Here is a 53,732-nt window from a genome sequence, read left to right as displayed (position 1 = left end):
CCGCCAGGCCTCCTCTGCGTCAAGATGCCCCTCCGTCACGGCAAAGCCCAGAATCAAAGAGCCCGAGAGGCTGACCAGATCGTGAAAGGCCGCAAGCTCAAACGCCGTGAAGCCATGAGTCTTGTCCCGCAGCACGGCCAAGGCTGCCTCCGCCTGAGGCGCATGCATAATCCCGGGGCGCGGCTCCAACCGTGCCCCAAGCGCGCCTTCTGCCCAATCGAGCAGCGGGTCCCAGAGATCGGCTTGGCGTGCGACAAGCTCCTGCGGATGCTCGGCGCGGTAGCACAAAAGATCGCTGTCGCCATAGTCCGCCAGCATATCGGCCACTTCGGCGTGCTGGATCGACACTTTGTCAATCGCCGCATTGGCGCCGCGCGTCGCGGGCATGGTGTTCGGGTCGATCACGCCGTCCTGCGCGTCCCATTCCGCCGCGACCAAATCGGCCAGCGCGCGGGTCGGCAGGATCAGCGGCATCTTCGCAGGCGTGCGTACCGGACGACCATCGAGATGCACCTCGAAGCCCTCCTGTGCCTCTGCCACAACCGTGTCTTTCCAGAACCGTTTCGCTGCCCACTCTGCCACGTCTTAGCCTTCCCTCATCTCATCAAGCCATATCTCATCAAGCGCGCCGTCGAGCTGGTCGAACCGATCCAACACCGTGACCGCGCCCGCGCTCATCAGCGCCTCTTTGCCGTGATAGCCCCACCGCACGCCGATGCCCCGCACCCGCGCGGCGCGCGCCATTTCCATGTCATAGGTCGTGTCGCCGATCACGACCGCCTCTTCTGCCGCGACACCGCAGTCCACCAGACAGGTCAGCACCATTGAAGGATGCGGTTTCGACGGGTGATCGTCCGCGCTTTGCGTCGACATGAAGAGATCGGCGAAGTCCCATTCCTGCATCAGCGCGTCCAAACCGCGACGGCTCTTTCCCGTGGCAATCGCCAGATAAAGATCGTCCCGCGCGCCCAACCGACGCACCGCCTCTTCGGCGCCCGGGTAAAGCGGCGAGGCGGCGGCGCCTTGCGCCAGTCGGTGCTGTTGAAAGGCGTCTTTATAGGCCTCAACCATCCGGGATAGCGTGGCCTCATCCGCCTCGGGCGCCAGTTCGCGCAGCGCAAGCGGCAGGGACAGGCCAACAATCGACAGGATCGTGTCGCGCGTCGGCATCGCCAGCCCCACCGCCTCGAATGCCGCCGCCATGGACAGGACGATATGCGCCTGACTGTCGACCAGCGTGCCGTCTACGTCAAAGATGACAAGCTTCATCCACGAAGCTCCTCAAAGGGATCGTCGGCGGCGAGGTCCTCGGTCCAGCCAAAGGTCTCCCAGCTGTGTGCCATGTGCTCCGGCAGGGGCGCGGTTACAGTGATCACCTTGCGCGTCGCCGGGTGTTCAAACGTCAGGCTGCGCGCATGCAGGTGCAATTTCTTCGAGATGATGCCGCCCAATTGCGCGCCCCAGCCATCGCCGAGGTTTTCCTGCCCGGAACCGCCATATTTGCCGTCCCCGATGATCGGGTGACCGATCTCCGCCATATGCGCACGAAGCTGATGGGTGCGGCCGGTGATCGGCTCCATCGCGACCCAACTAGCCCGCGCGCCAACCCGGTAGAGCGTCGCGTACAGCGTATGCGCGCGTTTCGCGCCTTCAGTCGCGTCGATGTCGCGCGGGTGGACGGCGATCATCTTTTCACCCTCGCCCGATTTGCCGCGCCCGCGCGCCTTCACCAGACCGTATTTGATCTCGCCCAGATAGGGCGTCGGCACACCCGCGACCAAGGCCCAGTAGATTTTGCGCGTGTTCTTGTGCCGGAAGGCCTCGGTCAGTTTCGAGGCCATCGCCGGCGTCCGCGCCAGCGCCAAGACACCCGAGGTGTCCTTGTCGAGCCGGTGCACGAGGCGCGGTTTCTCCGGGAAATCGCCCTGCAGCGCGGCAGACAGTCCGTCGACATGGCGCGTCTGTTTCGAGCCGCCTTGTGTCGGCAGGCCCGCCGGTTTGTTGATCACGATGATATGCTCATCCTGATAGATCACCGCATCGCGCATCATCCTGGCGTCCGCCGCCGAGATATTCGTCACGTCGCGTTTCGGTTTCGGCGCATTCTCATCCGGCAGCGGCGGCACGCGGATTTCCATCCCCGGACCGACCCGCGTGTTGGATTTCGCGCGCGCGCCATCGACGCGAATCTCGCCCTTTCGGCACATCTTTTCGATATTGCCCTGCGTCAGTTGCGGAAACATCTTGCGGAACCAGCGATCAAGGCGCTGTTCCGGTTGATCCTCTTCGATGGTGATTGTCTGAACCCGGCTCATGCGTAGAAACTCCGTGCGGAATAAAGGCCGAGGGCGATGCCGCCAAGGGCGAGGAAAAGCGTGCCGATGACATAGGCGGCGGCGATCCCGTAATCGCCGCGTTCGAAAATGGTCATCGTGTCGAGGGAAAAGGCCGAATAGGTGGTGAACCCGCCCAGCATTCCGGTCATCAACAAGGGCGCGAAGCGGTTGCCGTTTTCATGCGCCAGCACGACGACAATCACACCCATGAGGAAAGAACCGAGGAAATTCACGAACATCGTGTTCCAAGGAAAGCTCTTGCCAAAGAGGTGGGTCATGCCCAATCCCGACAAATAGCGCGCCGAGGCGCCGAGCGCGCCGCCCAGGGCGACTTGAATCAAAGGTGCCATATCCGTGTCTCCGTCTCAGCCCCTGCCATGCGGGGCGAGGGGTGAAATGTCAAGTTTTGCCGGAGTTTTTGCGCTCAGTCCGGAGTTTTTCAAAGTAGGCGACGCGTTTTGACAGGTCACGTTCAAAGCCGCGTTCGACCGGTTTGTAGAACTGGGTGCGCGGCAGCGTGTCGGGGAAATAGTTCTGTCCGGAGAACGCATCCTCGGCGTCATGATCATAAGCATAGCCCGCGCCATAGCCCTGTTCAGACATGAGTTTTGTCGGCGCGTTGAGGATATGTTTCGGAGGCGGCTCCGATCCGGTTTTCCGCGCCGCTTCGCGCGCGGCTTTGAAGGCCGTGTAGACCGCATTGGATTTCGGCGCGAGCGCCAGATAGACCACGGCCTGCGCCAGAGCCAATTCGCCTTCGGGCGAGCCAAGGCGTTCGTAGCTTTCCCAGGCATGAAGGGCGATGGTATGGGCCTGCGGGTCAGCGAGCTGGATGTCCTCGATCGCCATCCGCAACAGACGCCGCGCGAGATAGCGCGGATCTTCGCCGCCTTCCAGCATCCGGTTGAACCAATAAAGCGCCGCATCCGGGTCGGACCCGCGCACGGATTTGTGCAGCGCGGAGATCAGGTTGTAATGCTCGTCACCCGATTTGTCGTATTTCGCGGCGCGACGCATCAACCGTTTTCCAAGCTGTTCCGGGTCCAGCGGATCGGCCACTTTCCAAGCGGCGATCTGTTCAATGAGGTTCAAAAGCGTGCGCCCGTCGCCATCAGCCATCTCAAAGAGCGACCGACGCGCCGCCTCGGTCAGCGGAAGCACCTTGCCAAGCTCATGCTCTGCCCGCTGGGCCAGCTGATCCAAATCCTCTGGCGTGAGCCGTGTCAGCACCATGACCTGCGAGCGAGACAGCACAGCGGCGTTCAACTCGAAAGAGGGGTTTTCCGTTGTGGCGCCCACGAGGAGGATGGTGCCGTCTTCCATATGCGGCAGGAAACTGTCCTGCTGCGCCTTGTTGAAGCGATGGATCTCGTCGACGAACAAAAGCGTGCCCTGCCCGTTCGCACGGCGCATTTTTGCGGCTTCAAAGACCTTCCGCAGCTCGGGGACACCGGAGAAAATCGCGGAAATTTGCACGAAATGCAGGTCGGTTTCATCGGCCAAAAGACGTGCGATGGTGGTCTTACCCACCCCCGGCGGTCCCCAGAAAATGATTGAAGACAGCGAGCCGGAGGCCAGCATCACGCCCAAGGGCGCGTCGGGGCCGAGCACCTGTTGTTGGCCGATCACCTCGGACAGCTGTTTCGGGCGCAAACGGTCCGCCAAAGGGCGGTGCGCGGTGCTTGGGTCAGGGACAGGATCGTCTTTTGAAAACAGGTCGGCCATGGCCGGAGATTACGCCGCCAATCAGGTGGGCGAAAGAGGTTTCGGGGCCGAAATGGCAGCGTTTCGGCCCCGATTTCGAAGGCATGGTCTCAGTGCAGTTTGTTGATCAGATTGATCCGCATACAGGCGTTGCGCGCTCCGCCGATGTCCATCACCGGCCCGATGACGTCAATGTCGAGACCGACACGACGGCCCCAGCGATTGCCATTTTCAGGGATCAAACAAATGACCGAGGTCGCGCCAAGTTCGCGCGCCGAATTGGTCATTTCTCCAATCAGGCTCATCTGGACCCGCATCCGTTGTTTCGCGGGCACGCGTGGTGACACGAAAATCCGGCTGGATTCCCAGACATGCGGCGCGACGGGGGCTTCGTCAAACAAAAGATCGGTCGGGATACTGTCCAAAAGGCCGCGTTGAGCATCGCGGATCATATAGGAATAAATGCCACATTTCGTGGTTGTAGGGGTCAAGCGGATACCGGCCAACACATCGCCGAACTCATGAACCGCGATCCAACGGGATGCGGGAGTATCATACTGGTCATATTCCATGCCGTCTGCCTGGGGCAAATCCCACTTCGCGTGCTGAATGAAGGTTTCGTGTCTGGCGCGAAGCATGTTGGCGAAAAGATCGCCATGGTTGTGCAGGTTGGCAAAAGAAAGCGTGGTCGTTTGCATGGTACGTCTCCGGTGTTGGTTGAGTTCTTCAACGCAACGCAGGAGCGAGTACCGTCATAGCAGCTTGATCTCCTTGGCTTTTTGAATGGCCTCTGAGGTGGTCCGGGCCATGAGACGTTCTCGGGCGGAAACGAGTCGCGCTTTGAGCGCGCTCTCCGAAATTCCGAGCTTGGCCGCGGCTGCTGCATGACGATCACCGCCTGCGATGCACCGGAGGGCCTGAATTTGCGCCTGTGTCAAATCTGTTTGAGGTTCTGAAATTTCATGAAGGGTGCGCACGATCGTGGCGATTTTACTGATTTCCTGATCGGTAAATTCGCGGTCAGACCTTGCGCATCCGACGATTGATCTCGACTGAACCGGTCCACAGGACACGGCAACACCAAAGTTCAGGCCGAATTCGGCGGCCTGCCTCCAAATATTGAATGGATCGGGGAGTTCTATTTCGCTCCACCTTTTTGCCCCTTCGCAAGACAATCCCCATGCGATCATCGGATCTCTCAACGCGTAAGCGTTCACAGCGTAATGTTCGAGCCATTTCGGATCGTAATTTGCCTCAGAAACAATTGGGGCAGCGAAACGAATATGCAGCCCGGCGGAATAGCCTGCGGGCGACATGGCTCTTAATTGAGCGAACTGGCGATTGAGTTCCGTTGTGTCAGACATTGAAAATACATTCTCTTGCGAAAGGTGTGACAACCTATGGGCGATCACTGATTTAAGATTTAAACCACAGAGTCACTTTTGGGAAGCCCAAATAGAACAACTGGTAAAAAGCGACAGAAAACGCCGGGTTGTTTGCCGCGATTTTATGCGTTTTATCTTTCTGCCTTTCGCCCCCTCACCCAAGAAAAAAGCCCCGCTCTTCAGCGGGGCTTTCGCATTCGATCCGGTAGAAACTGAAAAGATCAGTCTTCGGCAGCCAGAGCAGCGTCTTCGGCTTCGAGGCGGGCTTTGTCGGCGGCGCCTTTGGCGGCCGGATCGCGGTCCACGAGCTCGATGATCGCCATCGGAGCCATATCGCCGTAGCGGAAGCCGGCTTTCAGAACGCGGGTGTAACCACCGGCGCGCTCGGCGTAACGCGGGCCGAGGATTTCAAAGAGTTTCGCAACGTCTTTGTCCTGCTTGAGCTGGGATGCAGCTTGGCGACGGGCGTGCAGATCGCCACGTTTGCCGAGCGTGATCAGCTTGTCCATGATGCGCTTAAGCTCTTTGGCTTTCGGCAGCGTGGTTTTGATTTGTTCGTGCTCGATGAGCGAGCCAGCCATGTTGGAGAACATCGCTTTGCGGTGTTCGTGGGTCCGGTTCAGGCGGCGGTAACCTTTAGCATGACGCATTTTCTATCTCCTTTAGCGTGTTTTGCTTTGTCTGGCAGCCGATGCGTGTCAGCCACTCTCCTTGGGGCATTTGCCCGTGTATTCCCCGCAAGATGCGGGCATTTGGGGGGAGGTCGAAACCTCCCCCGAAGGTCTTAGAACTGGTCTTCGAATTTCTTGGCCAGATCTTCGATGTTCTCAGGCGGCCACTCTTCGACATCCATGCCGAGGTGCAGGCCCATGCCGGACAGAACCTCTTTGATCTCGTTCAGAGACTTGCGGCCGAAGTTCGGGGTGCGGAGCATCTCGGCTTCGGTTTTCTGGATGAGATCGCCGATGTAGACGATGTTGTCGTTCTTGAGGCAGTTTGCCGAACGGACAGACAGTTCCAGCTCGTCCACTTTCTTCAAGAGAAGCGGGTTGAACTCGAGACCATCGTCTTCTTCCTGACGACCAGCCGATTCCGGCTCGTCGAAGTTCACGAAGATGCCCAGCTGATCCTGAAGGATGCGCGCAGCGAAGGCCACGGCGTCTTCCGGGGTCACGGAACCGTCGGTTTCGATTTTCATCGTCAGCTTGTCATAGTCGAGCACCTGACCTTCACGGGTCGGCTGCACGTCGTAGGACACTTTCTTGACCGGCGAATAGATCGCGTCGACCGGGATCAGGCCGATCGGCGCATCTTCCGGTTTGTTCTTGTCGGCGGAAACGTAGCCTTTGCCGGTGTTCACGGTCAGTTCCATGAACAGATCGGCGCCATCGTCGAGGTGGCAGATCACGTGATCCTTGTTCAGAACCTCGATGCCGGCGGATTCGGAGATGTCACCAGCGGTGACAACCATCGGACCCTTGGCGGAGATGGAAAGACGCTTCGGTCCTTCGACTTCCATGCGCAGGGACACGCCTTTGAGGTTCAGGATGATGTCGGTGACGTCTTCACGCACACCGGCAACAGACGAGAATTCATGCAGAACGTTGTCGATCTGGACGGAGGTGATGGCCGCGCCCTGAAGCGACGACATCAACACGCGACGCAGCGCGTTGCCCAACGTCAGACCAAAGCCGCGCTCAAGCGGTTCGGCAACGAGGGTGGCCTGACGTGCGGGTTCATTGCCCGGCTTCACATCAAGCTGTTGCGGTTTAATGAGCTCGGCCCAATTTTTGTGGATCATGCTGGTGCCTCCATTCTTGTTCTAACGCCCATGTCCTAAAGCGATAGAACGCCCGAGGGGTCTCTAAAACGCACAAAAGGACCGCGGGCACGAAGACCCGCGATCCGAAATCTATACAGTCGATTACACGCGGCGACGCTTCGGCGGGCGGCAGCCGTTGTGGGCAATCGGGGTCACGTCGCGGATGGACGTGATGTTGAAGCCGATAGCAGCCAGAGCGCGCAGAGCGGACTCACGGCCAGAGCCGGGGCCCTGAACTTCGACTTCGAGGGTTTTCACGCCGTGATCCTGAGCTTTTTTTCCAGCGTCCTCAGCAGCCATCTGAGCGGCGTAGGGCGTGGATTTCCGGGAGCCTTTGAAGCCCATGGTGCCAGCGGACGACCAGGAGATCGCATTGCCTTGCACGTCGGAGATCAGGATTTTGGTGTTGTTGAAGGTGGAGTTCACGTGAGCAACGCCTGCGGCGATGTTCTTGGAAGCCTTCTTCTTTGTCGTACGACGGGTATCGCGTGCCATTGGTCAGTTCTCCCCTTACTTCTTCTTGCCAGCGATGGCCTTTGCGGGGCCTTTGCGGGTGCGAGCGTTGGTGTGGGTACGTTGACCGCGAACCGGGAGGTTACGACGGTGACGCAGGCCGCGGTAGCAGCCGAGGTCCATGAGACGCTTGATGTTCATCTGCGTTTCACGGCGCAGGTCGCCTTCCACGGTGTAGTTGGCGTCGATGTGCTCGCGGATGGCGAGAACTTCGGCGTCAGACAGCTCGTTGACGCGACGGGTGAGATCGATGCCAACAGCTTCGCAGATAGCAACGGCAGAGGTGTTGCCAATGCCCGTGATGTAGGTGAGCGCGATCGGAACGCGCTTCGCGGTCGGGATGTTTACGCCGGCGATACGTGCCACGTTATTTTCCTTTCGTTGCGGTTCCGTAGTCCCGGAACCTTTTTTCACAACGGAAGCTCGCGGGACAAAACCAGCGAGCCACAGCTGAATTCAGGTGATGATTGAAACAAGCTCTTCTGGATGAACCGCCTGTATTCGAATCTTTTTCCCTAAGGGGATGGGTTGCCATAGATGCGAATCGTCCAAGGGTCAAGACCTGACGCTAAATACACTGACTTTGCGGCGACATCCCGAACAAAAGCGTTGCTCTTTTAACTGAGACAGGGAAAAAGGAAAACGCTTTAAACAGATAAACGTATGTGAATGCTTCACACGAAATCCGAAATCCGAAATCCCGATTTAGTGCGAATCTCGCGACGCTCCCTCATCGCACCGCCCGCCCCGACCAGGCCGCCGCGTGACGTCAGACCAAGGACAGAGGCATGCCACCGGCCAAGCCCCGAATACCGCCCCAAATCGCACACCACTGCGCTGAACGCCAAAGTCTTTTGAGGCTGCGGGGCCACCTGCCTCACGTGCTCGAAATCGAACACCCTGCGCGCCTACGGGATGTGGAACTCAGAGGCGATGTGGCGATTGCGGGCTACAGCTACGTGGGGGCGCAAAGCGAGATTTCCAACGCCAAAATCGGTCGCTTCTGCTCCATCGCCCGCCGCGTTGTGATCGGGACGGACGAACATCCGGTGACCCATCTGACAACCCACCCTCTCAGCTTTGGTGGCGGCGATGGCTTTGCAAAAGATCCCTATTTTGCCGCAACGCGGTCCCGCGTGCCCTCGCCGCGAGGCCCCATAACCCAGATCGGTCACGATGTCTGGATCGGTGACGGCGCCTTTATCCGGGCAGGTGTCAGCATCGGCACAGGCGCGATCATCGGCGCACGCGCTGTTGTGACCCGCGATGTCGCCCCCTACGAAGTTGTCGCGGGCCTTCCGGCAAGACCGCTGCGCAAGCGCTTTTCCCCCGAGATGATCACGCGCCTGTTGCAAAGCCGGTGGTGGCAGCTCGACCTGCGTGCGCTTGATCTCGATCTGGCCGACCCGGCAAGCTGCCTCGATCAAATAGACGCGGCCGGAGACAACCTCGTTCCGCTGTCTCTCCAGAGCGACCGGATCGAACGCCGCCCCGGGGTCGGCATCTTTCTCAACGGCGCTCCTCTTGAGACTTAGCTTGCGCGCATAAAAAAGCCCCCTCCGCACCGAGGCGCGAAGGGGGCTCAAAACGGTTTCTTGCGGATTATGCCAGAGCTTTGGCGATGTCTGCAGAGACCTGCTCCATGCTCTGAAGCCCGTCAACGGTCTTCAGATCGCCTTTGGCGTAGTAGTAGCCAATCAGCGGGGAGGTCTTTTTATAATATTCCATCAGGCGGATTTTGACGCTCTCTTCGTTGTCGTCCGCCCGCGCTTCCTTACCGGCTGCAACCGCCTCGGCCGCGCGGTTGACGATGCGCTTCACCAGCGTGTCGTCATCCACTTCCAACAGGATCACCGCCTCAAGCTGCGCCCCGTTGCGGGACAAAAGCTCGGCCAGAGCGTCGGCTTGGCCCAGCGTGCGCGGGAAACCGTCGAAGATGAAACCGGCGGCATTGCCGACCTTGATCTTCTCTTCGATCAGACCGATCACGATCTCGTCGGTGACGAGTTGACCGGCATCCATGATCGCCGCAACCTTTTTGCCCATTTCCGTGCCGGAGGTCTTTGCTTCACGCAGCATATCCCCGGTCGAAAGTTGCACCATGCCTCGCTCCTCCACGAGACGTTGCGCCTGAGTTCCCTTGCCCGCGCCCGGCGGTCCAAGCAGAATAATGTTCATCGTCTTGCTGTCCCTCTTTTGCTGCGCTTCCTCCCGCGCAGCTGAGATTTCTCGATCAGCCCCTCATACTGGTGCGCCAGCAGGTGGGACTGGACTTGTTGAATCGTGTCCATCGTCACCGATACCACAATCAACACCGAAGTGCCGCCAAAATAGAAGGGGATGGCGAACTGGCTCCGAAGAATTTCCGGCAACAGACACACTGCGGCCAAATAGGCGGAGCCGATCACGAGGAGACGGGCCACGATATAATCGAGGTGTTCCTCGGTCTTCTTCCCCGGACGGATGCCGGGGATGAATCCATTCTGGTTCTTCAGGTTCTTGGCCACGTCTTCCGATTTGAAGGCGACGTTGGCGGTGTAGAAATAGGCGAAGAAGACGATCATCGCCGTGAAGAACAGAAGGTAAAGCGGTTGACCCGGGCCAAAGTAGGCGAGGATCGTGGACATCACCGGACCGACATCAGACTGACCGGAGAAGGTCGCGATGGTGGTCGGCAAAAGCAACAGGGACGAGGCGAAGATCGCCGGGATCACGCCCGCCGGGTTCACCTTGATCGGCAGGTGCGAGGACTGCGCGTCATAGATTTTCATGCCCTGCTGGCGGCGCGGGTATTGGATATGCACCTTGCGCAGCGCGCGCTCCATGAAGACCACAAAGGCGATCACGGCCACGACCATGGCAATCACGATCAGCGTCACGAAGGGAGAGATCGCGCCGGACCGGCCGGAGGCAAAGAACTGCGCCAGAGCGCCCGGGATCTCGGCCACGATGCCGACGAAAATGATCAGAGAGATACCATTGCCGATGCCGCGGTTGGTGATTTGCTCACCGAGCCACATCAGGAACATGGTGCCACCGACCAGCGTGATCACCACACCGGCACGGAAATACCAACCCGGATCATGGGCCAGGTTCCCGGCCTCCAAAGAGGCGGCGAGACCGTAGGCCTGGAACAGCGCCAGGGCGACCGTGCCGAAACGGGTGTATTGGTTGATCTTTTTACGGCCCGCTTCGCCCTCTTTCTTGAGGTTTTCAAGCGATGGCACCATCGAGGTCAGAAGCTGCACGATGATGGAGGCGGAGATGTAGGGCATGATGCCGAGCGCAAAAATCCCCATCCGACCCAGCGCACCGCCGGTGAACATCGACAGGATGCCCCCGATGCCCGACGCGGCCTGTTCCATAAAGTCACGAAGCGCGTTGCCGTCGATCCCCGGCACCGGGATATAGGTGCCCAGACGGTACACGATCAAAAGACCGATGGTGAAAAAGATACGCTGGCGAAGCTCCTTGGCCTTCCCGAAGGTGCCCCAGTCGAGGTTCGCCGCCATTTGTTCTGCTGCGGATGCCATTAATGGTCTCTCTATTCACGACAGCGCCGCCCGACCGGGCTTTCCGGAGGGCGGCGCTTGGAAAACTCAAACCTGATGTAAGGGGCTGAGCCCCTCGTCACAAGTCTTATTCGGCTGCCGCGTCGGCCTTTGCGGCCACGGTGAGCGAACCGCCTGCTTTTTCGACAGCTTCGACAGCGGATTTGGAGGCGCCGGTGACGGTGATGATCAGTTTGGATTTGACATCGCCTTTCGCCAGAACGCGGATACCGTCCAGTTTGCGACGCACGAGGCCGGACGCCACGAGGCTGTCTTCGGTCACGTTGGCGGCGTCGAGTTTGCCGGCTTCGATGAATTTCTCGATCAGGCCGAGGTTCACAACAGCGAATTTCGCGCGGTTCGGCTTGTTAAAGCCACGCTTCGGCAGACGTTGGTAGAGCGGCATCTGGCCGCCCTCGTAGCCTTTGATGGCCACGCCGGAACGGGATTTTTGACCTTTGATACCACGGCCACCCATTTTACCTTTGCCCGAACCCGGGCCACGGCCAACGCGCATGCGTTTCTTGGTTGCGCCTTCGTTGTCGCGCAGTTCATGCAATTTCATGTCGCTTCTCCTTGCCGGATGTGCCCTCCAGCGACGGAGTGGGCAACCACGGCTTACATGTGTTGATTCTTATGGACCTTAGGAGTCCACCGGGGGCGTATAGACGCTTGGCGCTTTGCGATCAAGCCTCTGCACTGCTTGTTTTCCGCATCTTCTGAGCAAAACACCCCACAGTCTCCTGCGGGGTGCGTGTCCTGTCCAGAGGCCGACGTACATGCGCCGCGCCCGCGTGTCACTCTGCGGTGGCGCGCAGGTATTCTTTCCAGGTCGGAACAGGGCCGGCATGCCAATGGGCACGCATCGCGAAGAGACCATTGAAGAACGGACGCAGAAGCGATTGGAAAGAGGTGGCGAGCATGGTCGGATCCTTTGTCTTATATCTCAGGGAGCAGAAGCTCAGATGCGCGCAGCGGTGCTGCGGGCGATGTCCATGATGTCGGAACGGCCAAGGCCAATATCGGCCAGCTCGTGATCCGTCAGAGCATTGAGTTCGTTGTAGGTTTTCGCGAAAGCGCGCTGACGGGCAAAGCTCAGGCGGATGCCTTCGATGATGTCGCGAACGGTGTCGATCAAACCTGCGCCTGCGGCGATGCGGGCCGTGTCATTGTAGTGTGCCATAGTGTTTTTCCTTTTGCCGGGACCGTATGTCCCGCGAATCTGTATGTTTGGTTCTCTTTAGGAGCACGGCTCATGTAGAGGGGGACGCCAAAATTGACATCCCCCAGTTTTTGCGACTCTGGTATGCACAAAATGCATGCAGTTTATAAACTGACTAGATTTTATGCATACCCTTGGTCACTGATGCTGGCTGGGATGGGTTTCCATCCAATGCACCCCCGGTTCCGACAGGTCGAAAGCGGACAGATCGAAGGCGGGAATGCTGGTCATGAAGTTTTCGAACCAGTCGTGGAAAGCTTTGACGAGAATATTCATTTCAGGCTCCTCTCAGGCAGATCGGCTTTACGCCGGTGATGAGGAAACTCTGCGCCCGAAATCTTAACAGCCACCAAACCGAATGGGGCGGAAAAAGGGCCTATCCTTCGAATTTGTCTGACCTCGTTTTAGAACAAGGCCCCTTGCACGGATTGCGCGAGCTCGGTCATGCGGTCCTTACCGTAAGGTCCGACCAGCGCGTAATGCCAGCTGCCGCCCTGCCAATGCACCATCGTCAGCGTCTCTGTGTCACCATAGCGCAGAGAACTATTGGCCTCATCCGCCGTCGGCGTCAGATAAAGCGTCACCCGCGTGCCCTGCCCGTCCTCATACATGAATTGCGCGGCGGCGCCCTGTTCAAAGGGCAAAAGCCGTCCTCCGACCAAGGACAACCCCTTGGCTGTCAGGTCAGGGATGCGCACCTCTGATCCCAAGCGATTGCTCAGCCACCCCTTGAGGTGATCGCGCTCGCCCGCCGTAACCTCGACCGGGTGCACCACCTCGACCGCATAGAGTTCATGGGCGGCTGAGGCGCTTTGCAGGATCGCGTCGCCCATCGGCATAGGCGTCGTCGAGCGCCCGGTCATGAGACCCGAGCCGAACCCCACCGCCACCAACACCACGGCGGCGGCCAATTGACGCCAGGGCACAGAAGGCCGCACAGCAGCCTCCGCCCTCTCCAAAATCTGTGAGACATCCGAAAGCTCGGGCAACGCGGAACGAAGCACCGCATCGCCGCGCATCACCTCTTCCACCGCCGCAGCCAAGGCGGGTTCGTCTTCCATGCGCCGTTCAAAGGCCATAACCTCGTCGCGCGTCATTTCGCCATCGACGTAGCGTCCGACCTGAACCGTATCACCTTCGTTCATGTCACACTCCTTAGCCGTGTCCCCGTCACCGGAGCCTCTTGTTTCAATTCGGATTTCAACGCCGCCCGCGCCCGCGACAGTCGCGACATCACGGTGCCGATCGGGATGTCCAAAGCTGTCGCCGTCTCTGCATAGCTCAGCCCGTCGATCACCACGAGCAAAAGCACATCGCGCTGCTCGATCGGAAGGGCATCCACCCGACGCAACATCTCGGCGGCCTCTAACCCCTGTTCGGGCGAGGGCGTGGCGTGTGCACTCAGATCAGCGTCTTCATAGGCGACATGCAGATGCCGCGCCGCGCCTTTATAGCCATTGCGATGAATGTTGAGCGCCATCTTGGCCAGCCAGGGCCGCAAAGGCCGGTCTTCCTGCCAAAGATGTCGTTTGCGCAGGGCGCGTTCGGCGCAGTCCTGCACCAGATCGTCAGCCCGCGCGCGGTCGCGCGTGAGCGCAAAGGCATAACGCCAAAGCCCCGGCAGCGCCTCTTTTAACTCTTGTCTGAATCGCGGCATGGCCTCGCCCTCGCAGATCCTCAAATCGGCGGAGAGGGCATCCCCTCCCCGCCTCGCATGAACCCGGACCAGATGGTCGCGAGCCATTCGGGAAAGCCGTTACGGGCGCGCGATATGCCAGACGTCCTTGACGCCATCGCCGGTCATATCGCCCGGATTTTCGTCCTTGACCCAAAGATAGAGCGGCTGGCCCTTATAGGCGACCTGTTCCGTGCCATCTTTGCGTGAAATCAGCGAATACCCTTTCGGAAGCTCCATCCCCGTCTCGCCGATGACCGGCGGCCAGAGGCCTGCACATTCGTCGTAGCAATTGGAGACACCCTTTTCATCCTTATCGAAGGTGTAAAGCGTCATATGGGTGTCGGCGGCCATGAGGTAGGTGTCTTCGCCGAGCTTGCCGGTCACCACGGGGGCATCGGCAGCAAAAGCGGTGGTGGCGAAGGCGGCCAGAACGGCGGCGTAAGGCAGGGTCTTGAGCATGTCTGTTCTCCAAAAACAACGTCTGCTCCGGTGCAGACATGAGAGATACAGTGCGAGGGGCGGTTTTATTCCCACGGCCCAAAATATTTTTATGGGCAGGGCGAGGTCGGCACCTCAAGATCGCGCGTGGCGTAGCTGAACGAGAAATCGAACTGCGCGGCACCTGCACAACGCGGCACCGGACCATCATCATATTGGATCGCATAGACCGGCTTACCCTGATCACGGAACGCGGTGAGCACATCGCATTCGTCGTAGCGCATGCAGCTTTCGTTCACCGCATAGTCGAACAGTGACGCGAGTTCCGGCACCTGTTCAAGGTCGTTTTTCAAGCCGATCCGTAGGCCTTTTCGATGCGCCGTTTCTGCAAGGGCCCTCGCATAGGTGATCTGATCTGCGCCTGAGATCGCAAAGCCGGTGTCCTGCGTTTGAAGGTCCATATTGTCTGGATCAATCCCGTCGCAGCCCTTCTCGAGCGCCATGTCCATGCGCCGCTCCATGATCGGCATGAGCTGCGCGATCTGGCGGATGTCGAGCCAATATTCGCCCGGCCACTCGCCCAGAGGCTTGCCGATCAGCGCCTTGGGAAAAGCTCCGGCATCGTCGCGCCAGTCTTCGAAACTTCCGGCGGAGAAATAGCAGATCACCCGTGTGCCCTGCGCTTGATAGTGGGCGATGGTCTTTCGGGACGTGTCGGCGAGATCGAGGATGAAGGTGTCGGCAGGTGCGGTAACAGGCAAGGTGCCTTGCAGTTGGATCGAGAAGGTCTCTGTCGCGCCGGCAATGTTGGCGACACTGACGAGGGAAAAAGACAAAGCCAAATAGAAACGTGACATGGAAATTCTTCTCCCGGCCTCTTGCATCGGAATATTGCACAAAGACCATTAAAAAGAAAACGCCCTACCGAAAGGCAGGGCGTTTGAATTTTTGCAATGCGTCCCGGGGCTCCGCCCGTTCGTATCTCAAAACCTCCACTGGAGGTTTTGTCGGGGCTTACGCCCCGAACCGATACTTACCCACGCTCTTCGACAATCTCGACGAGGTGCGGAATGGATGCGACCATGCCACGGATGGAAGGCGTATCTTCCAGTTCGCGGGTTTTGTGCATCTTGTTCAGGCCGAGACCGACGAGGGTCTGGCGCTGTTTTGCGGGACGACGGATCGGGGAGCCGATCTGTTTCACAACGATGGTTTTAGCCATGTCTCAGGTCTCCTTACGCGTCTGCTTCAGCGGCTTCAGCAACCGGAGCATCGTCCTTGCGGAGGATGTCGGCGACTTTCTTGCCACGGCGCTGAGCCACGGAACGCGGGGAAGCCTCTTTCTTGAGACCGTCCAGCGTGGCGCGGATCATGTTGTACGGGTTCTGGGAGCCAATGGATTTGGCAACCACGTCCTGAACGCCGAGCATTTCGAACACGGCACGCATCGGACCACCGGCGATGATACCGGTACCTTGCGGTGCGGTGCGCATGACGACTTTACCGGCGCCGTGACGACCTTCGACGTCGTGGTGCAGGGTGCGGCCCTCTTTCAGAGCGACGCGGATCATCTGACGCTTGGCTTGCTCGGTGGCTTTGCGGATGGCCTCGGGGACCTCTTTCGCTTTGCCTTTGCCGAAACCAACGCGGCCTTTTTGGTCGCCCACAACCACGAGAGCAGCAAAGCCGAAACGCTTACCACCTTTCACGGTTTTGGACACACGGTTGATCGCGACGAGACGATCGGCGAATTCCGGGGTTTCTTCGCGGTCGCGACGATCCCGGCGGTTTTCACGTTCTGCCATAGAACTTTCCTTACAAAAGGTAGCGCGTTTAGGCGCTGTTGAACTCGATCCTGGTGGTTGCCTGATTTGGTTTCCCAAACAGGGCCCCGGATCATCGGGAAGGGGAGCTTTCGCCCCCCTCCCTCAAGTCTTAGAACTTCAGACCACCTTCACGGGCAGCGTCGGCCAGGGCCTTCACTTTGCCGTGGAAGAGGAAGCCACCACGGTCGAAGTAGCACTCTTCGACGCCGGCTTTCTTCGCGCGCTCTGCGATCGCAGCGCCAACTTTGGCGGCTGCTTCGACGTTGTTCTTGCCGACCACACCGAAATCTTTTTCGAGCGTGGAAGCAGAAGCCAGGGTTTTGCCCTGAACGTCGTCGATCAGCTGAGCGCTGATGTTCTTGTTCGAACGATGGATCGACAGGCGAAGCTTGCCGACATTGTTCTTGCGAAGTTTGTTCCGAACGCGCAGGCGGCGTTTCAGAAACAGTGTCCGTTTGCTGTTTGCCATGATGAGCGTCCTTACTTCTTCTTCCCTTCCTTGCGGAAGATATACTCGTCTTTGTATTTGATGCCTTTGCCTTTGTAGGGCTCGGGCTTGCGCCATTCGCGGATGTTGGCCGCGACTTGACCGACGAGTTGCGGGTCGGAACCCTCGATGGTGATTTCAGTCGGTTTCGCAGCCGTCACAGTGACGCCGGCGGGAACCTCGAAGTTCACCTCGTGGGAGTAACCCAGGTTGAGTTTGAGCACGTTGCCCTGCATCTGAGCACGATAACCAACACCGTTGATTTCGAGCTCTTTCTTGAAGCCGTCGGACACACCGGTCACCATATTGGCGACCATGGTGCGGGACATGCCCCACTGCTGGCGAGCGCGCTTGGATTTACCACGCGGAGTGACGGTGACGGCGTTGTCTTCGACAGCGAGGGTCACATCGTCCGTGGCGGTGAAGGAGTGAGTGCCTTTCGGGCCCTTCACTTCGATGGTCTGGCCAGACACAGAGGCGGAAACGCCGCTGGGCAGGTCGACCGGCCGTTTACCAATACGAGACATCGAGAGACCTCCTTAGAAGACGGTGCAAAGCACTTCGCCACCAACATTGTTGGCACGAGCGTTTGCGTCCGACATCACACCCTTCGGGGTGGAGACAATCGACACACCGAGGCCCTGACGGACCGACGGGATGTCCTTGACACCGAGGTACACGCGACGGCCGGGTTTGGAGACCCGTTGCAGTTCGCGGATGACCGGGGTGCCTTCGAAGTATTTCAGGCTGATTTCAAGGGTCGGGTGACCGTTGACGTCGGTGCCTTTGTCGTAACCGCGGATGTAGCCCTCGTCGAGCAGCACATCCAGAACCCATGCCCGCAGCTTGGAAGCCGGGGTGGACACGGTGGATTTGCCACGCATTTGAGAGTTACGGATACGGGTGAGCATATCGCCGATAGGATCGTTCATATCTCTGCCCTCCTTACCAGCTGGATTTCACGAGGCCGGGGATCTGGCCGAAAGAGCCGAGTTCCCGCAGCATGATCCGGGACACCTTCAGCTTACGGTAGTAAGCGTGCGGACGGCCGGTCAGCTGGCAACGGTTGTGAAGACGGGTCGCCGAGCTGTTGCGCGGCAGTTCTGCAAGCTTCAGGGAGGCGCGGAAACGCTCTTCCATCGGCTTCTCTTGGTCGTAGATAACCTCTTTGAGGGCAGCACGCTTGGCGGCGTATTTTGCCACCAGCTTCTCGCGCTTGCGCTCACGGGCGATCATGGATTTCTTAGCCATGTTCTCTAAACTCCTCGCGCGATCAGCTGTTGAAAGGCATGTTGAAAGCTTTCAACAGGCTCTTTGCTTCAGCGTCGGTTTCCGCCGTAGTGGCGATGACAATGTCCATGCCCCAGGTCTCATCGACTTGGTCGAAGTTGATCTCGGGGAACACGATGTGCTCTTTGATGCCCATGGCGTAGTTGCCACGGCCGTCAAAGCTTTTGCCGGACACGCCGCGGAAGTCGCGGATGCGGGGCATTGCAATCGTGATCAGACGGTCGAGGAATTCGTACATACGGTCGCCACGAAGGGTCACCTTCGCGCCAAGCGGCATGTCTTCACGAACGCGGAAACCAGCGATGGATTTCTTGGCTTTCGTGACGAGGGCCTTTTGACCGGCGATCGCGGAAAGATCTTCCTGAGCGGATTTCGCTTTTTTGGAATCTTTCACAGCTTCAGCGCCGCAACCGATGTTCAGAACGATTTTGTCCAGACGCGGGATCTGCATGTCGTTTTTGTAGCCGAACTCTTCTTTGAGAGCGGCACGAATGCTGTCCTTGTAAACCGTCTTCAGACGCGGGGTGTAATCGGTGGTGTCGAGCATCAGATCACGTCTCCCGTGGTTTTGGCGAAACGCACTTTCTTGTCGCCTTCGAGTTTGAAGCCGACGCGGGTGGCTTTGCCGTTGGCGTCCAGAAGCGCGAGGTTGGAGAGGTCGATCGGCATGGCGACCGGCTGACGGCCCCCTTGATCACCTTGGGTCGCGCGGGTGTGACGGATGGCGACGTTCACGCCTTCCACGATGGCTTTGCCTTTGGCGGGCATGACAGTGGTGATCTCACCCTGTTTGCCTTTGTCCTTACCGGCAAGCACGACGACCTTGTCGCCTTTACGCAGTTTCGCAGCCATTAGAGCACCTCCGGTGCCAGCGACACGATTTTCATCATGCCTTTTGCACGCAGCTCACGAACCACCGGCCCGAAGATACGGGTGCCGACCGGCTCGTTGTTGTTGTTGAGGATCACGGCCGCGTTGCGATCGAAGCGGATCGCGGTGCCGTCTTCACGACGGACCTCTTTGGCGGTGCGCACGACGACGGCCTTGCGGACGTCACCTTTCTTCACACGGCCACGCGGAATTGCTTCCTTGACCGACACCACGATGATGTCGCCCACGGAGGCGTAACGACGGTGTGAACCGCCGAGGACCTTGATGCACTGAACTCGGCGAGCGCCAGAGTTATCAGCGACATCCAGATTGGTCTGCATCTGGATCATTTGGTTTCTCCCGACCTTTGGGGCGATCTGCAGCGATCGGTGCCCCCAGGGTTTCGATTAAGCTGGGAGGAGGCTTGTTCAATCAGAGATTAAACGAGCACTTCCCAACGCTTGGTTTTCGACTTCGGTGCACATTCCACGATGCGGACGGTGTCACCGACGTTGAATTGGTTGTTCTCATCGTGAGCCCGGTATTTCTTGGACTTACGGATGGTCTTTTTCAGAACCGGGTGCTTGAAGCGACGTTCAACGGACACGGTAACGGTTTGTTCGTTCTGGTTCGAGGTGACAACACCTTGCAGAATACGTTTGGGCATAGGTCAGTCTCCTCTTACTCTGCTGCCGCAGCTTTTTCGTTCAGGATCGTTTTCACGAGTGCGGCTGCACGGCGTGCCTTACGAATCTGAGCGGTGTTTTCGAGCTGGCCGGTGGCCTGCTGAAAGCGCAGGTTGAAGGATTCTTTTTTCAGGTTGGCAAGCTCAGTCTTGAGCTCGTCCGGCGTTTTCGCACGCAATTCTTGGGCGTTCATATTCGCCTCTCCTTGGGTCCTGGTAGCACCGGAATGCGCCCTTTTGGGGGTGACATTCGGCCCGGTGGGTTATGTCAATGCACACGAATCCCCTGACAGGGAATCTGTGAGATGCTGCTCTATAAGTGGATGGTCCGGCCTTGGCAAGGAAAAGCTCAGGATTTCTTGCGTTTTCACGCCTGCCCTGAGCCAGGCCATTCACCGCCCCAGATACCGCTCCAGCCGCTCCGGGATTTCGCGCAAAAGCGGATAGAGCCTGCGGTCCAGATCGCGGGCGGTCTTTTGATACTCTTCGCCGAGGCTCTCGTCCACATCCGTGCGGCGTTCGATCTCCTCATAAACGCCCACGAAAGCGTCGATCTCCCGCGCCGCATCCCCAAGACCCAGAGGCTCCAACCCCGGGAGGGCGGCACGCACGGCGCCCGGCTCCATATTGCTCACGCCTTTGTCCAACCCATCGTCCAGGAGGTAGAGATAGAGCCTGTAGGCCCGGTAACAGACCAGCGCCTCGGCGGGCACCTCTGCCTCGGGGTCTTTACGAAACACCTCGGACACGCCCTCATAGACCTGCACATGCATCGGCACCTTTTGGGAACGACGCAAGAGCCGACGGGTGGCCCAGAGGATCAGGATCCCACCGACAAGAGCCAGAGCGATTGGGAGAGCGAGGGAGGTGGGTGTTTGGGTCATACTGCGTCTAGGGGCCTGTTTCTGCGCTACAGTTCGAATGCCGCGAGCAGCGTCATTTTTTCACGTTTCTAGCCCCTGACTGTGGGCTGCGGCAACGCTGTTTCTGGTCTATAAGGGCGCGAAATCAGAGAATGCCTGAAAGTGAGTCTCCCATGGCCGACATCGAATCCCTCTTCGTCACCCGTCTCTACAAAGCGAAACTGAACGAATTCTCCCCGACCATCGACGAAGACGAGCTGTTCGACAGCTGTTACGCCATCGCCGAGGATGACGAGGCCGGGCAAGCGTGGTGTGATGACAAAGGCTACCCGGGCTACACCTCTTATGCCTCGCTCACCGACCTGCCCTGGCGGTTTCCGATCTTCAAGGACATCGTCGAGAGCCTCGATCAGCACGTCGCGAAATTCGCCGAAGACCTGCAATTCGATCTGGGCGACCGCAAGCTGGTGCTCGAAGATCTCTGGATCAACATCCTGCCGGAGGGCGGCTACCACTCCGCGCACATTCACCCACATTCGGTGATCTCCGGGACGACCTATGTCGCCATGCCGGACGGGGCGTCCTCGCTCCGGCTCGAAGACCCGCGCCACGCCATGATGATGGCCGCCCCGGCGCGGATCAAAGACGCCCGTCGCGAGATGCAGAATTTCATCTACATGGCGCCGGAAGCGGGCGACATCATGCTTTGGGAAAGCTGGCTGCGCCATGAGGTGATGATGAACCAGTCCGAGTTTGATCGTGTATCGGTGAGCTTTAATTACAAGTGGGGTGAGTAACGGTTCGCGCCTCGGCGCGACAAACGCTCCGGGGGAGCGTTTGAGTTGCGAACGGGCGGAGCCCCGGGCCGACGAGTAACTCAGCGCCGCTCCAGCGCCCTCTCGATCCGCTCCAAGCGCTTCACCACGTCGTCCCGGTAGATATCCGTGGCGGCGTGTTCTTCTTCGACATGGGCGTCCTGCATCGTCGACACGATCAGACCGACGACGAGGTTCATCACCGCGAAGGCCGTGATCAAGATGAAGGGCACAAAGAACAGCCAGCTTTCGGGATGCACCTCCATCACCGGACGCACGATCCCCATCGACCAGCTTTCCAGCGTCATGACTTGGAACAGGGTGTAAAGCGAGGCGCCCAGCGTGCCGAACCATTCGGGAAATGTCGGGCCGTAGAGTTTGGTCGCAATCACTGAGCCGATGTAAAAGATGATGCCGGTCAAAAGGAACACCGAGGCCATCCCCGGCAGCGCGAGGATAAAGGCCTCGACCACCCGGCGCAGGCTTGGCACGACGGAGACGACGCGGAGCAGTCGCAGGATGCGGAGCGCTCGGAGCACCGAAAGCCCCTCCCCCACCGGCGAGAGCGAGATGCCGACAATGGCGAAATCGAAGAGGTTCCAACCGTCGCGAAAGAACCGCGGCCCCTGCGCGTAGATTTTCGCCAGAAGTTCCACCACGAAGATGCTCAGACAGATTATGTCGAGCGCGACGATCAGCCCGCCCATCCGCGCCATGACAGCGCCCGAGGTCTCAAGCCCTAAGATCACCGCGTTGAACAGGATCACCCCCATGATGAAGTGACGGGTGATGGGGCGGTCGAGGAGGTGGGAAATCTGTGCGCGCATTTTGGCCTCTGTGGGGTCAGTTGAGGCTAGATATGCGTGGACCGAAGCCCCGGTTCAAGGGCGCATTCACTGTTCGCTTACCTTAGAAAGATCACCTCTCAGGATCGGCCAGGTGATCCGGGTGTTCTCGAGATCTAATGCGCGCTCTATCACAGGTAAAGTTTCAGGCTCTTGCTCGGCAACTGCCACCAGATATCGCAAAACTGTGGCTTGGGTCTCGCTTAACACCGGTCCGGCATCGCGAGACCAATGCAGCATGAATCCTCTAAGCACATCATCAAACAGGCCTTCTGCACTCTCATAGTCGCCATTCTCAACCAGCATCCTTGCATAATCTATTTTGAGCAGATTGGACCTTATGTAGGCACGATGCCCCTTGCCGGGCGCGTATTGTTGAAGCTCTTTGCTCAGTTCTATCGCTTTTCGGCAAGACCGAGATCGTTCATTAAAACTATGTTGAACGTCGTGGCACAGCTCATATGCATCCTGATAACGTGCACCCTTATATTCAAGGTTTCCAATGAAGACCGCGCCGCCCAAAATGACCAAACCCCCGAAAATACCCGGCAATATACGCTCCAACTTATCAAAATCAGTCATGAAAGAAGTACCTTCAAAAACTCACTAGAGTTCTTTGAAGAATATAGGCTCCAGTTCAAAACAAAACCCCCGCCGATCTCTCAGCGGGGGTTTCTTAATTTTCAACCGGGCATGTTCTCATCGTTTCTTTGAAACGACTGCCACATGCGCGTGACAGTCCGCTTGCGCGGACTGTTGGTCAGAAAACGCATTCGCGTTTTCGACCTCTTACCAGTCTTCGCGAACCACGGTGCGGGTTTTGATCGGGAGTTTCATCGCGGCAAGGCGCAGGGCCTCACGTGCGACGTCTTCCGAAACGCCGTCCAGTTCGAACATCACGCGGCCGGGTTTGACTTTGCAGACCCAACGGTCCACGGAGCCTTTACCTTTACCCATACGCACTTCGACGGGCTTGGCGGTCACCGGGGTGTCCGGGAAGATACGGATCCAGACACGGCCCTGACGCTTCATGTGACGCGTCATGGCACGACGTGCAGCTTCGATCTGACGCGCGGTGATGCGCTCGGGCTCGACGGCTTTGAGGCCGAAGGTGCCGAAGTTCAGATCGGAACCGCCTTTTGCCTCACCGTGAATCCGGCCTTTGTGCATTTTGCGGAATTTTGTACGCTTTGGCTGAAGCATGTCTCAGACCTCCTTAGCGACGGCCGCCGCGGTCACCGCGAGGTGCCGGACCGGCTTGGGCTTCTTCGGCGCGACGGTCACGAGCCTGCGGGTCGTGTTCCATGATTTCGCCTTTGAAGATCCAGGTTTTGATGCCAATGATGCCGTAAGCCGTGGTTGCTTCAGCATGCGCGTAGTCGATGTCTGCACGCAGGGTGTGAAGCGGAACGCGGCCTTCGCGATACCATTCGGTACGCGCGATTTCAGCACCACCGAGACGACCGGCGACGTTCACGCGGATGCCGAGGGCACCCATACGCATGGCGTTCTGCACGGCGCGCTTCATGGCACGGCGGAAGGACACACGACGCTCGAGCTGTTGCGCGATGCTTTCTGCCACAAGCTGGGCGTCGAGCTCCGGCTTGCGCACTTCAACGATGTTGAGGTGCAGCTCGCTGTCGGTCATCGCAGCGACTTTCTTGCGCAGACCTTCGATGTCTGCACCTTTCTTGCCGATGATGACACCCGGACGTGCGGTGTGGATCGTGACGCGGCACTTCTTGTGCGGACGCTCGATGATCACACGGCTGATGCCGGCTTGTTTGCATTCTTCCTTGATGAACTCACGGATTTTCAGGTCTTCGAGAAGAAGATCACCGTAGTCCTTGCTGTCGGCGTACCAGCGGCTATCCCAGGTGCGGTTGACCTGGAGACGCATGCCAATCGGGTTAACCTTATGACCCATTAGTTTTGCTCCTCAACTTGACGCACCTTGATGGTGATTTCCGCGAACGGCTTCATGATCTTGCCGAAACGACCACGGGCACGCGGGCGACCGCGCTTCATGGTCAGGTTCTTGCCGACCCAAGCTTCGGCGACGATGAGTTCATCGACGTCGAGACCGTGGTTGTTCTCGGCATTGGCAATGGCGGACTGAAGGCATTTCTTCACGTCCACAGCGATACGCTTGTTGGAGAAAGTGAGGTCCGTGAGGGCCTTGTCCACTTTCTTACCACGGATCATCTGAGCCACGAGGTTCAGTTTCTGCGGCGAAACGCGAAGCATTTTGGTTTTGGCCATAGCTTCGTTGTCAGCCACGCGACGGGGATTTGCAACCTTACCCATGACTTATTTCCGTTTCGCTTTTTTGTCTGCGGCGTGACCGTAGTAGGTGCGGGTCGGTGCATATTCACCGAACTTCTGACCGATCATGTCTTCCGAGACGTTGACGGGGATGTGCTTCTGACCGTTGTACACACCAAAGGTGAGGCCAACGAACTGAGGCAGGATGGTGGAACGGCGGGACCAGATCTTGATGACCTCGTTGCGACCGCTCTCGCGAGCTTTTTCGGCCTTCTTGAGGACGTAAGCGTCCACAAACGGGCCTTTCCAGACAGAACGTGCCATATCTTAGCGACCCTTCTTCTTGGCGTGACGCGAGCGAATGATGAGCTTGCTGGACGCCTTGTTCTTGTTGCGCGTTTTCGCGCCTTTCGTCGGTTTACCCCACGGCGTCACCGGGTGACGACCACCAGAGGTCCGGCCTTCACCACCACCATGGGGGTGATCGATCGGGTTCATAACCACACCACGCACGGAGGGACGGATGCCCTTGTGGCGGTTGCGACCGGCTTTACCGATGTTCTGGTTGGAGTTGTCAGGGTTGGACACGGCACCGACGGTGCACATGCATTCCTGACGCACGAGGCGCAGTTCGCCAGAAGAGAGGCGGATCTGGGCGTAGCCACCGTCACGACCCACGAATTGGGCGTAGGTGCCGGCTGCGCGGGCAATCTGACCACCTTTGCCGGGCTTCAGCTCGACGTTGTGGACGATCGTACCGATCGGCAGACCGGAGAACGGCATGGCGTTGCCGGGCTTCACGTCAGCTTTGGCGGAGGCGATGACTTTGTCGCCGACGGCCAGACGCTGCGGAGCCAAGATGTAAGCCTGTTCGCCGTCTTCGTATTTGATGAGCGCGATGAACGCGGTGCGGTTCGGGTCATATTCGATCCGTTCCACGGTAGCTGCGACGTCAAACTTGTTCCGTTTGAAGTCGACGATGCGATAGAGACGCTTTGCCCCGCCGCCTTTGCGGCGCATCGTGATCCGTCCGGTGTTGTTCCGGCCGCCGTTCTTGGTCAAACCCTCGGTGAGAGATTTGACCGGACGCCCTTTCCAAAGCTCCGAACGGTCGATCAGAACCAACCCACGTTGGCCAGGCGTCGTCGGTTTATACGACTTGAGTGCCATAGTTTCTGTCTTCCGTTTGCTTTGGGTCTTTTGATGTAGCTCGTCTGCTACGACCCGTTTTCGTCTAAGGCCGGGGGCTCTCGTGACTTTCGTCTGACCCTCGTCCCACACAAATCACGGGCCCCAAGAACGAATCCGGGGCCGTGAGATGGGCGGGGTATAGTGGGTGTTGGGGGGGGAGTCTATAGGGGAGTGGAAATAATCCACTCTGGGTGGGATTTCAGAATGGGCCAAAGGACCCATTTGAGCCTAGATCAGACACAAATCACTGATGCGTATTACATGTGAGACCAGAGTTATCTTAAATTCGCCTCTCGCTCTACCCCAAAGCGGCGAACACTTCTCTCTGCGCGAATGGCTTGATTGCCAAGCATCTCTAGAATGTCTGCCTCAACGTTCTTGTGTAATGTTGAGACCTTTCCAGACAGGGAGAAATATTTAGGCGCAGAATTCACGACGAGAGCGCTCTTATGGGCATGATCTCTGACTAGGATCCTGATCCCATTACCGCTATCTCCGCCAATGCGCCAAAGACTGCATTCCTCTGCCTCATCTGTTTTGCCGCACACCGCAGCATATTCAGCCTCCAACATCGCAGATAATGCATTCCTCTCACGATTATCGAGTTTTGCTTCAGTTTCGAAAGTCGTCATTACGACGTCACTGCCTGCCTGAATGGAAAATATAAAAAACAAAAACAATCCTGCCCCTAAGATGAGCATGATGAGAACAAAGGCAAAGACTCCACGTATAACTGTCATCAAATGCTTTCTACTTCTCAGGCGGCTTCACGAAACGCATCAGCCTCCCCGTCTACACCCATCGTCAAACGTGAATAAAATAAGGTGCTCGATACCATAGGAGCTCCCCGCTCATCTGCAACAAAAAAGCCCCCCGGCTCTCACCGAGGGGCTTCTTCATCTCAAACCTATCTCTAAAACTTAGAGACCGGTGGTCACGTCGATGGCGTTGCCGTCTTCGAGGGTGACATAGGCTTTTTTGACGTCTTTACGCTTGCCCGGCTGACCGCGGAAACGCTTGGTCTTGCCTTTAGTGACAACCGTGTTGACCGCTTTCACCTTCACACCAAAAAGCTCTTCAACAGCTTTTTTGATCTGCGGCTTGTTGGAGTCGATGGCGACTTCAAAAACCACAGCACCGTTTTCAGAAGCCATGGTGGCTTTCTCGGTGATGATCGGCTTGCGGATCACGTCGTAGAGTTCAGCTTTGTTGGTCATTTCAGGCGAGCCTCCAGAGCTTCGACACCTGCTTTGGTGATCACGAGCGTGTCACGTTTCAGGATGTCATAGACGTTGGCGCCAATGGTCGGCAGCACGTCGACGCCAGCGAGGTTCGCAGCCGCAGCTTTGAAGTTCGCATCAACGTCAGCACCGTCGATCACCAGAACGCGTTTCCAGCCCTGCTCCTTGACCGCTTTGGCGAGCAATGCGGTTTTGGCTTCGGCGAGTTTCGCATCTTCGATAATCACGAGGTTACCGGAGGCGGCTTTTGCCGAAAGAGCGTGACGCAGACCGAGCTTACGGAATTTCTTCGTAAGATCGTGGCCGTGCGAACGTGGGGTCGGGCCTTTGTAGATACCACCTTTGCGGAAGATCGGTGCCTTGCGGGAGCCGTGGCGTGCGCCGCCGGTGCCTTTTTGGCGATAGATCTTTTTGGTGGAGTAGGACACTTCCGAGCGGGTCTTGACCTTGTGGGTGCCCTGCTGCGCGTTGTTGCGCTGCCAGCGAACCACGCGGTGCAGGATGTCTGCACGCGGCTCAAGACCGAAGAGAGCCTCGTCGAGGTCCAGTTTGATCACGTTGAAAGTCATGCTTCACCCCCTTCTGCCGGAGCTTCTTCAGCCGGAGCTGCAGTTGCTTCAGAGGCAGCGGATTTCAGAGCAGCCGGGAGCGGCGCGTTCTCAGGGAACGGCTTTTTCACGGCGTCTTTGATGGTGACCCAGCCACCTTTGGAGCCCGGAACAGCGCCTTTGACCATGATCAGACCACGGTCGGCGTCCGTGCGGACAACCTGGAGGTTTTGGGTGGTGACACGGGCAGCACCCATGTGACCGGCCATCTTTTTCCCTTTGAACACACGGCCCGGGTCTTGACACTGACCGGTGGAACCGTGGGAACGGTGGGAGATGGACACACCGTGCGAGGCACGCAGACCGCCGAAGTTGTGGCGTTTCATGGCACCGGCAAAACCTTTACCGATGGACGTGCCGGACACGTCAACGAACTGACCTTCGAAGTAATGGTCAGCGGAGATTTCCGCACCCACTTCGATCAGCTTGTCTTCGTCCACGCGGAACTCGGCCACTTTGCGTTTCGGGGCAACATTCGCCGCAGCGAAGTGACCACGCATCGCTTGCGAGGTGCGTTTTGCTTTTGCGGAGCCAGCGCCGAGCTGAACGGCGGTGTAGCCGTCTTTCTCGGAGGTGCGCTGAGCGACCACTTGCAGGTTGTCGAGTTGGAGAACGGTCACAGGAATCTGTTTGCCGTCTTCCATGAAGAGGCGGGTCATGCCGACCTTCTTCGCGATAACACCAGAGCGCAACATATCTGATTGCCCCCCTTAGACTTTGATCTCGACGTCCACACCAGCGGCGAGGTCGAGCTTCATCAGCGCGTCCACGGTCTGGGGGGTCGGGTCAACGATGTCGAGCAGACGCTTGTGCGTGCGGATCTCGAACTGATCGCGGGATTTCTTGTCGATGTGAGGACCACGGAGAACCGTGAATTTCTCAATCTTGTTCGGCAGCGGGATCGGGCCACGGACCTGAGCGCCAGTGCGCTTTGCCGTGTTAACGATTTCCTGGGTCGACGCATCGAGCACGCGGAAATCAAATGCCTTCAGCCGAATACGGATGTTCTGGCTTTGCATAGCATTGCCTTTCTTAGGCTTATTGAGGTTGAGAGGAAGATGCACGCGCATCGCGCACCCTCGTCGAACCTTGTGATGCGGTTGACCCGAGGCTTACGCCATATCCGAATCCCTACACCAACGATCCCCATACGAGGAACTCGCGCGATATAGAGGGGTTTCAGACATGTGGCAAGAAGAAAATCCAATGCGCCCCGGCCCCATTCAAACGGCGACTTCAGGATGCATGAGTTCGGTTTTCTCCAACCAGGCACAGAGATCCGCGACACATCGATCCGAAATCCAATGGCCGGTGTTCTCATATATATGCAACTCTGCGCGCGGCAAACGATCAGCGGCACGATGTCCCAGTGCCACCGGCAAACAGGGATCCTCTGCGCCATGGGCGACAAAGGCAGGTGCAAGCACTTTGGACAGCTCATGATCCCAACACGGGCTGTCGGTGATGGCCAGGGCCTGACGCATATAGCCGCCCGCATCCCCGCCTCCCTCATCCAGACGATCCAAAAGCACGCGCGCCGCGGCCCGTGTCGCCGGAGCATCTGCTGCCTCCGCGCCATGGGAATAAAAGGCCGCGCTTTCGCAAAAGAGCTGTTCCTGCCCGGCGCGATCTTTCGGCGGCACGAAAAACCGCGTCAACATGTCGGCGTTTTCATCTGTGCCACTCGCCACAGGACAGCCGTCCGCACTACACAGGGACGCTAGCGCGATGACACGTTCCGGCGCGAGAATACTCATCTGTTGGGCAATCATACCCCCCATGGAAAACCCGATCACGGAAAACCGCCCCACATTCAAATGATCCGCCAAGGCCAGCGCGTCGAGCGCCATGTCTTTCAAATGATAAGGCGCGGGCGCACCATGGGGACGGGTCCAATGAAAGCCCTCAGGCAATGCGGAATAAGACCTGCCCAGTCGTTCGGACAGCCCCATATCCCGGTTGTCGAGTTGAACCACGCAATAGCTTTGCCGCAAATTATCGAGCAAGCTCTCAGGCCACTCGACCAACTGCATTCCAAGCCCGGCGATCAGAACCATCACGGGCGCATTCTGACGTCCGCTTATACGATAGCACAAGCAAACGCCGTTGACCGTCGCGAAACGGTCTTGATCTTGGGATCCGCCCTGGATCACAGGCCGAGACCCGCCTCAGCGCGTTCCAAAGCCGGAGCACCATCCAAAGCGGAGACGCCGTCAAGCCAGGGCGCGATCATAGCCGGGTCAGCCTTGATCACTTTCAAAGCGGCCTCTGTGGCGCTCATTCCGTCCTCAAGAATATAGCCCATGCCCACGTTTTCCATTTCAATGGTGAACTCGAGTTGGGACAGGAATTTTCCGACATTGGGGCATTCCGCCATATAGTCTTTGCGCATTTGCGTGTGCACCGTAGCCCCACCAAAATTCGGACCGTAAAAATCATCCCCACCCGTGAGATATTTCAGGTCGATTTTGCTGTTCATCGGATGCGGCGCCCATGCCAAAAAGGCGATCCAATCCTCTTTTTTCACAAAACGCTCGACCTGTGCCAACATGCCCTGTTCAGAGCTTTCGACCACTTCCCAGTCCTGCAGGCCAAATGCATCTGAATCGCGTGCGGAGATCATAATCTCGTTCGAGCCGGGCGAAAGACCGTAAAGCTTGGCGTCAAATTCTTTCTCATACTTGGCGAGATCCGCGAAATCATGGACGCCGGCGTCATAGACATAAGACGGCACAGCCCAGGTAAATTTCGCACCTTCGAGGTTTTGCGCGACAGTCACGACGCTGCCATCCTCTTTGTAGCTCTTGTAATATTGGACCATGGCAGGATCCCAATAGCCTAGAAACGCGTCCATATCCGATGACCGCATCGCCTCATAGATGATCGGAATGCTGAGTTGATCAACATTCGCATCATATCCCAGCGCTTCCAAAAGGATCTGAGCAATTCCAGAGGTCAGGGCCAGATCGGTCCAGCCCGGTTCGGCCATTCTCACCTCTTCACAGCCCGCAGTTGCAACCGATGCAACCGAGACAAGCGCCGTCGTCGCGGCAAGGAATTTCAATTTTTTCACAGCAAGCACCCTGTTGTTTTGGCGTTCATATCTTAGCTCTTATAGCCTGACCCTTTGGTCAGCTTATAAAAGCTAGACTTACATTGACAGGTGAGTCAATCAAGAATACCAAATTCAAAGCATGTGCCAGGAGGAGACAGCCATGGGCCGCCGCCCCTTGTCCACAATTCGACGCAAAGAGTTTGCCCGCGCGGCTTATGACTGTCTGGCGCGCCATGGGATGAGCGGGACAACGCTTGCACGTGTGGCGGAAACAGCGGGCGTGTCCAAGGCTAGCCTGCTCCATTATTTCAAGAACAAAGACGAATTGCTCGAAGCGGCCATGCGCTATGGCAATGGCATCCTGAAAGACGAAAACGCCGCCTTGATGAAAATCGCACGGACCCCGTGGCAGAGGATCTATGCCGTGATCGAGGCCAACACCTCGCCGCGAAGTTTCAAACCCTCCGTCGCCCATGGTTGGTTGACCCTCTTGGCGGCAGTGCCGCTCAATCCGCAATATTGCCGCATTCAAAAGGCGATCTACGCCCGAACCAAAAGCAATCTCATCGGCCCGCTGCGGACCCTTTCTGACCAAGAGACAGCGGTCGCTGTGACCGAAACACTCGTCTCGATCATCGATGGGGTGTGGCTGCGCCTCGGGTTGGGCATTGAACCCATGTCCACCGAAAACGCCCGCGCGCAAATCGAATTGGCCCTCGATGCCCGGTTCGGCCAAAGCGAAGAGCGAACACATGCACGCGACATCATGACGGAGGCCAGTCGCATCCTCATGCTGTCCAAAGGCGTCAACCGCTGAACCGCGCCTTGACCGGCGCGCGCGCAGGAACAGCGGTGCGGGACATGGCGCAGGTGTTGAAATGCACCGAAATCTGGTGAGAGCCGCCAAAGCTAACTGCCACCCGACGCTCGCCCCCACATACAGCTTCCTCAACGTGGTTCGCATTCGAACAAAAAAGGGCGCTCCGAAGAGCGCCCTTTCTCATTCTTAAACTTCACCGGAGTGGGTTCTCATCGTTTTTGAAGACAAAAACGACTGCCACCCACCGGTCAGAGTTTCTTACAGAAACTCGACCCGATTAAGCGAGGATCTTGGACACATGTTTGTTGGTGCGTCCCCAAATCCTCGCCTTCAAAAGCAAAAGAGGCACCCGAAGGTGCCTCTTTCGTTTTGATCATTAGCGAAGCTAATTACGCGAGGATCTTGGACACAACGCCCGAACCAACAGTCCGGCCGCCTTCGCGGATCGCGAAGCGGAGGCCTTCTTCCATCGCGATCGGTGCGATCAGCTCAACCGTGAACTTCAGGTTGTCGCCAGGCATCACCATCTCGGTGCCGGACGGCAGTTCAACGGTGCCGGTCACGTCCGTCGTACGGAAGTAGAACTGCGGGCGGTAGTTCGCGAAGAACGGGGTGTGACGGCCACCTTCTTCCTTGGTCAGAATGTAGACCTCGGATTCGAATTTGGTGTGCGGGGTCACAGAACCCGGCTTACACAGAACCTGACCACGCTCAACGCCGTCACGGTCCACACCACGCAAAAGCGCGCCGATGTTGTCGCCAGCTTCACCGCGGTCAAGCAGTTTGCGGAACATTTCAACACCGGTACAGGTGGTTTTCTTGGTGTCGGTGATGCCAACGATTTCGATCTCGTCGCCCACGTTGATCACGCCACGTTCCACACGACCGGTCACAACGGTGCCGCGGCCAGAGATCGAGAACACGTCTTCGATCGGCATCAGGAACGGCTGGTCGATCGCACGCTCGGGTTCCGGGATGTACGCGTCGACAGCTTCCATCAGTTCTTTGATCTTGTTTTCGCCGATTTCCGGATCGCGGCCTTCCATCGCGGCCAGAGCGGAGCCTGCGATGATCGGGATATCGTCGCCCGGGAAGTCGTATTCGGACAAAAGTTCGCGGACTTCCATTTCGACGAGCTCCAGAAGCTCTTCGTCGTCAACCTGGTCAACTTTGTTCAGGAACACGACCAGAGCCGGCACGCCAACCTGACGGGCAAGCAGGATGTGCTCGCGGGTCTGCGGCATCGGGCCGTCAGCGGCGTTCACAACCAGGATACCGCCGTCCATCTGGGCCGCACCGGTGATCATGTTCTTCACGTAGTCGGCGTGGCCGGGGCAGTCGACGTGCGCGTAGTGGCGGTTCTCGGTCTCGTACTCGACGTGGGCGGTCGAGATCGTGATGCCGCGGGCTTTCTCTTCCGGTGCGCCGTCGATCTGGTCGTAGGCTTTGAAGTCACCAAAATATTTGGTGATCGCTGCCGTCAGGGTGGTTTTACCGTGGTCAACGTGGCCGATCGTGCCGATGTTCACGTGCGGTTTCGAACGCTCAAACTTTTCCTTAGCCATAATGGCCTCCTATGTCATTCAGTTTGGGGATCAGATTGCCCTGATCCCCGATGTTGGGGTTCTGGCCACGCTTACGCGTATTTGGCCTGAATTTCTTCCGAGATGTTCGAAGGCACAGCTTCGTAATGGTCGAACTGCATCGAGAACTGCGCGCGGCCCGAAGACATGGAACGCAGGGTGTTGATGTAGCCGAACATGTTCGCGAGCGGCACGAAGGCGTCGATCGCAATGGCGTTGCCGCGGGTGTCTTGACCCTGCACCTGACCACGACGGGAGGTGAGATCGCCGATGATACCGCCGGTGTATTCTTCCGGGGTGATCACTTCGACTTTCATGATCGGTTCAAGCAGCTTCGCGCCAGCTTTCTTCATCCCTTCACGCATACACATACGGGATGCGATTTCGAAGGCGAGAACGGAGGAGTCCACGTCGTGGAACTTACCGTCGATGAGAGCCACTTTGAAGTCGATCACCGGGAAGCCTGCGAGCGGACCGGAGTCCATCACAGATTTGATGCCTTTTTCGACGCCGGGGATGTATTCCTTCGGAACCGCACCGCCAACGATCTTGGACTCGAAGGAGAACCCTTCGCCCGGCTCTGTCGGGGTGATGATGAGTTTGACCTCACCGAACTGACCCGAACCACCCGACTGTTTCTTGTGGGTGTAAGAGTGCTCGACCTCGTGAGAGATGGTCTCACGATAGGCCACCTGCGGTGCACCGATGTTGGCTTCGACCTTGAACTCACGACGCAGACGGTCGACGAGGATGTCGAGGTGAAGTTCGCCCATGCCCTTCATGATGGTCTGACCGGACTCGAGGTCGGTTTCGACGCGGAAGGACGGGTCTTCGGCAGCAAGACGTGCCAGACCTGCGGACATTTTCTCCTGGTCGCCTTTGGTTTTCGGCTCGACAGCAATCTCGATCACCGGATCGGGGAAAGTCATCGTTTCGAGAACCACCGGGTCCTTCGGATCGCAAAGCGTGTCACCCGTGGTGGTGTCTTTCAGACCCGCCAGAGCGATGATGTCGCCTGCGAACGCTTCTTCGATCTCCTCACGGTTGTTGGAGTGCATCATCATCATACGACCGACGCGCTCTTTCTTACCTTTGGTGGAGTTCAGCAGGGTGTCGCCCTTGTTCATCACGCCGGAGTAGATCCGGGTGAAGGTCAGGGTGCCCACGAAGGGGTCGTTCATGATTTTGAACGCCAGGCCGGAGAAAGCCATCTCGTCGTCAGCACGACGCGGGATGTTCCGGGTTTCTTCTTCGTCGCCCGGTTTAAAGCCCATGTAATCGACAACGTCGAGCGGGCTCGGCAGGTAGTCGATCACAGCGTTCAACAGCGGCTGAACACCTTTGTTTTTGAACGCAGAACCGCCCAGAACCGGCACGAAGTGCAGGGCCAGGGTGCCCTTACGGATCAGCTTGCGCAGGGTCGGAACGTCGGGCTCTTCGCCTTCGAGGTAAGCCATCATCGCATCGTCGTCTTCTTCGACGGCGGCTTCGATCATCTTACCACGCCATTCGTCGGCCATGTCTTTGAGCGAGTCGCGGATCGGAGCTTTGATCCAGGATGCACCCAGATCTTCGCCCTGCCACAGCCACTCTTCCATGGTGACGAGGTCAATCAGGCCTTCAAGTTCGTTTTCTGCACCGATCGGAATACCGACGGGAACAGCACGCGCACCGGTGCGGTCTTCGATCATGCGAACGCAGTTGAAGAAGTCTGCACCGATCTTGTCCATCTTGTTGACGAACACGATCCGCGGAACCTTGTAGCGGTCAGCCTGACGCCACACGGTTTCGGTTTGCGGTTCAACGCCAGCGTTGGCGTCGAGAACGGCAACGGCACCGTCAAGCACGGCCAAAGAACGTTCGACTTCGATGGTGAAGTCAACGTGGCCGGGGGTGTCGATGATGTTCATCCGGTGCTTCGGCGTGTCGGCGGTCTCGCCGTCTTCCGTACGCTCCCAGAAGGTGGTCGTCGCAGCGGAAGTGATGGTGATACCACGTTCCTGCTCCTGCTCCATCCAGTCCATGGTGGCTGCACCGTCGTGCACCTCACCAATGTTGTGGGACTTGCCGGTGTAGAAGAGGATGCGCTCGGAACAGGTGGTTTTACCTGCGTCGATGTGCGCCATGATACCGAAGTTACGGTACCGGTCGAGGGGATAATCGCGTGCCATTGGTGTTCGGTCCTAAAGGCCTGAGTTGAGTTACCAGCGGTAATGGCTGAACGCTTTGTTCGCGTCGGCCATTTTGTGGGTGTCTTCGCGCTTTTTCACAGCGGCGCCACGACCGTTTACTGCGTCAAGCAGCTCACCGGCAAGGCGTTCTTCCATTGTGTTTTCGTTGCGAGCGCGGGACGCGTTGATCAGCCAACGGATGGCCAGAGCTTCGCGGCGCTCAACGCGCACTTCGACCGGAACCTGGTAGGTTGCACCACCCACACGACGCGAACGCACCTCAACAGAGGGTTTCACGTTGTCGAGGGCTTCGTGGAACACTTCAACCGGAGCTTTTTTCAGCTTGTCTTCGACGCGGGTCAGCGCGTTGTAGACGATTTTCTCGGCGGCAGATTTTTTGCCGTCGATCATCAGGTTGTTCATGAATTTGGTCAGCACGCGATCGCCATATTTGGCGTCGGGCAGAACTTCGCGCTTCTCAGCGGCGTGACGACGGGACATTCCGTGATCTCCTTATTTAGGACGCTTAGCGCCGTATTTCGAACGACGCTGTTTACGGTCTTTGACGCCCTGGGTATCCAGAACACCACGAAGGATGTGGTAACGGACACCCGGAAGGTCTTTCACACGGCCGCCACGGATCAGAACCACGGAGTGTTCCTGAAGGTTGTGGCTCTCGCCGGGGATGTAAGAAATGACCTCGAAACCGTTGGTCAGGCGTACCTTCGCAACTTTCCGCATAGCGGAGTTCGGTTTTTTCGGGGTGGTGGTGTAGACGCGCGTGCAGACGCCACGCTTCTGGGGGCATTGCTCCAAGTGCTGCGACTTGGAAACCTTACGTTTGGGCTGACGCGGTTTGCGGATCAGCTGTTGAATCGTTGGCATAGGGGTATCCCGTTCCTAGATTTTTGTGAACCTCGGCATGACCAAAATGGCCGTTCCGGGGCGATTACGATGTTCGATGTGCCACTTGCGTCCAAATAGCACGAAAACCCGCAATCGTTCCCATTCCGAGGTGAACGACGCGGTGAGTTCCCAGAGGATCAGTGCGCCTTAAATTGCCCTGATCTTGATCACTACGATTTAGAAGTCGGCGGGCGGGGACGTCCCCCTAGTGCCGGATGGCTCGCCGTATATGGAGAGTCGGAGGCCTTGTCAACACTCGCGCCGGGATTGTGGCCCGATGCGTCTTTATGCGCGCGTCGAAGTCCCTTGCCGCCGCAGACGTGCCTCACGCAGGACGGTGTAAATCCCTGTGCCCGCAATAATCGCAGCGCCGGCAAAAGCCAAGCCATTCGGCCATTCGCCAAAGGCAAAAAGCCCGATCAGCAAAGCCCAGACCAGAGCCGTATAGCGGAATGGCGACACAAAGGACATCTCCCCCACCCGCATCACGGCCACCGAGGTGACATAGCCCACGATCAGACAGGCGGCCGAGCCGAAAATCTGCGCCCTGGCCTCGATGTCCACCGGCGCCCAGCCCTGACCGATCGACAGGAGTCCTGTGCAAATCCAGACGGCCGTGATCGCCCCGAAGGTGACGGTCGAATTGGGCACGCTATGATGCATCTTGCGCACGATGATGTCCCGGAGCGTGACGCAGAGCATCGCCAGAACGGCAAAGAGCGCATAGCCGCTGAACCCATCGGTGCCCGGCTGCACGATCAGCAACACACCTGCGAAGCCCACCACAATCGCCACCATACGGCGCCACCCCAAGGGATCGCGGAACAGCATCCATCCGGCGATGGTGATCGACAAGGGCATGGTCTGCATGATCGCTGTGGCATTGGCCAGGGGCATATGGCTGACCGCCGTCAGGAAACACATCGCGGCCCCCACCTCGGCCATTGAGCGGATGACGACCAGCGTCCAATCCTGACGCGACAGATCGAACCGTACCGGGCCGATGATCGGCGCGAGCACGGCAAAGAGCATCACGAAGTTCAACGTGGCCCGCAGGAACAGCGCCTGAAACAAAGGCACCTCCGCCAAAGCGCCCTTCATAAAACTGTCGTTGGTGGTAAAAGCCGCCATCGAGAGCGACATGATCACCGCCCCGCGCGTGTTGTCCGGCAATTTCGACAAGAGATTGAGCATGCGGGCCCCTTTCCCTTCTCCGCTACCATTGCTTTTGTGTGGCGTGAAGGGGGCTTGCGTCGGACTTGCCCAGAAACAGCCAGCATGCATAGTGACAGTCATGTTGGTTCAAGGGTCCAGAGTGTGAAGGCATAGAGTGAAAGAACGTCTCGTCACCACCACCATGCGCAATGAAGGGCCGTTCATTTTGGAATGGGTCGCCTGGTATCGCATGCTTGGCTTCGATCATCTTGTGGTCTTCTACAACGACTGCACCGATCATTCCCCTGAGTTGCTCGAGGCCCTCGATGCCGCAGGTGTCTTGACCGCCGTCTCTTACACTCCGAACCCCGACCTTCCCGTCAAACGCACCTCTCTGAAACTCATGGCCGAACACCCGCGTATCCGCGCGGCGGAGTGGGTGTTCAACATCGATGTCGACGAGTTTCTCGTGATCCACAAAGGCGAAGGTCGGCTGCAAGACCTCTTTGACGCCTTCCCGATCAAACAGGTCCATGCCATCGCCGTGCATTGGCGCTGTTTTGGGGACGGCGGCTATGGCTCTTGGGAAGATACGCTCACCCATCGCCGTTTTACCCGCGCTTCTCTCAGGCGACACAAGGGCAACGTCTTTTTCAAAACCCTGATCCGTTGGCCCAATCATTTCTGGCGCTTTGGCGTGCATTCCCCAAAAGGCTGGCGCGGGCACGGGGAATGGGGGACACCGCCCAATGTGATGAAACGCTGCGATGGTGCCACTTTGCGCCGTTTTCACCCCAAAGACAGCTCCGTCAAAATGACCCAGCCCCGCTGGATCACCCATGAATATGCCCAGCTCAACCACTACGCATCGCGGACCTTTGAAAGCTTTGCGCTCAAAATGGGCACGCTTTCCTCTGCGGCCAACAAGGACCGCTACACGGAGACGTTCTTCAAAGGCAAGAACCGCAACGAGGAACTGGATGAAGGTGCGCTGAAATATGCGGATCGCTTCGATGCGGTCTACGCGGAGCTGACTGCCCTGCCCGACGTCATGCGCCTGCATCATCTGTGCTGTATGGATTATATTGAACGGTTGGCGGAAGTGCATGGGTTTGTGGCCGAGGACGATCCTCGGTGGCAACATCATCGGAATGAGGTGGCGGCGCGCACGGTCAACCCTGCGTCTTAAGCCACTTTCGGATACGCCCTCGCGCATTGGTATAAGGTGATGAACTATTAAATTGGATCATTCTGCCCTTGGTCCATTTGCCGTGCCACGCGGCGCCGTAAAGCTCGGCATCCGTGCGTTGCGAGATAGTTCTGCTCAGTTGCTGTTTGACCGTTGTCAGACGTGCCAGTCGTTCCGCCCACGCAAGCCCCGCACAATCCGCGTAAAATTTCTGCGCCAATGCTCCAAGCTGGTTCCATTTGAATCCGATCTCCGGGAACGTCACGGTTTGCGCATTGTCATCCAGATCCAGCCATTTCAAAACCAGCTCATTCCATCCGATCAGATAGGCCGCGAGATCGGCTGGGCTCATCTGTGTGCCCGCGACATGTCCCTCCATGGAGGGTTCGAAAGCGCGCTCCTCCGGCACCCGCGCGAGGTCTACCATCAATTTATCAAACGTCGTCTCAATCGCGGTCAACAATTCCGCTTTGTCGGTCGGGACAGCCATTTCACATACCTTCGCAACCCCATGAGCCATCATAGCCCATCCAAAGTCTTGCCTCACATGACCTGACGCAAACCAAAAGGCCCCGCGTTTCCGCAGGGCCTTTTTTAGTTTCATATCAGATCGACTTAGTCGTCAGAGGAACCTTCCGGCGTGTCCACGACCAGCGTGTCGTCGCCAAAGCCCGTGTCCGCATCCATCACCGGAGCGGCGAGTTGGGCGGCGGCTTCGGCCTCTGCACGGGCCTCTTCGATCACCACGTTGTCGCGTTCGGCGGCGATGCGGCGGACGCGTTGTGTCGCGCCACCCGTACCGGCCGGGATCAGGCGACCGACGATGATGTTCTCTTTGAGACCCACCAGCTTGTCGCGCTTGCCTTGGACAGACGCTTCGGTGAGCACGCGCGTGGTCTCCTGGAAGGAGGCCGCAGAGATGAACGACCGCGTTTGCAGCGAGGCCTTGGTGATCCCCAAGAGGATCGGTTGACCTTTCGCGGCACGCCCGCCTTTGCTTTCCGCTTTCGCGTTGGCTTCGTCGAACTCGACCTTATCGACCGCTTCGCCTTTGAGCAAAGTGGTGTCCCCGGAGTCAGAGATTTCCCACTTCTGCAGCATCTGGCGCACGATGACTTCGATGTGCTTATCGTTGATCTTCACACCTTGCAGGCGATAGACGTCCTGCACTTCGTCGATCATGTAGTTGGCCAGAGCCTCGACACCCATGATGGCGAGAATGTCGTGCGGGGCCGGGTTGCCGTCCATGATGTACTCACCCTTCTGGATGAAGTCGCCTTCAGCCACAGGGATGTGCTTGCCTTTCGGCACCATGTATTCGACGGTTTCCTTGGTCTCGTCCGACGGTTCGATCGAGATGCGACGCTTGTTCTTGTAGTCCTTGCCAAAGCGCACGTAACCATCAATCTCGGCGATGATCGCGTGATCTTTCGGGCGACGGGCTTCGAACAGTTCGGCCACACGCGGCAGACCCCCGGTGATGTCCTTGGTCTTCGCACCTTCACGCGGGATACGCGCAACCACGTCACCGGCCTGGATGTCCTGACCGTCCTCGATGGAGAGAATGGCGTCGACAGACATCAGGTAGGTCACCGGGTTGCCCGCTTCGTTGCGCATCGGTTCGCCATCTTCGCCGAGGACCAGGATCTCCGGCTTCAGATCGCCACCACGCGGCACGGAGCGCCAGTCGGTCACGATTTTCTGCGTCATGCCGGTTGCGTCATCGGTCTCGTCACGCACGGACAGGCCCGTGATGAGGTCGACGAATTTCGCTTTACCGGATTTCTCCGCGATGATCGGCAACGTGTACGGGTCCCACTCAAAGAGTTTCTCGCCGCGGGACACGGTCTTGCCCTCTTCCGCGAACACCTTGGTGCCGTAGCCCAGCTTGTAGGAGGCCCGTTCCACGCCGTTCTCGTCCACGATGGCGAGCTGCATGTTCCGACCCATGACGATTTTCTCGCCATGTTTGTTTTCCAACAGGTTGGACTCGCGGAAGACGATCTTGCCTTCCTGGTTGGCTTCCTGGAAGGACTGCTGACCACCCTGAGCCACGCCGCCGATGTGGAAGGTCCGCATCGTCAGCTGCGTGCCCGGTTCACCGATGGACTGAGCCGCGATGATGCCGACGGCCTCACCTTGGTTCACCAGCGTCCCGCGGGCGAGGTCGCGACCGTAACAGGCCGCACAAACGCCCTCTTCGGCCTCACAGGTCAGCGGGCTGCGGATGCGCATGGAAGCGACACCCGCCTCTTCGATCGCATCGGCTTTGCGCTCGTCGATCAGCTCGTTTTTGGACACCAGCACCTCGTCGGTGCCCGGACGCAGTACGTCGTCGGCGGACACACGGCCAAGGATACGCTCGGCCAGAGTTGCCACGACCTCACCGTCGTTGACAGCCGCTTCGGCGGTCACGGCACGCTCGGTGCCGCAATCCACTTCGCGCACGATGCAGTCCTGTGCCACGTCGACGAGACGACGGGTCAGGTACCCGGAGTTCGCGGTTTTCAAAGCGGTATCCGACAGACCCTTACGGGCACCGTGGGTCGAGTTGAAGTACTCGAGCACGGTCAGACCTTCTTTAAAGTTCGAGATAATCGGCGTTTCGATAATCTCACCCGACGGTTTCGCCATCAGGCCGCGCATGCCGCCCAGCTGTTTCATCTGGGTGACGGAGCCACGCGCCCCGGAGTGGGCCATCATGTAAACCGAGTTCGGTTCCATTTCGGCACCATTCTCGTCATGTTTCGGCGCGGAGATGGTGTTCATCATCGCCTCGGTGACCTTGTCGTTACACTTGGCCCAGGCGTCGACGACTTTGTTGTACTTTTCGCCCTGAGTGATCAGGCCGTCCATGTACTGTTGTTCAAAGTCTTTCACCTGATCGCGGGTTGCATCCACGATCGGCCATTTGGTCTCCGGGATCACCATGTCGTCCTTACCGAACGAAATGCCGGCCTTGAACGCTTCTTTGAACCCGAGCGACATGATCTGGTCACAGAAGATCACCGACTCTTTCTGACCGCAGTAACGGTAGACGGTGTCGATGACGCGCTGCACGTCTTTCTTCCGCAGAAGCTGGTTCACCAAAGCGAACGGCGCTTTTGCGTTCAACGGCAGCAGGGTGCCGAGGCGCAGACGGCCCGGGGTCGTCTCATAACGTTCCCAGACTTCCTGACCATGCTCGTCGATCTGCTTGATCCGTGCGGTGATCTTGGCGTGCAGGTGCACTTCGCCAGCGGTCAGCGCATATTCGACCTCTTCGATGTCGGAGAAGACCATGCCTTCGCCCTTCATCCCATCACGCTGCATGGTGATATAGTAGAGGCCCAAGATCATATCCTGCGACGGCACGATGATCGGCGCGCCGTTGGCGGGCGACAGCACGTTGTTCGTGGACATCATCAGGACGCGGGCTTCGAGCTGAGCTTCGAGAGACAGCGGCACGTGAACGGCCATCTGGTCCCCGTCGAAGTCGGCGTTAAAGGCCGAACAGACGAGCGGGTGCAGCTGGATCGCTTTGCCTTCGATCAGTGTGGGTTCGAAGGCCTGGATGCCGAGACGGTGCAGCGTCGGTGCGCGGTTGAGGAACACCGGGTGCTCGCGGATCACCTCATCGAGGATGTCCCAAACTTCCGGACGTTCTTTTTCCACCAGCTTCTTGGCTTGCTTCACGGTCGAAGACAGACCTTTGGCTTCAAGCCGCGAGTAGATGAACGGCTTGAACAGTTCGAGCGCCATCTTTTTCGGCAGACCACATTGGTGCAGCTTCAGTTCCGGGCCGGTCACGATGACCGAACGACCGGAGAAGTCGACGCGTTTGCCCAAAAGGTTCTGACGGAAACGACCCTGTTTGCCTTTCAGCATGTCGGAGAGCGACTTCAGCGGGCGTTTGTTCGCACCGGTGATGACGCGGCCACGACGGCCGTTGTCGAACAGCGCATCGACGGATTCTTGCAGCATCCGCTTTTCGTTGCGGACGATGATGTCCGGCGCACGCAGTTCGATCAGGCGTTTCAGACGGTTGTTCCGGTTGATCACGCGACGGTAGAGATCGTTGAGATCGGAGGTCGCAAAACGGCCACCGTCGAGCGGCACCAGCGGGCGAAGTTCCGGCGGGATCACGGGGATCACGGTCAGGATCATCCACTCCGGGCGGTTGCCGGATTCGAGGAAAGATTCCACGATTTTCAGACGCTTGATGATCTTTTTGGGCTTGAGTTCGCCGGTCGCTTCCTTGAGGTCCTCGCGCAGCTGTTCCGCGGTGGATTCAAGGTCGATGTTCGACAGCATCTTACGGATCGCTTCGGCGCCGATGTCGGCCTCGAAAGCGTCCATGCCGTAGAGGTCTTGCGCGTCCATGTACTCTTCTTCGGTCATCATCTGACCGTAGGAGAGGTCCGTCAGACCCGGTTCGATCACCACGTAGTTCTCGAAATAGAGCACACGTTCCAGATCGCGCAGCGTCATGTCGAGCATGAGGCCGATCCGGCTCGGGAGCGATTTCAGGAACCAGATGTGCGCGACGGGAGCGGCCAGTTCGATGTGGCCCATGCGCTCGCGACGCACTTTCTGGAGGGTGACTTCAACACCGCATTTTTCGCAGACAACGCCGCGATATTTCATGCGCTTATATTTGCCGCAGAGACATTCGTAGTCTTTGATCGGGCCAAAAATCCGCGCACAGAACAGACCGTCACGCTCCGGCTTGAAGGTCCGGTAGTTGATGGTCTCGGGCTTTTTGATCTCCCCGTAGGACCACGACAGGATACGCTCCGGGGACGCCAGAGAGACCTTGATCTCATCAAAGGTCGACGGTTGCGCCAGCGGGTTGAACGGGTTGGTTGTGAGTTCCTGGTTCATCTTGTGAGTTCCTCAGATTGTCTCGGAAAGGGAGGGAGGGTAAGGGCGCGGGCCCTTACTCCTCACCCTCCGAGTCCAGGAGTTCCATGTTGAGGCCGAGGCCACGGACTTCTTTGACAAGCACGTTGAAGGACTCCGGCACGCCGGCTTCAAAGTTGTCTTCGCCCTTGACGATCGACTCGTAGACTTTCGCACGACCGGCCACGTCATCCGACTTGACCGTGAGCATTTCCTGCAGGGTGTAGGCGGCACCGTAGGCTTCGAGTGCCCAGACCTCCATCTCCCCGAAACGCTGACCCCCGAACTGCGCCTTACCACCGAGCGGCTGCTGGGTGACGAGGGAGTACGGACCCGTGGAACGGGCGTGGATCTTGTCGTCGACGAGGTGGTGAAGTTTCAGCATGTACTTCTTACCCACCGTCACCTTACGGGCGAATTGCTCGCCGGTGCGACCGTCGAAGAGGACGGATTGACCGGAGGTGTCGAAACCGGCACGGCGCAGAGCGTCGTTGATGTCGGCCTCTTTCGCACCGTCGAAGACCGGGGTCGCGATCGGCACACCGTTGACGATGTTCGAGGCTGCCTCGATGAGAAGCTCGTCGTCCATGCCGGCGATGCCCTCTTCGTAGACTTCTTCGCCATAGACGAATTTCATCGCATCGCGCACCGGGGTCATATCGCCCGAACGGCGGTATTCAGACAGCGCGTCATCCACCTGGATGCCGAGACCGCGCGCGGCCCAGCCCATGTGAATTTCGAGAATCTGACCGACGTTCATACGCGACGGCACACCCAGCGGGTTGAGACAGAAGTCGACCGGCGTCCCATCGGCGAGGAACGGCATGTCTTCCATCGGAACGACGCGCGAGACCACACCTTTGTTGCCGTGACGACCAGCCATCTTGTCGCCCGGCTGAAGCTTGCGCTTCACGGCGATGAAGACTTTGACCATTTTCATCACGCCCGGCGGCAGGTCGTCGCCACGACGGACTTTTTCGACCTTGTCTTCGAAACGGTGCTCAAGCGCACGTTTCTGAGCCTCATACTGAGCGTTCAGCGCCTCAACGATGGTTGCATCGTCCTCGTCCTCAACGGCGAGCTGCCACCACTGGCCGCGGGACAGCATGCCGAGCAGCTCGTCATCGACGGTCACGCCCGGTTTGACACCTTTCGGACCCTTCGCGATCACTTTGCCCATGATCAGGTCTTTCAGACGCGCGTAGATGTTGCGGTCCAGAATGGCCATCTCATCGTCGCGGTCACGCGCCAGACGTTCGATTTCCTCACGTTCGATTTGCAGCGAACGCTCGTCTTTCTCGACGCCATGACGGTTGAACACGCGGACTTCCACGACCGTACCGTAGTCACCAGGCTTCACACGCAGCGAGGTGTCGCGCACGTCAGAGGCTTTCTCACCGAAGATGGCGCGCAGGAGTTTTTCCTCCGGCGTCATCGGGCTTTCGCCCTTCGGCGTGATTTTCCCGACAAGGATATCCCCCGGCTCAACGTGAGCGCCGATGTAGACGATACCGGCCTCGTCGAGGTTGCGCAGAGCTTCCTCGCCGACGTTCGGAATGTCGCGGGTGATCTCTTCCGGCCCGAGCTTCGTGTCACGGGCGGCGACTTCGAATTCCTCGATGTGCACCGAGGTGAAGACGTCGTCACGCGCGATGCGCTCGGAGATCAGGATGGAGTCCTCGTAGTTGTAGCCGTTCCAGGGCATGAAGGCGACGATGATGTTCTTGCCGAGCGCCAGTTCCCCCATATCGGTGGACGGGCCGTCGGCGATCACTTCGCCCTTCTCGACCGTCTGACCCACTTTCACCAGCGGACGCTGGTTGATGCAGGTGTTCTGGTTCGAGCGCTGGAATTTGCGCAGACCGTAGATGTCCACGCCCGCGTCGCCCAACTCAAGGTCCGAGGTGGCACGGATCACGATCCGGGTTGCGTCGACCTGGTCGATGATGCCGGCACGCTTCGCCTGAATGGCTGCGCCGGAGTCGATGGCGACTTTGCCTTCCATGCCGGTGCCCACAAGCGGCGCCTCCGCGCGCAGAAGCGGCACGGCCTGACGTTGCATGTTCGCGCCCATCAGAGCGCGGTTGGCGTCGTCGTTTTCCAGGAACGGAATGAGAGCCGCACCCACGGAGACCAGCTGTTTCGGCGACACGTCGATCAGGTCGACGTTGAGCGGCGGGTTCAGCGCGTGTTCACCGGATTGGCGGGTCGACACGAGATCGTTGACGAACTTGCCGTCTGCGTCGAGCGTCGCGTTGGCCTGAGCCACGGTGTGACGCATCTCTTCGGTGGCGGACATGTATTGCACTTCGTCCGTCACCTGCCCCTCGACCACCTTACGGTAGGGGGTTTCGATGAAGCCGTATTTGTTCACGCGGGCAAAGGTGGCCAGCGAGTTGATCAGACCGATGTTCGGACCTTCCGGCGTTTCAATCGGGCACATACGACCGTAGTGGGTCACGTGCACGTCGCGGACCTCAAAGCCCGCACGTTCGCGGGTCAGACCGCCCGGCCCAAGCGCGGAGAGACGACGTTTGTGCGTCACTTCGGAAAGCGGGTTGGTTTGGTCCATGAACTGCGACAGCTGCGAGGAGCCGAAGAATTCGCGCACGGCCGCGGCGGCCGGTTTCGCGTTGATCAGATCTTGCGGCATGACCGTGTCGATCTCGACGGAGGACATCCGTTCTTTGATCGCACGTTCCATACGCAGAAGGCCCACGCGGTACTGGTTTTCCATCAGCTCGCCCACGGAGCGCACACGACGGTTGCCGAGGTGGTCGATGTCGTCCACGTCGCCATGGCCATCGCGCAGCTCGACGAGCGCCTTGATGCAGGACACGATGTCCTCGCGGCGCAGCGTGCGCATGGTGTCCGGCGCGTCGAGATCGAGGCGCATGTTCATCTTCACGCGGCCCACGGCGGAAAGATCGTAACGCTCAGAGTCGAAGAACAGGCTGTCGAACAGGGTGCTTGCTGCTTCAACGGTCGGCGGCTCGCCCGGACGCATGACGCGATAGATGTCCATGAGCGCGGTTTCGCGGTTCATGTTCTTGTCGGCGGCCATGGTGTTGCGCATGTAGGGACCAACGTTGACGTTGTCGATGTCGAGAACCGGAATGTCGGTGATGCCCGCATCCAGCAGCTCTTTCAGGGAGCCACCGATCACATCGCCGTCCTTGTCCATCTCAAGGGTCAGCTCATCGCCAGCCTCGACATAGATCGCGCCGTTCTCTTCGTTGATGATGTCTTTCGCAACGAATTTGCCGATGATGTGCTCGTAGGGCACCAGAAGCTCGGTGATCTCGCCAGCGTCGATGATTTTCTTCACCGCGCGGGGCGTCATCTTGTCGCCCGCTTTACAGATCACTTCGCCGGTGGCCGCATCCACGAGGTCATAGGCCGGACGGGTGCCGCGCACACGCTCCGGGAAGAACTTGGTCACCCAACCTTTGTTCTTCTCGAGCTTGAACTCGACGGTGTTGTAATAGGCGTCGCAAATCGCTTCCTGGTCGAGACCAAGCGCGTAGAGCAGCGTCGTGACCGGCAGTTTGCGGCGACGGTCGATACGGGCGAAGACGATGTCTTTCGCGTCGAATTCGAAGTCCAGCCAGGAGCCGCGGTAGGGAATGATGCGGCAGGCGAACAACAGTTTGCCCGAGGAGTGGGTTTTGCCTTTGTCGTGGTCAAAGAACACGCCCGGGGAGCGGTGCATCTGAGACACGATCACGCGCTCGGTGCCGTTCACCACGAAGGTGCCGTTCGGCGTCATCAGGGGCATGTCGCCCATGAACACGTCTTGTTCCTTGATGTCCTTGACGGATTTCGCACCGGTGTCCTCGTCCACATCGAACACGATGAGACGGAGCGTCACCTTCAGGGGCGCGGAATAGGTCATGTCGCGCTGCTGACATTCCTCGACGTCGTATTTCGGGGTTTCCAGCTCGTATTTCACGAACTCGAGCACAGCGGTTTCGTTGAAATCCTTGATCGGGAACACCGACTGGAACACGCCTTTGATGCCTTCGCCGTCTTGCGGCTCGGTGGCGTCACCGGATTTCAGGAAAAGATCGTAAGAAGATTTTTGAACCTCAATAAGGTTCGGCATTTCAAGCACTTCGCGGATTTTGCCGTAATACTTGCGGAGCCGTTTCTGGCCGAGGAAGGACGATGCCATAAGCGTCTATACCTTTCGAATTTTCGCGAGCGACGTCTACCGTTGGGCGCCGGCAGATGTGCCCTGACGAAACAGAGGGATTCGGTCTATTCCTGCCCCCGTCCCAAAGGGGGCTCCCGACCTTTGAACCTCTCCTGAGAAAAGACCCTTTGTGTGACGCTTTCGCGAAAGGCCCTTTCTCAGACAGGCTAAACCGTTTTCCAAGAAACGATATAAGCTGGACCCAGGGAACCCCGGATCCAGCCCTTATTTTGTGTGGCCCGTAAGGACCAAAGGCGATTAGGCCAGCTCGACGGTCGCGCCAGCTGCTTCCAGCTTGGCTTTGACTTCTTCGGCTTCGGCTTTGTCGACGCCTTCTTTGATTTTGCCGCCAGCTTCAACGAGCTCTTTGGCTTCTTTGAGGCCCAGGCCGGTGATGCCGCGGACTTCTTTGATGACGTTGATCTTGGATGCGCCGGCGTCTTTCAGGACGACGTCGAATTCAGATTTTTCTTCAGCAGCTGCGCCAGCATCGCCTGCCGGGCCAGCCATCATCACTGCGCCGCCAGCGGCGGGCTCGATGCCATACTCGTCTTTGAGGATGGTTTTCAGTTCTTGTGCTTCGAGAAGGGTGAGACCCACGATCTCTTCTGCAAGTTTCTTCAGATCAGCCATTGTACTGTTTCCGTTCGTTTAAGATGTGTTCCAACGCGTGTGTTTACAACCACGTCGGTCTCTAATTGCTTATGCAGCAGCCTTGTCTTCAATCGTAGACAGGATACCAGCGATGTTCGAAGCAGGAGCGCCAATCGCGCCAGCGATGTTGGAAGCAGGTGCACCAATGCAGCCAACGATAGAGGCAATAAGCTCCTCGCGGGACGGCATCTGTGCCACGGCTTTCACACCGGCGACGTCGAGAGCGTTTTCACCCATTGCACCGCCGAGGATCACGAATTTCTCGTTATCTTTGGCGTAAGCATCGGCGACCTTGGCCGCGGCCACAGGATCTTCCGAATAGGTGAGAACAGTCATGCCCGTCAGGAATTCAGCAACGCTTGCGCAGGGCTTTCCGTCGAGGGCGATTTTGGCGAGCTTGTTCTTGGCAACGCGGACGGACCCACCGGCTTCACGCATACGCGCGCGCAGGTCCTGCATTTCAGCAACCGTGAGACCTTCGTAGTGGGCAACCACAACGACGCCAGAGCTGTCAAAGATTTGGCCGAGCTCTTCGACCATTTTTTCTTTTTGTGCTCTATCCACAGTTTTACTCCAAGTATGGGAGAGTTTCCCCTCCCGGCTCAATTCTACCGGCTGAAACCGGCACGAAGTCCGTTACGGGGCTGCGCCAAAGTCGCCCGAGGTCTAGCCTGCGGAGAAACTTGTCGTCTTCCCGTCTCAGGCAGGAATTATGTCAGCAAGATCGCTGACACCCACCGTCTAGGACGAAACGCAAAACAGCGCACGACGAATCGCACGCTGGGATGCAGGATGGTGTTTAGAGGGGATTAAGGGAGAGTGCAAGGGGTCCAACTCATTCGTCGGCTTCCTCTACGAGCTCAGGAGCAGTCGCACCGGCCTCACGCAACGCTCGTGCAAGCTTCATATAAAGATTGGGATGACCGCGCTTACTCTCCTCATTCAAATTCACAGTGGTATGAAACCAACCCGATTTAGGAACTGTAAGATGAATATGTCCCGTTTTCTCGTCATACCAGACGCCCATATCCATATAAACAGCTTTGTCACCCTTCTCACTTTTTCGAATCCCGTAAGTCACAAAACATCCCTCTCAAAATTAACGTGGCAACTAAGAAGTACTCATCGCAATTTCAAACTTCCACATCGGGGAGGGAATGCCAAAGAAAAAAGGCGCCCCAAACGGAGCGCCTTTCAAACTTGTCAGACCTGATCGCTTAAAGGCGATCATGCATTTCTACGAAATGCACTTTTTCGCCCGACGCGCATCGCTGTCGCGATACGCTGGATCAATTGCCCGTCGCGGAGTCCACGGAGATGGACACGCCCGGACCCATGGTCGAAGACACGGAGACCTTCTTCATGTAGGTGCCTTTGGCGCCGGTCGGGCGGGCTTTTTGAACCGCATCCACGAAAGCGCGGATGTTTTCGGCCAGTTTGCCTGCATCAAAAGAGGCTTTGCCAACGCCGCAGTGCACAACACCGGCTTTTTCCGCCTTGAACTGCACTTCGCCGCCTTTGGCCGCTTCAACAGCCGCTTTGACGTCCATGGTCACGGTGCCGACTTTGGGGTTCGGCATCAGGTTGCGCGGGCCGAGGATCTTACCCAGACGGCCAACGATCGGCATCATGTCCGGGGTCGCGATGCAGCGATCGAACTCGATGGTGCCGCCCTGGATGGTTTCCATCAGGTCTTCTGCGCCCACGATGTCTGCGCCAGCAGCGGTTGCTTCGTCGGCTTTCGGGCCACGTGCAAACACGGCGACGCGGACGGTTTTACCCGTGCCGTTCGGCAGGGACACAACGCCGCGGACCATCTGGTCAGCGTGGCGCGGGTCAACACCGAGGTTCAGCGCAATCTCAACGGTCTCGTCGAATTTTGCGGTCGCGTTGGCTTTGATCAGCTCAACCGCTTCTTCGACGGAGACATTCTCTTTGCCAGCGAAAGCTTCGCGAGCGGAACGGGTACGTTTGCCAAGTTTCGCCATCACTTCACCTCAATGCCCATGGATTTCGCGGAGCCGACGATGATCTTCATTGCGCCTTCGACGTCGTTGGCGTTCAGATCTTTCATCTTGGCTTCTGCAATTTCGCGCACTTGCGCGACGGTCACGGAAGCGACGGTCTCACGACCCGGCAGAGCAGCGCCTTTGGGGCGGTTGCGCTTGCCGACCGGCTTAAGGCCAGCAGCCTTCTTGAGGTAATAAGACGCCGGCGGGGTCTTGATGTCCATCGAGAAGGATTTATCGGAGTAGTAGGTGATCACGGTCGGGCACGGTGCGCCGGGCTCCATATCCTGCGTCTTGGCGTTGAACGCCTTACAGAATTCCATGATGTTGATGCCGCGCTGACCCAGCGCCGGACCCACGGGCGGGGACGGGTTCGCTGCACCGGCGGGGACTTGCAGTTTCATCGTACCTGCGAGTTTCTTAGCCATTGGCTTTTCCTTTCCAACTGTCACGAAACGCGTTTCGCGACGACTACGTTGTGTGGTCTGATTTGATCCGCGCGCGAACCGCCTCTCCCACAAGTGATGCCTGAAAGATCAGGCGCTCGCTCAGGCCGTCTTGTTGACCTGAGTGAATTCCAGTTCGACCGGGGTAGCCCGGCCAAAGATCGACACGGAAACTTTCAGACGCTGGTTGGCGTCGTCCACTTCCTCGACCATACCATCGAAGCCCTCGAAGGCGCCCTCGGCCACGGAGACCTGTTCGCCCACCTCGAAGGTGATGGTGTTGCGCGGCGCGTCGGCTTCGGCACCTTCCTGGACACGGCCCAGGATCGCTTCGACTTCGCTGTCACGCATCGGCATCGGCTTGCCGAAAGAGCCCAGGAACCCGGTCACGCGGTTGATCGAGTTGATCAGGTGATAGCCCTGGTCGGTCATCTCCATGCGCACGAGCACATAGCCCGGCATGAAGCGACGCTCGGTCGTCACCTTTTTGCCCCGGCGCACCTCGATGACCTCTTCGGTCGGCACCAGAACTTCTTCGATCTGATCCTGCAGGCCCTTTTCTTCCACGGCCGTTTTGATCGCTTCGGCGATTTTTTTCTCGAAGTTCGAGAGAACGCTCACCGAATACCAACGCTTCGCCATGGTGCCTTTGCCTTTTCATCTCTCCGGCCATTTCGGCCAGATGTCGTTAAATTCCAAACGCTTACGCGCAACTCCCCGAAACAATAAAGCGGCGCGCAACTCGAATCGCTGCACGCCCGTCTCTGAGAGTGCGCTCGCTCTATACGCTCAGGCGCGCAAGTTCAACCCTTTAGGGCCTCTGCGACCTCTTCGAACCCGGTGGGCAAACCGTCTTGCGAGACGAGGTTCTTTTCTTCGAGGTACTCCGCGATCCCCGCATCCCCCTTGCGCGTGCTCCAGTCCTTCAAGGTCGAGCGCTCGCCCGTATAATCAAAGAACGGCACACCATAGCCGCAGGAGCTTTGCGCCTGCTCAATTGTCTGCACAACGATCTGGCGCGCGCCGGGCAACTCCTTGCCGTCGAAATGGGTGTCGAGCAGGGTTTGATACTCTTCCGTGCCCTTGAACACCGACCGCCCCGTGCCGAAAAACCGCACGATCATCGGCTGCTCTTCGAAGGAACAGAACATCACGGTCATCCGCCCGTCCGCTTTCAAATGCGCGGCGGTTTCGGCGCCCGATCCGGTCATGTCGAGATAGATCAGCTCATTCGGCCCGGTGATCCGAAGCGTCTCCGCCGTGGGCCGCGGCGAGATATTCACCCGCGCGCCATCCGCCGCCGTGGCGACAAAGAAAATCCTCTGAGGTTCGACCATGCGACGCAGAGGATTGGGAATACTGTCGAAAAATTTTGCCATAGCGGGCCTCCTTGAGGCCCGCTATGGCAACCGCCGGATCAGCCGAACAGGTTCAGGAAAGCCTGAAGCCCATTGCGGATCAGCAGGTCGACGAGGAAAAAGAACGTCGCCGTCAGAGCGGCCATCACGAAGACCATCAGCGTGGTCAGCATGACTTCGCGACGGGTCGGCCAAACGATCTTCGACGCCTCAGCGCGCACCTGCTGAATGAACTGAAGCGGATTGGTTTTCGTGGCCATCTTGTTGTCCTGATGCTTTGAGTACCCGGCGCAGATACGCGAGCCGCGCGTGAATTTCAAGCCCGACAGCGCATCTCACGCCCAGATCGTATCGAGATTGGAGGAAATGGCAGGGGCAGCAGGGTTCGAACCCGCGACCTACGGTTTTGGAGACCGTCGCTCTACCAGCTGAGCTATACCCCTAAGGCCGAGGGTGGAGATAGACAAGCTGTGCGGCCTTTGCAAGCCCGTTTTCAAACCGGCGCACAGAATTCGTCTGGCCGCGTTCCATTAGGCCAGAAGCTTCGACACCATCAGGTCTATATCTGCCGCAATCGCGTCCGGCCCCGCGCCCAGCCGGTTGATGCCATCGGCGCTGGCGATCACCAGCCGCGCAAGACGCTCCGCCTCCTCAGGGGCCTTTTTCGCGATCACTTGCGCGATGCGTTGGCGCAGACGGGCCTCAAAGGCGGCAAAGGAATCGCTCACCAGCCGTTTCGGCGCGGTGGTCAGTTCTTCCGCATAGGTCGAAGTGCCCAGCATCTCATGGAGCACCGCATATTTACCGCGAATGCCCCCAGAGACGCGCGCCGTGACGCTGCCCTCCTTTGCCAGTTCTCCTGCGACCACTTCTTCGAGCTGCGCGATCACACAGTGAACGACGCCCGCGAAAAGCTCGTTCCTTGTTCTTGAAGCGCGCGTAAAGCGTGGGTTTCGCGACGGCCCCCAACCTTCACCTCAATATTTCCGATGCGCGCGATCTGGCCCGCATCCTCGTCGCCGCAATGACCGACCCCGGCTCTGATGGGCAACGGCATCCGGCAGGCTTCGATCCCATGTCGATCCTCGAAATTGCAGAAACCGTGGCACAGGCCTATCCGGGGCTGCGGTCAAAACTGCCGCTGCGCGGCGCACCGGATTGGCTCGTGCGGATCATGGGGCTGTTCGATGGCGACATTCGGGCCAACCTCAATGAGCTGGGCTATCGGCCCCGGTTCGATACCTCACGCGCGGAAGCTTTGATGGATATCTCGGGGCCCCAGTCGCTTGTGGATATGACGGCGGGAATTTTGGAACGCGGGTTGGTCGAAGGCATGACGGCGAAAGCGGCTGCTTGAGAACAGGTCTCCGGCCTCGGGTTCTCATTGCCTTTGCCTTGCAAAGCCAACTGCCACCCGTGGCTTGCACCCACATGCTGTTTCCTGAACGTAGTCCGCATTCGAACAAAAAAGGGCGCTCCGAAGAGCGCCCTTTCTCATTCTTAAACTTCACCGGAGTGGGTTCTCATCGTTTTTGAAGACAAAAACGACTGCCACCCACCGGTCAGAGTTTCTTACAGAAACTCGACCCGATTACGCAAGGATCTTGGACACAACGCCCGAACCAACAGTCCGGCCGCCTTCGCGGATCGCGAAGCGGAGGCCTTCTTCCATCGC

The 53,732-nt window shown here is 58.3% G+C and carries 70 protein-coding genes and 1 tRNA gene (1 of these 71 running past the window's edge); 5 read left to right on the top strand and 66 right to left on the bottom strand.

Annotated elements, in window-relative coordinates; genetic code table 11:
* The 11 genes from HCZ23_RS09280 to rpsM all read right to left on the bottom strand — a co-directional run.
* On the bottom strand, positions 1-582 hold the 5' portion of the coding sequence (locus HCZ23_RS09280) for an ATP12 family protein (protein WP_167601461.1). 126 nt of this gene lie to the left of the window's left edge; 582 of the gene's 708 nt are visible here — the first part of the coding sequence; it begins with the start codon at positions 580-582; the stop codon falls past the left edge of the window.
* 3 nt (positions 583-585) lie between these two features.
* Positions 586-1,269, bottom strand: coding sequence for an HAD-IA family hydrolase (locus HCZ23_RS09275; protein WP_167601460.1), 684 nt, complete (start codon positions 1,267-1,269; stop codon positions 586-588).
* Entirely contained in the window at positions 1,266-2,315 is a 1,050-nt protein-coding gene (locus HCZ23_RS09270; RefSeq protein WP_167601459.1) for an RluA family pseudouridine synthase, read from the bottom strand. The genes HCZ23_RS09275 and HCZ23_RS09270 overlap by 4 nt, the downstream gene beginning before the upstream one ends.
* A complete protein-coding gene (crcB, locus tag HCZ23_RS09265; RefSeq protein ID WP_167601458.1) occupies positions 2,312-2,686 on the bottom strand; it encodes a fluoride efflux transporter CrcB in 375 nt (124 codons plus the stop codon). Before crcB ends, HCZ23_RS09270 begins: the two co-directional genes overlap by 4 nt.
* A 49-nt stretch (positions 2,687-2,735) precedes the next feature.
* Positions 2,736-4,061 carry a replication-associated recombination protein A gene (locus HCZ23_RS09260; RefSeq protein WP_167601457.1) on the bottom strand — a complete coding sequence of 442 codons (1,326 nt, stop codon included), beginning with the start codon at positions 4,059-4,061 and terminating at the stop codon, positions 2,736-2,738.
* An 89-nt stretch (positions 4,062-4,150) separates the two neighbouring features.
* A complete protein-coding gene (locus HCZ23_RS09255; RefSeq protein WP_167601456.1) occupies positions 4,151-4,738 on the bottom strand; it encodes an acyl-homoserine-lactone synthase in 588 nt (195 codons plus the stop codon).
* Positions 4,739-4,792: 54 nt separating this feature from the next.
* A complete protein-coding gene (locus HCZ23_RS09250; protein ID WP_167601455.1) occupies positions 4,793-5,404 on the bottom strand; it encodes an autoinducer binding domain-containing protein in 612 nt (203 codons plus the stop codon).
* Between the two features lie 242 nt (positions 5,405-5,646).
* Positions 5,647-6,075 (bottom strand): 50S ribosomal protein L17, encoded by a 429-nt coding sequence (gene rplQ / locus HCZ23_RS09245; protein WP_167601454.1) that lies wholly within the window; start codon positions 6,073-6,075, stop codon positions 5,647-5,649.
* Between the two features lie 134 nt (positions 6,076-6,209).
* Positions 6,210-7,226, bottom strand: a complete 1,017-nt coding sequence (locus tag HCZ23_RS09240) for a DNA-directed RNA polymerase subunit alpha (RefSeq protein WP_167601453.1) — start codon at positions 7,224-7,226, stop codon at positions 6,210-6,212.
* Positions 7,227-7,349: 123 nt separating this feature from the next.
* On the bottom strand, positions 7,350-7,742 hold the full coding sequence (gene rpsK, locus HCZ23_RS09235; RefSeq protein ID WP_167601452.1) for a 30S ribosomal protein S11: 393 nt from the start codon (positions 7,740-7,742) through the stop codon (positions 7,350-7,352).
* Between the two features lie 15 nt (positions 7,743-7,757).
* Entirely contained in the window at positions 7,758-8,126 is a 369-nt protein-coding gene (gene rpsM, locus HCZ23_RS09230; RefSeq protein WP_167601451.1) for a 30S ribosomal protein S13, read from the bottom strand.
* A 551-nt stretch (positions 8,127-8,677) separates the two neighbouring features.
* Here rpsM and HCZ23_RS09225 point away from each other — a divergent pair.
* Entirely contained in the window at positions 8,678-9,295 is a 618-nt protein-coding gene (locus tag HCZ23_RS09225) for a CatB-related O-acetyltransferase (protein WP_254870050.1), read from the top strand.
* A 67-nt stretch (positions 9,296-9,362) separates the two neighbouring features.
* On the opposite strand, the gene HCZ23_RS09220 is transcribed toward HCZ23_RS09225, so the two are convergent.
* The 22 genes from HCZ23_RS09220 to HCZ23_RS09120 all read right to left on the bottom strand — a co-directional run bounded on the left by HCZ23_RS09220 (position 9,363) and on the right by HCZ23_RS09120 (position 20,691).
* Positions 9,363-9,938 (bottom strand): adenylate kinase, encoded by a 576-nt coding sequence (locus HCZ23_RS09220; protein ID WP_167601449.1) that lies wholly within the window; start codon positions 9,936-9,938, stop codon positions 9,363-9,365.
* On the bottom strand, positions 9,935-11,293 hold the full coding sequence (gene secY / locus HCZ23_RS09215; protein ID WP_175580888.1) for a preprotein translocase subunit SecY: 1,359 nt from the start codon (positions 11,291-11,293) through the stop codon (positions 9,935-9,937). Before secY ends, HCZ23_RS09220 begins: the two co-directional genes overlap by 4 nt.
* Before the next feature lie 106 nt (positions 11,294-11,399).
* Positions 11,400-11,876, bottom strand: coding sequence for a 50S ribosomal protein L15 (gene rplO / locus HCZ23_RS09210; RefSeq protein ID WP_167601448.1), 477 nt, complete (start codon positions 11,874-11,876; stop codon positions 11,400-11,402).
* Between the two features lie 232 nt (positions 11,877-12,108).
* Positions 12,109-12,234 (bottom strand): hypothetical protein, encoded by a 126-nt coding sequence (locus HCZ23_RS18230; protein ID WP_303048535.1) that lies wholly within the window; start codon positions 12,232-12,234, stop codon positions 12,109-12,111.
* 38 nt (positions 12,235-12,272) lie between these two features.
* Complete coding sequence (locus HCZ23_RS09205) at positions 12,273-12,494, bottom strand: DUF1127 domain-containing protein (RefSeq protein WP_167601447.1); 222 nt, start codon at positions 12,492-12,494, stop codon at positions 12,273-12,275.
* A gap of 177 nt (positions 12,495-12,671) precedes the next feature.
* Positions 12,672-12,809: a hypothetical protein gene (locus HCZ23_RS09200; RefSeq protein ID WP_167601446.1), complete on the bottom strand. Its 138-nt coding sequence runs from the start codon at positions 12,807-12,809 to the stop codon at positions 12,672-12,674.
* Between the two features lie 128 nt (positions 12,810-12,937).
* Positions 12,938-13,678, bottom strand: coding sequence for an anti-sigma factor (locus HCZ23_RS09195; RefSeq protein ID WP_167601445.1), 741 nt, complete (start codon positions 13,676-13,678; stop codon positions 12,938-12,940).
* Positions 13,675-14,190: an RNA polymerase sigma factor gene (locus HCZ23_RS09190; RefSeq protein ID WP_167601444.1), complete on the bottom strand. Its 516-nt coding sequence runs from the start codon at positions 14,188-14,190 to the stop codon at positions 13,675-13,677. Before HCZ23_RS09190 ends, HCZ23_RS09195 begins: the two co-directional genes overlap by 4 nt.
* A 99-nt stretch (positions 14,191-14,289) precedes the next feature.
* Positions 14,290-14,670, bottom strand: coding sequence for a hypothetical protein (locus HCZ23_RS09185; protein WP_167601443.1), 381 nt, complete (start codon positions 14,668-14,670; stop codon positions 14,290-14,292).
* 89 nt (positions 14,671-14,759) lie between these two features.
* A complete protein-coding gene (locus HCZ23_RS09180; protein WP_167601442.1) occupies positions 14,760-15,506 on the bottom strand; it encodes an endo alpha-1,4 polygalactosaminidase in 747 nt (248 codons plus the stop codon).
* Positions 15,507-15,682: 176 nt separating this feature from the next.
* Complete coding sequence (gene rpmD / locus HCZ23_RS09175; protein WP_066707085.1) at positions 15,683-15,871, bottom strand: 50S ribosomal protein L30; 189 nt, start codon at positions 15,869-15,871, stop codon at positions 15,683-15,685.
* Positions 15,872-15,884: 13 nt separating this feature from the next.
* Positions 15,885-16,454, bottom strand: a complete 570-nt coding sequence (gene rpsE, locus HCZ23_RS09170; protein ID WP_167601441.1) for a 30S ribosomal protein S5 — start codon at positions 16,452-16,454, stop codon at positions 15,885-15,887.
* Positions 16,455-16,584: 130 nt separating this feature from the next.
* On the bottom strand, positions 16,585-16,944 hold the full coding sequence (gene rplR, locus HCZ23_RS09165; RefSeq protein WP_167601440.1) for a 50S ribosomal protein L18: 360 nt from the start codon (positions 16,942-16,944) through the stop codon (positions 16,585-16,587).
* 11 nt (positions 16,945-16,955) lie between these two features.
* A complete protein-coding gene (rplF, locus tag HCZ23_RS09160; RefSeq protein WP_167601439.1) occupies positions 16,956-17,489 on the bottom strand; it encodes a 50S ribosomal protein L6 in 534 nt (177 codons plus the stop codon).
* A gap of 12 nt (positions 17,490-17,501) precedes the next feature.
* Positions 17,502-17,894: a 30S ribosomal protein S8 gene (gene rpsH, locus HCZ23_RS09155; RefSeq protein ID WP_167601438.1), complete on the bottom strand. Its 393-nt coding sequence runs from the start codon at positions 17,892-17,894 to the stop codon at positions 17,502-17,504.
* A 13-nt stretch (positions 17,895-17,907) separates the two neighbouring features.
* Positions 17,908-18,213, bottom strand: a complete 306-nt coding sequence (gene rpsN / locus HCZ23_RS09150) for a 30S ribosomal protein S14 (RefSeq protein ID WP_167601437.1) — start codon at positions 18,211-18,213, stop codon at positions 17,908-17,910.
* A 22-nt stretch (positions 18,214-18,235) separates the two neighbouring features.
* Positions 18,236-18,799 (bottom strand): 50S ribosomal protein L5, encoded by a 564-nt coding sequence (rplE, locus tag HCZ23_RS09145; RefSeq protein ID WP_167601436.1) that lies wholly within the window; start codon positions 18,797-18,799, stop codon positions 18,236-18,238.
* Positions 18,799-19,104, bottom strand: coding sequence for a 50S ribosomal protein L24 (rplX, locus tag HCZ23_RS09140; RefSeq protein WP_167601435.1), 306 nt, complete (start codon positions 19,102-19,104; stop codon positions 18,799-18,801). The genes rplE and rplX overlap by 1 nt, the downstream gene beginning before the upstream one ends.
* A complete protein-coding gene (gene rplN / locus HCZ23_RS09135) occupies positions 19,104-19,472 on the bottom strand; it encodes a 50S ribosomal protein L14 (RefSeq protein ID WP_090060723.1) in 369 nt (122 codons plus the stop codon). The genes rplX and rplN overlap by 1 nt, the downstream gene beginning before the upstream one ends.
* 89 nt (positions 19,473-19,561) lie before the next feature.
* Positions 19,562-19,789: a 30S ribosomal protein S17 gene (gene rpsQ, locus HCZ23_RS09130; RefSeq protein ID WP_167601434.1), complete on the bottom strand. Its 228-nt coding sequence runs from the start codon at positions 19,787-19,789 to the stop codon at positions 19,562-19,564.
* Between the two features lie 14 nt (positions 19,790-19,803).
* Positions 19,804-20,001, bottom strand: a complete 198-nt coding sequence (gene rpmC, locus HCZ23_RS09125; RefSeq protein ID WP_167601433.1) for a 50S ribosomal protein L29 — start codon at positions 19,999-20,001, stop codon at positions 19,804-19,806.
* A gap of 198 nt (positions 20,002-20,199) precedes the next feature.
* Positions 20,200-20,691 carry a hypothetical protein gene (locus HCZ23_RS09120; RefSeq protein ID WP_167601432.1) on the bottom strand — a complete coding sequence of 164 codons (492 nt, stop codon included), beginning with the start codon at positions 20,689-20,691 and terminating at the stop codon, positions 20,200-20,202.
* Positions 20,692-20,843: 152 nt separating this feature from the next.
* Here HCZ23_RS09120 and HCZ23_RS09115 point away from each other — a divergent pair, with 152 nt between their 5' ends.
* Positions 20,844-21,467, top strand: coding sequence for a TIGR02466 family protein (locus HCZ23_RS09115; RefSeq protein ID WP_167601431.1), 624 nt, complete (start codon positions 20,844-20,846; stop codon positions 21,465-21,467).
* A gap of 80 nt (positions 21,468-21,547) precedes the next feature.
* Here HCZ23_RS09115 and HCZ23_RS09110 read toward each other — a convergent pair whose 3' ends face one another.
* The 14 genes from HCZ23_RS09110 to choX form a co-directional block, all read right to left on the bottom strand.
* Positions 21,548-22,312, bottom strand: coding sequence for an ion transporter (locus tag HCZ23_RS09110; RefSeq protein ID WP_167601430.1), 765 nt, complete (start codon positions 22,310-22,312; stop codon positions 21,548-21,550).
* A 66-nt stretch (positions 22,313-22,378) separates the two neighbouring features.
* Positions 22,379-22,912 (bottom strand): hypothetical protein, encoded by a 534-nt coding sequence (locus tag HCZ23_RS09105; protein ID WP_167601429.1) that lies wholly within the window; start codon positions 22,910-22,912, stop codon positions 22,379-22,381.
* Positions 22,913-23,119: 207 nt separating this feature from the next.
* Entirely contained in the window at positions 23,120-23,533 is a 414-nt protein-coding gene (rplP, locus tag HCZ23_RS09100) for a 50S ribosomal protein L16 (protein ID WP_167601428.1), read from the bottom strand.
* Positions 23,534-23,546: 13 nt separating this feature from the next.
* Complete coding sequence (gene rpsC, locus HCZ23_RS09095) at positions 23,547-24,257, bottom strand: 30S ribosomal protein S3 (protein WP_167601427.1); 711 nt, start codon at positions 24,255-24,257, stop codon at positions 23,547-23,549.
* The gene (rplV, locus tag HCZ23_RS09090) at positions 24,257-24,637 is read right to left on the bottom strand and encodes a 50S ribosomal protein L22 (protein WP_167601426.1); all 381 of its coding nucleotides are present in this window, start codon (positions 24,635-24,637) and stop codon (positions 24,257-24,259) included. Before rplV ends, rpsC begins: the two co-directional genes overlap by 1 nt.
* A gap of 3 nt (positions 24,638-24,640) precedes the next feature.
* The gene (rpsS, locus tag HCZ23_RS09085) at positions 24,641-24,919 is read right to left on the bottom strand and encodes a 30S ribosomal protein S19 (protein WP_090060730.1); all 279 of its coding nucleotides are present in this window, start codon (positions 24,917-24,919) and stop codon (positions 24,641-24,643) included.
* Positions 24,920-24,922: 3 nt separating this feature from the next.
* On the bottom strand, positions 24,923-25,765 hold the full coding sequence (gene rplB / locus HCZ23_RS09080; protein ID WP_167601425.1) for a 50S ribosomal protein L2: 843 nt from the start codon (positions 25,763-25,765) through the stop codon (positions 24,923-24,925).
* A 296-nt stretch (positions 25,766-26,061) separates the two neighbouring features.
* Positions 26,062-26,526 carry a hypothetical protein gene (locus HCZ23_RS09075; RefSeq protein WP_167601424.1) on the bottom strand — a complete coding sequence of 155 codons (465 nt, stop codon included), beginning with the start codon at positions 26,524-26,526 and terminating at the stop codon, positions 26,062-26,064.
* Positions 26,527-26,706: 180 nt separating this feature from the next.
* Positions 26,707-27,003 (bottom strand): 50S ribosomal protein L23, encoded by a 297-nt coding sequence (locus tag HCZ23_RS09070; RefSeq protein WP_167601423.1) that lies wholly within the window; start codon positions 27,001-27,003, stop codon positions 26,707-26,709.
* Complete coding sequence (rplD, locus tag HCZ23_RS09065) at positions 27,000-27,596, bottom strand: 50S ribosomal protein L4 (RefSeq protein ID WP_167601422.1); 597 nt, start codon at positions 27,594-27,596, stop codon at positions 27,000-27,002. The genes HCZ23_RS09070 and rplD overlap by 4 nt, the downstream gene beginning before the upstream one ends.
* The gene (gene rplC, locus HCZ23_RS09060; protein ID WP_167601421.1) at positions 27,593-28,330 is read right to left on the bottom strand and encodes a 50S ribosomal protein L3; all 738 of its coding nucleotides are present in this window, start codon (positions 28,328-28,330) and stop codon (positions 27,593-27,595) included. The genes rplD and rplC overlap by 4 nt, the downstream gene beginning before the upstream one ends.
* A gap of 15 nt (positions 28,331-28,345) precedes the next feature.
* Positions 28,346-28,654, bottom strand: coding sequence for a 30S ribosomal protein S10 (rpsJ, locus tag HCZ23_RS09055; RefSeq protein ID WP_066607445.1), 309 nt, complete (start codon positions 28,652-28,654; stop codon positions 28,346-28,348).
* Positions 28,655-28,858: 204 nt separating this feature from the next.
* A complete protein-coding gene (locus tag HCZ23_RS09050; protein WP_167601420.1) occupies positions 28,859-29,692 on the bottom strand; it encodes an alpha/beta fold hydrolase in 834 nt (277 codons plus the stop codon).
* 92 nt (positions 29,693-29,784) lie between these two features.
* The gene (choX, locus tag HCZ23_RS09045; RefSeq protein ID WP_368487327.1) at positions 29,785-30,708 is read right to left on the bottom strand and encodes a choline ABC transporter substrate-binding protein; all 924 of its coding nucleotides are present in this window, start codon (positions 30,706-30,708) and stop codon (positions 29,785-29,787) included.
* A 142-nt stretch (positions 30,709-30,850) separates the two neighbouring features.
* Between choX and betI the strand changes: the two genes are divergently transcribed.
* Complete coding sequence (gene betI / locus HCZ23_RS09040; protein WP_167601419.1) at positions 30,851-31,507, top strand: transcriptional regulator BetI; 657 nt, start codon at positions 30,851-30,853, stop codon at positions 31,505-31,507.
* A 392-nt stretch (positions 31,508-31,899) separates the two neighbouring features.
* Here betI and tuf read toward each other — a convergent pair whose 3' ends face one another.
* From tuf to HCZ23_RS09015, 5 genes are all read right to left on the bottom strand, one after another.
* A complete protein-coding gene (gene tuf / locus HCZ23_RS09035; RefSeq protein ID WP_167601418.1) occupies positions 31,900-33,075 on the bottom strand; it encodes an elongation factor Tu in 1,176 nt (391 codons plus the stop codon).
* 71 nt (positions 33,076-33,146) lie between these two features.
* On the bottom strand, positions 33,147-35,264 hold the full coding sequence (gene fusA / locus HCZ23_RS09030; protein WP_167601417.1) for an elongation factor G: 2,118 nt from the start codon (positions 35,262-35,264) through the stop codon (positions 33,147-33,149).
* Between the two features lie 30 nt (positions 35,265-35,294).
* Complete coding sequence (rpsG, locus tag HCZ23_RS09025; protein WP_167601416.1) at positions 35,295-35,765, bottom strand: 30S ribosomal protein S7; 471 nt, start codon at positions 35,763-35,765, stop codon at positions 35,295-35,297.
* Between the two features lie 12 nt (positions 35,766-35,777).
* A complete protein-coding gene (gene rpsL / locus HCZ23_RS09020) occupies positions 35,778-36,149 on the bottom strand; it encodes a 30S ribosomal protein S12 (RefSeq protein ID WP_008204009.1) in 372 nt (123 codons plus the stop codon).
* 306 nt (positions 36,150-36,455) lie between these two features.
* The gene (locus HCZ23_RS09015) at positions 36,456-37,364 is read right to left on the bottom strand and encodes a DMT family transporter (RefSeq protein WP_254870043.1); all 909 of its coding nucleotides are present in this window, start codon (positions 37,362-37,364) and stop codon (positions 36,456-36,458) included.
* A 136-nt stretch (positions 37,365-37,500) separates the two neighbouring features.
* Between HCZ23_RS09015 and HCZ23_RS09010 the strand changes: the two genes are divergently transcribed.
* The gene (locus tag HCZ23_RS09010; protein ID WP_167601415.1) at positions 37,501-38,514 is read left to right on the top strand and encodes a glycosyltransferase family 2 protein; all 1,014 of its coding nucleotides are present in this window, start codon (positions 37,501-37,503) and stop codon (positions 38,512-38,514) included.
* Here HCZ23_RS09010 and HCZ23_RS09005 read toward each other — a convergent pair.
* From HCZ23_RS09005 to HCZ23_RS08945, 13 genes are all read right to left on the bottom strand, one after another.
* Complete coding sequence (locus HCZ23_RS09005) at positions 38,498-39,004, bottom strand: ClbS/DfsB family four-helix bundle protein (protein WP_167601414.1); 507 nt, start codon at positions 39,002-39,004, stop codon at positions 38,498-38,500. The genes HCZ23_RS09010 and HCZ23_RS09005 overlap by 17 nt on opposite strands.
* A 125-nt stretch (positions 39,005-39,129) precedes the next feature.
* Positions 39,130-43,377, bottom strand: coding sequence for a DNA-directed RNA polymerase subunit beta' (gene rpoC, locus HCZ23_RS09000; protein ID WP_167601413.1), 4,248 nt, complete (start codon positions 43,375-43,377; stop codon positions 39,130-39,132).
* A gap of 55 nt (positions 43,378-43,432) precedes the next feature.
* A complete protein-coding gene (gene rpoB, locus HCZ23_RS08995; protein ID WP_167601412.1) occupies positions 43,433-47,569 on the bottom strand; it encodes a DNA-directed RNA polymerase subunit beta in 4,137 nt (1,378 codons plus the stop codon).
* A 279-nt stretch (positions 47,570-47,848) separates the two neighbouring features.
* Positions 47,849-48,223: a 50S ribosomal protein L7/L12 gene (gene rplL, locus HCZ23_RS08990; protein WP_167601411.1), complete on the bottom strand. Its 375-nt coding sequence runs from the start codon at positions 48,221-48,223 to the stop codon at positions 47,849-47,851.
* 69 nt (positions 48,224-48,292) lie between these two features.
* The gene (gene rplJ, locus HCZ23_RS08985) at positions 48,293-48,808 is read right to left on the bottom strand and encodes a 50S ribosomal protein L10 (RefSeq protein ID WP_066707226.1); all 516 of its coding nucleotides are present in this window, start codon (positions 48,806-48,808) and stop codon (positions 48,293-48,295) included.
* Positions 48,809-49,079: 271 nt separating this feature from the next.
* Entirely contained in the window at positions 49,080-49,325 is a 246-nt protein-coding gene (locus HCZ23_RS08980; RefSeq protein ID WP_167601410.1) for a hypothetical protein, read from the bottom strand.
* A gap of 208 nt (positions 49,326-49,533) precedes the next feature.
* Complete coding sequence (gene rplA / locus HCZ23_RS08975; protein ID WP_167601409.1) at positions 49,534-50,232, bottom strand: 50S ribosomal protein L1; 699 nt, start codon at positions 50,230-50,232, stop codon at positions 49,534-49,536.
* Entirely contained in the window at positions 50,232-50,681 is a 450-nt protein-coding gene (gene rplK / locus HCZ23_RS08970) for a 50S ribosomal protein L11 (RefSeq protein WP_167601408.1), read from the bottom strand. The genes rplA and rplK overlap by 1 nt, the downstream gene beginning before the upstream one ends.
* Before the next feature lie 120 nt (positions 50,682-50,801).
* Positions 50,802-51,341, bottom strand: coding sequence for a transcription termination/antitermination protein NusG (nusG, locus tag HCZ23_RS08965; RefSeq protein WP_167601407.1), 540 nt, complete (start codon positions 51,339-51,341; stop codon positions 50,802-50,804).
* A 161-nt stretch (positions 51,342-51,502) separates the two neighbouring features.
* Positions 51,503-52,078 carry a pyridoxamine 5'-phosphate oxidase family protein gene (locus HCZ23_RS08960; protein ID WP_167601406.1) on the bottom strand — a complete coding sequence of 192 codons (576 nt, stop codon included), beginning with the start codon at positions 52,076-52,078 and terminating at the stop codon, positions 51,503-51,505.
* A 38-nt stretch (positions 52,079-52,116) separates the two neighbouring features.
* On the bottom strand, positions 52,117-52,317 hold the full coding sequence (secE, locus tag HCZ23_RS08955; RefSeq protein ID WP_167601405.1) for a preprotein translocase subunit SecE: 201 nt from the start codon (positions 52,315-52,317) through the stop codon (positions 52,117-52,119).
* A 107-nt stretch (positions 52,318-52,424) separates the two neighbouring features.
* Positions 52,425-52,500 (bottom strand) — tRNA-Trp (locus HCZ23_RS08950).
* 87 nt (positions 52,501-52,587) lie between these two features.
* The gene (locus HCZ23_RS08945; RefSeq protein WP_167601404.1) at positions 52,588-52,947 is read right to left on the bottom strand and encodes a hypothetical protein; all 360 of its coding nucleotides are present in this window, start codon (positions 52,945-52,947) and stop codon (positions 52,588-52,590) included.
* Between the two features lie 56 nt (positions 52,948-53,003).
* Here HCZ23_RS08945 and HCZ23_RS08940 point away from each other — a divergent pair, with 56 nt between their 5' ends.
* A complete protein-coding gene (locus HCZ23_RS08940; protein WP_167601403.1) occupies positions 53,004-53,414 on the top strand; it encodes a hypothetical protein in 411 nt (136 codons plus the stop codon).
* Positions 53,415-53,648: 234 nt separating this feature from the next.
* Here the strand turns inward: HCZ23_RS08940 and HCZ23_RS08935 are convergent.
* Positions 53,649-53,732, bottom strand: an 84-nt coding sequence (locus HCZ23_RS08935) for a hypothetical protein (RefSeq protein ID WP_217703176.1), incomplete at its 5' end; no start/stop codon positions are given.

Origin of the sequence: Celeribacter sp. HF31 (assembly GCF_011806455.1) — a bacterium.
Lineage (GTDB): Bacteria > Pseudomonadota > Alphaproteobacteria > Rhodobacterales > Rhodobacteraceae > Celeribacter.
The sequence above is the reverse complement of the archived record's forward strand: the minus strand, read 5'-3'. Positions and strand labels throughout refer to the sequence as shown.

Bases quoted from the DNA above. Each gene is read 5' to 3' on its own strand.
- HCZ23_RS09275 (WP_167601460.1), bottom strand. From the start codon at position 1,269: ATGAAGCTTGTCATCTTTGACGTAGACGGCACGCTGGTCGACAGTCAG.
- HCZ23_RS09270 (WP_167601459.1), bottom strand. From the start codon at position 2,315: ATGAGCCGGGTTCAGACAATCACCATCGAAGAGGATCAACCGGAACAG.
- crcB (WP_167601458.1), bottom strand. From the start codon at position 2,686: ATGGCACCTTTGATTCAAGTCGCCCTGGGCGGCGCGCTCGGCGCCTCG.
- HCZ23_RS09260 (WP_167601457.1), bottom strand. From the start codon at position 4,061: ATGGCCGACCTGTTTTCAAAAGACGATCCTGTCCCTGACCCAAGCACC.
- HCZ23_RS09255 (WP_167601456.1), bottom strand. From the start codon at position 4,738: ATGCAAACGACCACGCTTTCTTTTGCCAACCTGCACAACCATGGCGAT.
- HCZ23_RS09250 (WP_167601455.1), bottom strand. From the start codon at position 5,404: ATGTCTGACACAACGGAACTCAATCGCCAGTTCGCTCAATTAAGAGCC.
- rplQ (WP_167601454.1), bottom strand. From the start codon at position 6,075: ATGCGTCATGCTAAAGGTTACCGCCGCCTGAACCGGACCCACGAACAC.
- HCZ23_RS09240 (WP_167601453.1), bottom strand. From the start codon at position 7,226: ATGATCCACAAAAATTGGGCCGAGCTCATTAAACCGCAACAGCTTGAT.
- rpsK (WP_167601452.1), bottom strand. From the start codon at position 7,742: ATGGCACGCGATACCCGTCGTACGACAAAGAAGAAGGCTTCCAAGAAC.
- HCZ23_RS09220 (WP_167601449.1), bottom strand. From the start codon at position 9,938: ATGAACATTATTCTGCTTGGACCGCCGGGCGCGGGCAAGGGAACTCAG.
- secY (WP_175580888.1), bottom strand. From the start codon at position 11,293: ATGGCATCCGCAGCAGAACAAATGGCGGCGAACCTCGACTGGGGCACC.
- rplO (WP_167601448.1), bottom strand. From the start codon at position 11,876: ATGAAATTGCATGAACTGCGCGACAACGAAGGCGCAACCAAGAAACGC.
- HCZ23_RS18230 (WP_303048535.1), bottom strand. From the start codon at position 12,234: ATGCTCGCCACCTCTTTCCAATCGCTTCTGCGTCCGTTCTTCAATGGT.
- HCZ23_RS09205 (WP_167601447.1), bottom strand. From the start codon at position 12,494: ATGGCACACTACAATGACACGGCCCGCATCGCCGCAGGCGCAGGTTTG.
- HCZ23_RS09200 (WP_167601446.1), bottom strand. From the start codon at position 12,809: ATGAATATTCTCGTCAAAGCTTTCCACGACTGGTTCGAAAACTTCATG.
- HCZ23_RS09195 (WP_167601445.1), bottom strand. From the start codon at position 13,678: ATGAACGAAGGTGATACGGTTCAGGTCGGACGCTACGTCGATGGCGAA.
- HCZ23_RS09190 (WP_167601444.1), bottom strand. From the start codon at position 14,190: ATGCCGCGATTCAGACAAGAGTTAAAAGAGGCGCTGCCGGGGCTTTGG.
- HCZ23_RS09185 (WP_167601443.1), bottom strand. From the start codon at position 14,670: ATGCTCAAGACCCTGCCTTACGCCGCCGTTCTGGCCGCCTTCGCCACC.
- HCZ23_RS09180 (WP_167601442.1), bottom strand. From the start codon at position 15,506: ATGTCACGTTTCTATTTGGCTTTGTCTTTTTCCCTCGTCAGTGTCGCC.
- rpmD (WP_066707085.1), bottom strand. From the start codon at position 15,871: ATGGCTAAAACCATCGTTGTGAAACAGATCGGCTCCCCGATCCGTCGT.
- rpsE (WP_167601441.1), bottom strand. From the start codon at position 16,454: ATGGCAGAACGTGAAAACCGCCGGGATCGTCGCGACCGCGAAGAAACC.
- rplR (WP_167601440.1), bottom strand. From the start codon at position 16,944: ATGGCAAACAGCAAACGGACACTGTTTCTGAAACGCCGCCTGCGCGTT.
- rplF (WP_167601439.1), bottom strand. From the start codon at position 17,489: ATGTCTCGTATTGGTAAACGGCCGGTCGACCTGCCCAGCGGCGTTTCC.
- rpsH (WP_167601438.1), bottom strand. From the start codon at position 17,894: ATGAACGATCCTATCGGCGATATGCTCACCCGTATCCGTAACTCTCAA.
- rpsN (WP_167601437.1), bottom strand. From the start codon at position 18,213: ATGGCTAAGAAATCCATGATCGCCCGTGAGCGCAAGCGCGAGAAGCTG.
- rplE (WP_167601436.1), bottom strand. From the start codon at position 18,799: ATGCTCGACACCACCGATTACACCCCGCGTCTGAAGACGGTTTACAAG.
- rplX (WP_167601435.1), bottom strand. From the start codon at position 19,104: ATGGCTGCGAAACTGCGTAAAGGCGACAAGGTCGTCGTGCTTGCCGGT.
- rplN (WP_090060723.1), bottom strand. From the start codon at position 19,472: ATGATCCAGATGCAGACCAATCTGGATGTCGCTGATAACTCTGGCGCT.
- rpsQ (WP_167601434.1), bottom strand. From the start codon at position 19,789: ATGCCCAAACGTATTCTGCAAGGTGTTGTCACCTCGAACCAGAACGAA.
- rpmC (WP_167601433.1), bottom strand. From the start codon at position 20,001: ATGAACGCCCAAGAATTGCGTGCGAAAACGCCGGACGAGCTCAAGACT.
- HCZ23_RS09120 (WP_167601432.1), bottom strand. From the start codon at position 20,691: ATGACCCAAACACCCACCTCCCTCGCTCTCCCAATCGCTCTGGCTCTT.
- HCZ23_RS09115 (WP_167601431.1), top strand. From the start codon at position 20,844: ATGGCCGACATCGAATCCCTCTTCGTCACCCGTCTCTACAAAGCGAAA.
- HCZ23_RS09110 (WP_167601430.1), bottom strand. From the start codon at position 22,312: ATGCGCGCACAGATTTCCCACCTCCTCGACCGCCCCATCACCCGTCAC.
- HCZ23_RS09105 (WP_167601429.1), bottom strand. From the start codon at position 22,912: ATGACTGATTTTGATAAGTTGGAGCGTATATTGCCGGGTATTTTCGGG.
- rplP (WP_167601428.1), bottom strand. From the start codon at position 23,533: ATGCTTCAGCCAAAGCGTACAAAATTCCGCAAAATGCACAAAGGCCGG.
- rpsC (WP_167601427.1), bottom strand. From the start codon at position 24,257: ATGGGTCATAAGGTTAACCCGATTGGCATGCGTCTCCAGGTCAACCGC.
- rplV (WP_167601426.1), bottom strand. From the start codon at position 24,637: ATGGGTAAGGTTGCAAATCCCCGTCGCGTGGCTGACAACGAAGCTATG.
- rpsS (WP_090060730.1), bottom strand. From the start codon at position 24,919: ATGGCACGTTCTGTCTGGAAAGGCCCGTTTGTGGACGCTTACGTCCTC.
- rplB (WP_167601425.1), bottom strand. From the start codon at position 25,765: ATGGCACTCAAGTCGTATAAACCGACGACGCCTGGCCAACGTGGGTTG.
- HCZ23_RS09075 (WP_167601424.1), bottom strand. From the start codon at position 26,526: ATGACAGTTATACGTGGAGTCTTTGCCTTTGTTCTCATCATGCTCATC.
- HCZ23_RS09070 (WP_167601423.1), bottom strand. From the start codon at position 27,003: ATGACCAACAAAGCTGAACTCTACGACGTGATCCGCAAGCCGATCATC.
- rplD (WP_167601422.1), bottom strand. From the start codon at position 27,596: ATGACTTTCAACGTGATCAAACTGGACCTCGACGAGGCTCTCTTCGGT.
- rplC (WP_167601421.1), bottom strand. From the start codon at position 28,330: ATGTTGCGCTCTGGTGTTATCGCGAAGAAGGTCGGCATGACCCGCCTC.
- rpsJ (WP_066607445.1), bottom strand. From the start codon at position 28,654: ATGCAAAGCCAGAACATCCGTATTCGGCTGAAGGCATTTGATTTCCGC.
- HCZ23_RS09050 (WP_167601420.1), bottom strand. From the start codon at position 29,692: ATGGTTCTGATCGCCGGGCTTGGAATGCAGTTGGTCGAGTGGCCTGAG.
- betI (WP_167601419.1), top strand. From the start codon at position 30,851: ATGGGCCGCCGCCCCTTGTCCACAATTCGACGCAAAGAGTTTGCCCGC.
- tuf (WP_167601418.1), bottom strand. From the start codon at position 33,075: ATGGCTAAGGAAAAGTTTGAGCGTTCGAAACCGCACGTGAACATCGGC.
- fusA (WP_167601417.1), bottom strand. From the start codon at position 35,264: ATGGCACGCGATTATCCCCTCGACCGGTACCGTAACTTCGGTATCATG.
- rpsG (WP_167601416.1), bottom strand. From the start codon at position 35,765: ATGTCCCGTCGTCACGCCGCTGAGAAGCGCGAAGTTCTGCCCGACGCC.
- rpsL (WP_008204009.1), bottom strand. From the start codon at position 36,149: ATGCCAACGATTCAACAGCTGATCCGCAAACCGCGTCAGCCCAAACGT.
- HCZ23_RS09015 (WP_254870043.1), bottom strand. From the start codon at position 37,364: ATGCTCAATCTCTTGTCGAAATTGCCGGACAACACGCGCGGGGCGGTG.
- HCZ23_RS09005 (WP_167601414.1), bottom strand. From the start codon at position 39,004: ATGGCTGTCCCGACCGACAAAGCGGAATTGTTGACCGCGATTGAGACG.
- rpoC (WP_167601413.1), bottom strand. From the start codon at position 43,377: ATGAACCAGGAACTCACAACCAACCCGTTCAACCCGCTGGCGCAACCG.
- rpoB (WP_167601412.1), bottom strand. From the start codon at position 47,569: ATGGCATCGTCCTTCCTCGGCCAGAAACGGCTCCGCAAGTATTACGGC.
- rplL (WP_167601411.1), bottom strand. From the start codon at position 48,223: ATGGCTGATCTGAAGAAACTTGCAGAAGAGATCGTGGGTCTCACCCTT.
- rplA (WP_167601409.1), bottom strand. From the start codon at position 50,232: ATGGCGAAACTTGGCAAACGTACCCGTTCCGCTCGCGAAGCTTTCGCT.
- rplK (WP_167601408.1), bottom strand. From the start codon at position 50,681: ATGGCTAAGAAACTCGCAGGTACGATGAAACTGCAAGTCCCCGCCGGT.
- nusG (WP_167601407.1), bottom strand. From the start codon at position 51,341: ATGGCGAAGCGTTGGTATTCGGTGAGCGTTCTCTCGAACTTCGAGAAA.
- HCZ23_RS08960 (WP_167601406.1), bottom strand. From the start codon at position 52,078: ATGGCAAAATTTTTCGACAGTATTCCCAATCCTCTGCGTCGCATGGTC.
- secE (WP_167601405.1), bottom strand. From the start codon at position 52,317: ATGGCCACGAAAACCAATCCGCTTCAGTTCATTCAGCAGGTGCGCGCT.